The sequence below is a fragment of the Microvirga sp. 2YAF29 genome (assembly GCF_052114605.1).
Classification (GTDB): Bacteria; Pseudomonadota; Alphaproteobacteria; order Rhizobiales; family Beijerinckiaceae; genus Microvirga.
This window is the reverse complement of the sequence record NZ_JBFRFB010000007.1, coordinates 55,894-112,137: the sequence shown is the minus strand read 5'-3', so window position 1 is coordinate 112,137 and position 56,244 is coordinate 55,894. Positions and strand designations below refer to the sequence as shown.

Below are 56,244 nucleotides of genomic sequence, written 5' to 3'. Positions count from 1 at the left end.
GCTGGTCGCCGGCGATCAAGCTCTCGAGGGCATCGATCGCCATGTCGAGATCGCGATGCTCCTGCTTGAGGCGGGCCAGTTGCGTTTCCAGGTCGTCCTGTTCGTTCATGAAAATTATCCAGAATGCACGGACTTGTGAAGTCGTGCGGAAGGGGCCGGATTATGCTCTTGGGGCTCTATGAGAGCAAGTGGATGATCCCGCAATGCAGCATCTATTGTTGCGTAATTTTGCCGGCTTTGCCCTCGACTCGCCACACTCCGGCGGTCACAATATCCGGGTCAGCAAACCAAACAGGAGGAACTGACATGCCGCTGCAGAATCATCTGGTGGAACTTGAGCGTAAGCACCGGGCTCTCGAACGTGAGATTCAGGATACCCTCAACAAACCATCCATGGATGACATCAGGCTGGCTCAACTGAAACGGAGAAAATTGCAGCTTAAGGACGAGATTACCCGACTGAGAACCTCCGATATGGAGATTCACTAGCCTCGGCTCACCAAAACATTCCCAAGGAAAGCCGTCGTTTCCTTTAGGAACGGCGGCTTTTCCATTTCAGACGGCCTCAAAGCAGCGCCCGCGCCCCGTCAAAGATCAACTTGGCGCCCACGAAGATCAGCAGCACATAGACGACCGTGTAGAAGCGCCGCCCCGAGACACGCCGCACCAGCAGCACGCCCGCCCAGGTGGACGCGATGGCGACAGGAACCAGGGCTGCGGCGGTGGTCATGTTCTCGGTGGTGAACTGGCCGAGCGCGAGATAGGGCGGCACCTTGATCCAGTTGAGGATCGCGAAGAGCACGGAGCCCGTGCCGACGAAAACATCGCGTGGCAGCTTCTGCGGCATCACATAGATCTGGAAAGGCGGCCCGCCCGCATGAGCGATCATGCTGGTAAAGCCCGTCACCCAGCCCCAGAACAGCCCGCGCGGGGTCGAGCCGGGCACCGGATCGGGCGGCACCGGGCCGCGCTCCAGCACGAGCCTACGGATGGCGAAAGCCACGGAAATGATGCCTACCGCCAATGCAATGGCCGCGTCCGACACTTTGGCCGCCAGAAGGTAGCCGGTGACCACGCCCGACAGGCCGCCCAGCACCAGCAGCACTACGTTGCGCATGTCCCAGGTGTAGCGATAGGCCCACACCGAGACCACGTCCTGCACGATCAGGATAGGCAGGGTGATGGCGGCGGCCTGCACCGGCGAGACGACCAGCGCCATGAGCGGAAGCGAGAGAAGCCCGAGCCCTGCAAGGCCGCCTTTCCCTAGGCCCAGCAGCGTAACGGCTGGAATGGCGGCGGCATAGAAAAGCGGATCGGTGATCATCGAAAATTCCGAGGGTGGCCAAAAGTCGAGTGGCCGAAAGTCGCCGCTGACCGCAGCCCAGCCGCCTGCTACCACAAGTTCCCGATGAAGTCCCATGCGGTGACAACAATGGGGGAACGCCATGCCATCAACCCAAAGCCGCTATCGCGAGGTCTATGCCCGCTGGAAAGCCGATCCGGAGACCTTCTGGAAAGAAGCGGCGCAGGCCATCGATTGGTACAAGCCCGCCGACAAGATCTTCGAGCCGGCGGAAGGCGCCTATGGCAGCTGGTTCACAGGCGCGCTGTGCAACACCTGCTATAACGCGGTCGACCGCCATGTGGCGACGCGCGGCGATCAGGCCGCGATCATCTATGACAGCCCTGTCACGAATTCGAAGCGCGCGATTACCTACGCCGAAATGCAGGACGAAGTGGCGACGCTCGCTGCCGTGTTGCAGGACAAGGGCGTCACGAAAGGCGACCGCGTCATCATCTACATGCCGATGATTCCGGAAGCGGTCTTCGCGATGCTCGCCTGCGCGCGCATCGGCGCAATCCATTCCGTGGTGTTCGGCGGTTTCGCCGCGAAGGAACTCGCGACCCGCATCGACGATGCGAAGCCGAAGGCGATCCTCTCCGCATCCTGCGGCATCGAGGGCGCGAAGGTCGTGCCCTACAAGCCGCTGCTCGACGGCGCTATCGAACTTGCTTCGTATAAGCCGGAATTCTGCCTTGTCCATCAGCGCCCGCAATTGTCATGCGCGCTGATCGAGGGCCGCGATCATGACTGGTCGCAGGAAATCTCACAAGCGAAGGCAGGAGGCCGCAAGGCGGATTGCGTGCCGGTCGCCGCGACCGATCCGCTCTACGTGCTCTACACGTCGGGCACCACGGGCAAGCCGAAAGGCGTGGTGCGCGACAACGGCGGCTACATGGTCGCGCTCAAATGGTCGATGGATCATTTCTTCGGCGTGGAGCCGGGCGAAGTGTTCTGGGCCGCGTCCGATGTGGGTTGGGTCGTCGGCCATTCCTACATCGTCTATGCCCCGCTGCTGCATGGCTGCACCGCGATCCTCTACGAAGGCAAGCCCGTGGGCACGCCGGATGCGGGCGCCTATTGGCGCGTCATCGCCGAGCACGGCGTCGTGACGATGTTCACCGCGCCCACCGCGTTCCGCGCGATCAAGAAGGAAGATCCGCAGGCGAAGCTGCTGAACGGCTACGACATCTCCACATTCCGTGCGCTGTTTCTCGCGGGCGAGCGTGCCGATCCCGACACGATCCAATGGGCGGAGAACATCCTGCACGTGCCTGTCATCGATCATTGGTGGCAGACGGAAACCGGCTGGCCCGTCGCTGGCAATCCGCTGGGCCTCGGCGCGCTCCCGGTGAAGCATGGTTCGCCCACGGTTGCGATGCCGGGTTACGAGCTCGATGTGCTGGACGAGGGCGGAAAGCCTGTGCCCGCGGGCACGATGGGCACCATCGTGATCAAGCTGCCGCTGCCGCCCGGCGCGTTGCCGACGCTCTGGCACGCGGATGAGCGCTTCAAGGAATCGTACCTCACCACCTATCCCGGCTACTACAACACGTCGGATGCCGGCTTCATCGACGAGGACGGCTATGTGTGGGTGATGGGCCGTACCGACGACATCATCAACGTCGCCGGCCATCGTCTTTCCACCGGCGGCATGGAGGAAGTTCTCGCCTCCCATCCGGCGGTCGCCGAATGCGCGGTGATCGGCGTGAAGGATGCGCTCAAAGGCGAGGTGCCCTGCGGCTTCGTGGTGCTGAAATCCGGCGTCGAGCAGACACCCGACGAGATCGAGAAGGAATTGATCGGCCTCGTGCGCGAGAAGATCGGTCCCGTCGCCGCCTTCAAGCTCGCCATCACCGTGCCGCGCCTGCCGAAAACACGCTCAGGCAAAATCCTGCGCGGCACCATGAAGAAGATCGCCGACGGCGATCAATGGAGCATGCCCGCCACCATCGACGATCCCGCGGTTCTGGAGGAGATCGGCGATGCGTTGAAGGGCAGGGGATTGGCGAATTAAGGGCCGCCTAAAGCGCGGTCATCCCGGACGAAGCGCAGCGCAGATCCGGGATCGTGAGCAGGATAGAGCGCCCACCTTTGTCATTCCGGGTCGGGCTCCGCTACGCGGCCCCGGAATGACAGATGACGCATTTCAGAAGCCCCCAAAAGAAAAGGCCCGGAGAGATCCGGGCCTTTCGTCATTCTTACTCTTCGTCCTCGTCGTCCGAGCGCTTCAGCTGCTTGAGCTTGGCGAAGACGGAGTTGACGTCGATGCTCTCTTCTTCCTTCGGCTTCGGGCGGCTCATGTCGGCGAAGGGCTCGTCGCGCTGCGGCTCGGGAGCGGTGGTGATCTCGGCCGGGATCAGGGTGCCGCCCTGCTCGTGCGGCTCCAACTGCGGGCGGTCCTTGGCGGCGCGCTGCACTTCGAAGTCCAGGTCGATCTGGGAGCACAGGCCCAGCGTTACCGGGTCCATCGGCGAGAGGCTCGCGGAATTCCAGTGGGTGCGGTCGCGGACCTGCTGGATCGTGGTCTTGGTGGTGCCGACCAGACGCATGATCTGCGCGTCCTTCAGCTCCGGATGGTTGCGCACGAGCCAGAGGATCGCGTTCGGGCGGTCGTGACGGCGCGACACGGGGGTGTAGCGCGGGCCCTTCTTGACGCGCTTCTGCTCCGGCAGCTTTACGCGGGACTCGGCGATGCGCAGGCGGTGCTTCGTGTCGGCTTGCGCCTTCTCGATCTCTTCGCGGGTCAGCTGGCCGCTGGTGATCGGGTCCATGCCCTTGATGCCGGCGGCGACTTCACCGTCCGCGATGCCCTTCACCTCGAGGGGGTGAAGCTTGCAGAAATCGGCGATCTGGTCGAACGACAGCGATGTATTCTCGACGAGCCAAACGGCCGTCGCCTTCGGCATCAGCGGTCCCTGGGACATGGGGCGAACCTCCTTCGAGCCGGGCACCGGACATCGGCGCCGCACGGCAAAACTCTCTCGCGCTCCGAACCGGTGGGCCCGGAGCATCTCGTCTCACATTGTGAGGGAAACGAGATGATTATAGGGAGCGCGGGGCGATGTTGCAAACTTTTACGCATGGGGGCCACAAGCCGTTCCTGACTTTAGAATCTGGCTCTTAAAGGTATGGCGCGTGTTTCCCTCCCCCTTGTGGGGAGGGCCAGGGCGGGGGTGTTGGCGGCGGACCTTGATGGGTTATCGCCGCCACCCCCCCACCTCCAACTCCTCCCCACAAGGGGGAGGAGAGCGCGTCACACCACTATGGGCCAAATTCTTGGGGCCTCCGGCACGCTAAAACCGCAAGACGATCTTCCCGATATGCTCGCCCCCGTCCATGCGGGCATGGGCCTTGGCCACGTCCTCGAAGGCGAAAGTCGAATCCATCACGGGCTTGCAGAGGCCCTTGGCCAGCAACGGCAACACCTTGGCTTCGAGGTCCTGGGCGATGGCGGATTTTTCCAGCACCGTGCGGGAGCGCAGGGTCGAGCCCGTATGGGTCAGGCGCTTGAGCATGAGGCGGCGGAAATCGAGCTCGACCTTGCTTCCCTGAAGGAAGGCGATCTGGACGATCCGCCCATCCTGAGCGGCAGCCTCGTAATTGCGGGGAATGTAGTCGCCGCCCACCATGTCGAGGATCACGTCGGCGCCCCGGCCGCCCGTGGCCTCCTTCACGGCGGCCACGAAATCCTGGTTCCGGTAGTTCACAGCCACATCCGCGCCGAGGCGGGTGCAGGCGTCGCACTTGTCGGCAGAGCCTGCGGTCGCGATCACCTTGGCGCTGAGAGCCTTGGCGAGCTGGATCGCCGTGGTGCCGATGCCGGAGGTGCCGCCATGGAGGAGCAGCGTCTCCCCGGCCTTCAGGCGGCCGCGCTCGAACACGTTGGTCCAGACCGTGAAAGTGGTCTCCGGCACCGCGCCGGCTTCCTCCCAGGAGAGCCCTTCGGGGATGGGGAGGGCGTTCGTCTCGTGGACGACGGCATATTCCGCATAGGCGCCGCCCGCCACGAGAGCCATCACCCTGTCGCCCGGCTTGAAGCGCGTTGCGCTCTTGCCCAGCGCCACGATCTCGCCCGCGAATTCGAGGCCCAGAATGTCCGAGGCGCCGGGCGGCGGCGGATAGCCGCCCTGCCTCTGGATCACGTCGGGGCGGTTGATGCCCGCGGCCTTGATCCTGACCAGGATTTCCCCCTCGCCGGGCTGGGGCACGGGCCGCTCGACCAGCTTCAGGACCTCCGGGCCGCCGCTTCCGTCAGTAATCACCGCGCGCATCGTGCTTGGAATCGGCGTCATTCTTCCCTCCTTTGGTCAAGCTCCGCCCATATAGGGCAAAGTTGGCAAGGCGTGCATGCCGGATTAAGTTCGACGACAAATCAACCCAAGGAGGAGAATGCCATGGCCTTCGACCCCTTCGCCGACGAGCCCCGCCCGGCGGTCACCGGGCACCAGATCGGCCAGGACCTGTCGATGCTGTCCGTCGACGAGCTCGACGAGCGCGTTGCGATGCTGGAGCGGGAAATCGCCCGCCTGAAGGAGGCGAAAGCCTCGAAGGAAAATTCCCGCGAGGCCGCCAGCGCCTTCTTCAAGCTCGGTCAGGGTTAACGGCTCTTTAAGAGATTCGGGCGCCTCATGAAGGCGTCCGGTTTCTCCCACCGGATATGAGAGTGGTCTTCCTCCCACTCTTGTTCGATGCATCCCTGTAAGAGCATCGTCAGAAAAAGTGGACCCGGTTTTTGGGCGTACGATGCTCTCACTTATAGGGAAGCATCGGATCGATCCCAAAAGTGCAAGTCCACTTTTGGGTCCGATGCTTTAGACTCGAGCCGCATCGCGCGGCTCGCTTTTTGAGGCAAGGTTCATCGCTTAAGCCGGCTTAACCTTAAGAAGAGGTTACCGAGGCATCCTCCGCCGGCGCGTTCTATACTCCCTCCCATATCGAACTTCTCCGGCGCATGAGGCCGGACCAATTCCCTGGGAGACGGTCTCTTGCACGAGCCCGACGTGGTCAAACTTGATATCGATCCGGTGCGCTTCGGCCAGAACTTCGTGGGTTCGGAGGCCTTCAAGGCCCTGTTCCAGGAAGGCATGGAGCTGATCGAGGAGACGGCTGCCTATCTCGACGGCGCGGGCCGCGAGGAATCCCGCCGTCTGCCCCGTGAGGAGAGCGTCGCCTATGCCAGCGAGAGCATGCGCCTGACCACCCGCCTCATGCAGATCGCCTCCTGGCTCCTGCTCCAGCGGGCGCTGGCGGAAGGGGAAATCACCCCCGATCAGGCCCAGACCGAGAAGGCCCGAGTTCGCCTCAACTCCCACGACACCACGACCACGCTCCGCGAATACGAGGCCCTTCCCGCCCGCCTGCGCGAGCTGATCGGCCTCGCCACCCGCCTCCACGCCCGCATCCTGCATCTCGAGCGGCTTCTGTCGGAGACGGAAGCCCCGCCACGCCCGCAGGGCGTAAACCCGGTCGCGGCTCAGCTCGGCATGCTCCAGCGGGCATTTGCTCCAGCGGAGTAGGGGCCGCACTCCAGTCCTTATCCTTAGTGTCCAGCTGTGAAGGATAAAGCACTTGTTTCCCTCCCCTCAAGGGGGAGGAGGGCTGCCGGCGCTTTATCGGCTAGATATTGAGGAGCCTGCGGAGCAGGCGTCTCGAAAGACGAGGGGCAATCATAATTGCTCAAAAAGAAAAAGCCCCGCCAAAGCGGGGCTTTTTGCATTCCTGATGAAGTGTCCGGCGTAGCCGGATTACTTCTTGGCGCCCAGGTTGCCGAAGCGCGAGGTGAAGCGCGACACGCGGCCACCGCGGTCGAGCAGCTGCTGCGAACCGCCGGTCCAGGCCGGGTGGGTGCTGGGATCGATGTCGAGGTTGAGGGTGTCGCCCTCTTTGCCGTAGGTCGAGCGGGTGGTGTACTCGGTGCCGTTGGTCAGGACCACCTTGATGAAGTGGTAGTCGGGGTGATCGGTTTCTTTGCGCGCCATTGCCATAGTCCTTCTTGCGGCCAGCCACATCTGGTCAGCCCGCAGCGTAAGATCGAGCCTGAATTGATGAATGCGCGCCTATACCTCACTTAGAACCTTGAAACAAGCCGGGGCAAAGGTGTTAAACGGCCTTGGAGCATTTTTCGGCGAAGTGATCGGGTTCATCGTCAAAAATTGCGGCACCTCAAAGAAAACGGCTGTTTCCCGTGCCATAGGAAACGGCTCTCATCAGTGAATTCCTGAAACGAAGGATGCCATGGCCGATTTGCCTTCCGCCCAGAACCGTCCCAAAGCCGCGCTCAGCGCCCTGAAACCGCTCGTTCCCTACGGCCTCGCTTACAAGGGCCGGATCATGGGCGCGCTGGCGGCGCTGACCATGGCTTCCGCCGCCACGCTCGTGGTGCCGGTGGCCGTGCGGCGGGTGGTGGATTTCGGCTTCACGGATGCGGGGCGCACCTACATCGACGCCTATTTCATCCTCCTTCTTGGGGTGGTGGCCGTGCTCGCGGTGTCGAGCGCGCTGCGCTACTACCTCGTCATCACCCTGGGCGAGCGGGTGGTGGCGGATCTGCGTTCCGCCGTATTTAGGCACCTGACCTCCCTCGACCCGGCCTTTTTCGACCAGACCCGCAGCGGAGAAATCGTGTCGCGGCTCACCGCCGACACGACCCAGGTCAAAGCGGCCTTCGGGGTCAGCATCTCCATCGCGCTGCGCAACCTCTTCCTGTTCCTGGGCGCGGTGACGCTCATGATCATCACGAGCCCCAAGCTCTCGGCCCTCGTCCTCCTGGCCATTCCGCTGATCGTGCTGCCCCTCGTCCTGTCGGGGCGCGCCGTACGGCGGCGTTCCCGGGCGGCCCAGGACAGGCTCGCAGATGCCTCGGCCTATGCGGCGGAGGCCATCGGCGCGGTCCGGACCATGCAGGCCTTCGGCATGGAACGGCTTACCGCGTCCCAGTTCTCGCTTGCCGCTGAAGAGGCCTTCGACGCGGCTCGGCTCTCCACCACCATGCGGGCTTTCCTGACGGGTGCGGGCATCTTCATGGTCTCGGCCAGCGTCGTCGGCGTTCTCTGGTACGGCGCGCAGGATGTGCTCGCGGGCGCCATGACCGGCGGGCGGCTTTCGCAATTCGTGCTCTATGCGGTCTTTGCCGCAAGCTCGCTGGGCCAGCTCTCGGAGGTCTACGGCGAATTGGCGCAGGCAGCGGGCGCCGCCGAGCGTCTGGGCGAGATCCTGGAGGCGAAGCCCGCCATCGAGGCGCCGAAAAACCCCAAGCCCTTGCCGCAACCCTCGCCCGGCACTGTGGCATTCGAGGGCGTGCATTTCGCCTATCCCACCCGCTCCGAGCAGCGCGCCGTCCATGGCCTGAGCTTTTCCGTGGCCTCGGGCGAGCGGGTCGCCATCGTCGGGCCGTCGGGGGCGGGCAAGAGCACGATCCTCCAACTGCTGCTGCGCTTCTACGATCCTCAGAGCGGTATGATCCGGGTCGATGGGGTGCCGGTCACCGAAGCTGATCCTGCAGCCTTTCGCGCCCGCATGGCCCTGGTGCCGCAGGAGCCGACGATCTTCGCCGCGAGCGTCCTCGACAATATCCGCTACGGTCGTCCCGAAGCCAGCGAGGAGGAGGTACGCCACGCGGCGGAACTCGCTTCCGCCGACGGGTTCATCCAGGCCTTGCCGCAGGGCTATGGAACCCAGATCGGCGAGCGCGGGGTGACACTCTCGGGCGGACAGCGGCAGCGCCTCGCCATCGCCCGTGCGATCCTGAAGAACGCACCGATCCTGCTGCTCGACGAGGCTACTTCGGCGCTCGACGCGGAGAGCGAGCGCAAGGTCCAGGAAGCCCTCGACCGCCTCATGGAAGGGCGCACGACGCTGGTCATCGCCCACCGCCTCGCCACGGTCCGCTCCGCCGACCGTATCCTGGTGATGGACAAGGGGCTCATCGTGGAGGAGGGGACTCACGAGACCCTGCTCGCGGAGGGCGGCCTCTATGCAAGGCTCGCGCGTCTCCAGTTCACTGCTTCGGAAGATCACATCATCGCTGCGGAATAGGGACTTTTCGGCGAACCAATTCTCCCTACTCTCTGTTGACATGAAACCGGCGCAAGACCGGCTCGTCCAAAAGGGAGGTTGGGCATGACGGCTTGCTCACGGCGGCATCCTCAGGATTCGCCCCACATCAACGCCTATGAGGATTGGGATCTGCGCTATTGGTCCGACCGCTGGAACGTGCCCCGCAAGGAGTTGCTCGCCACCGTCAGGCGCGTCGGCGTCCAGGTGAAGGACGTCGCCCGGGCGCTGGGGAAGGACATCTGAAACCTACCGCTCCGTCAGCTTCAGCTCGATGCGCCGGTTGCGGGCATAGGCCTCTTCCGTCGTGCCGTTGTCGAGCGGCTGGAACTCGCCGAAGCCTGCGGCCGCGAGATGCTGGGGCTGCACGCCTCTTGCGATGAGCGCCTGCACTACCGCGATGGCGCGTGCCGAAGAGAGAGCCCAGTTCGAGGGGAATTGCGGGGTGTTGATGGGGCGCTGGTCGGTATGGCCGTCCACGCGGATCACCCATGAGATATCCGGCGGAACCTGCTTCTCGAGTTCCACGAGGGCGCTGGCGATACGGTCGATCTCTCCCGAGGCTTCGGGTCGCAGGAAGGCTTGGCCGGCAGGGAACAGCACCTCGGACTGGAACACGAAGCGGTCGCCGACGATGCGCACGTCGGGACGGGTGCCGAGGATCTGCCTCAAGCGTCCGAAAAAGTCGGAGCGATAGCGCGCCAGCTCCTGCACCCGCTGAGCCAAAGCCACATTGAGGCGGCTGCCGAGGTCGGCGATGCGGGCCTGACTTTCCTTGTCCCGATTCTCGGAGGCCGAAAGGGCCTCTTCGAGCGCCGCGAGCTGGCGGCGCATGGCGGCGATCTGCTGGTTGAGAATCTCGACCTGGCTCAGCGCCCGGCCCGTTGCCTGCTTTTCGGATTCGAGCGCGGTGGTGAGTTCGCTCGCCTGAGTCTGGGCCGCGCCGCCCGATTCCAGCAATCCCTGAAGCCGCGCCCGCTCGGCCTCGTTGGCGCGAAGCGTGGTGGTCAGGGATGCAAGGTTCTCTTCCAGCGTGCGGCGGCCCGAGCGCTCCAGGGACAGAAGATCGGTCAGCTCGGAGATCTGGCGGTTGAGCCGGTCCAATACCGTGTCGCGGCCCGAGAGCTCACGGGACAGGAAGAACTGGCCGACGGTAAAGACCGAGATCAGGAAGATGATGGCGAGCAGCAGCGTGGACAGGGCATCCACGAAGCCCGGCCAGTAATTGATCTGGCTGCTGCGCCCGCGCCCGCGCCCGCCTGAGCTGGAGATCGGCATCAGGGCAGCCTTTCACGGGAGATGCGGTCGAGCACCTGCTTCAGCTCCTTCTCGCGGGTGGCCTGAGCCTCCACCCAGTCGCGGATCATCTGCTGCTCGGCCCGCATATGCTGCACGAGGCCCTGCACGCCCTCGGCGAGATTGGCCATGGCCTGCGTCGCCGCGCGCCCGCCCGCGCCGTCGTTCACGGCGGCGGTGAGCCGGTTGAGGGCCACCGTCAGGTCGTGCGGGGTGCTGGAGCGCAGGGACGTATCGGCGGGCGTATCCATGGTGGAGGTAGCCAGCCAATCCTCGAGCTCCGTGTAGAAGCGGTTCTGCGCCTGGCCGGCCTGGAGATCGAGGAAGCCGAGAACCAGGGAGCCGGCAAGGCCGAAGAGCGAGGCGGAGAAGGACAGGCCCATGCCCTGCAGGGGGCCTGCGAGCGAATTCTTCAGCTCGTCGAAGAGAACGGCGGAATCCTGCCCGGTCCTCAAAGAGGAGATGATGCGACCGACCGAGCCGACGGTGTCGATGAGGCCCCAGAAGGTGCCGAGCAGGCCGAGGAAGACCAGCAGGCCCGCCATGTAGCGCAGGATCTCGCGGCCCTCATCGAGACGCGCGCCGATCGAATCGAGCAGCGAGCGGGTCGCGGCGATGGAAAGAGATTGGCCCGACCGGTTGCCGATGAAGGTGGCCATGGGGGCGAGCAGCACGGGCGGCGAGGGGGCGACGAGCCCTTCCTCGGTCTGGCGCAGCGTGTTGACCCAGCGAATCTCTGGGAAAAGCCGCCAGACCTGCCGGATGGCGAGCGCGATGCCGATGAACATCACGCCCAGGATCAAGGCGTTCAGGCCGGGATTGGCCTGGAAGGCCTCCCAGATCTGACGATAGAGGATAAAGGCGATAAACCCCGCCAGAACCAGAAAGACCGCCATGCGGATCAGGTAGATCCGCGGAGGGGTAAGGGGTTGGTCCGCCATTGTTATCCTGCGTCTTCGTGCTTCGGGACGGTCGCATTAGAGCCGTCCCGGCTTGACGGATCAAGCACGACCATCGGCCTTCATGCGGGCACGAACAGGAATATGGTGGTTCGAGCTTAGCCCTTGGCCTTTTTCAGCATCTTGAGCAGCTCGCGCTGCATGAACTCGTTGCCGCAGGCGATGGAGCCCGTCGCCATGGGGTTGGGGATGCCGTCCGCATCGGACACGTAGCCGCCGGCCTCGCGCACCATGAGGATGCCAGCCGCGATGTCCCAGGTGTTCAGGCCGCGCTCCCAATAGGCGTCGAAACGGCCGCAGGCCACGTAGGCGAGGTCGAGGGCCGCCGCGCCGAAGCGGCGCATGCCGCCCACATTGGCCATCACGGCCACGCATTCGCGCATGAAGAGGCCATGATCGCCTTTGCCGATATGGGGCAGGCCGCAGGCCACCACCGCATCGGCCACGTCCTCGCGGCCCGACACGCGGATGCGGCGGTTGTTGAGATAGGCTCCCTTGCCCTTCTCGGCGATGAACAGCTCGTCCTTGGCGGGATCGTAGATCACGCCGGCCACGATCTGGCCGTCGCGCTCGAGGCCGACGGAAATGGCGAATTGCGGCAGGCCGTGCAGGAAGTTCGTGGTGCCGTCGAGCGGGTCGATATGCCAGCGATGGCTCGTGTCCGTCCCTTGGACGACGCCCTGCTCCTCCATGACGAAGCCGTAGCCGGGGCGAGCTTTCTCCAGCGCCTCGCGCAGGATCTTCTCCGCCTTGCGGTCGGCAGCGGACACGAAATCGCCGGGGCCCTTGCGGGAGACCTGCAGATTCTCCACCTCGCCGAAGTCGCGCTTCAGGGAGCGCGACGCCTTCATCACGGCATCGGTCATGACGGTCATGAGGGGCGAGCGGATCATTGGGATAAGTCCTGGCAAAGAGCGAATTCAAGCATTTTCAGGAAAAGTGGCTACCGGTTTTCCGTCCGAAAATGCGGTGGGTTTAATCTGATGTGGTCGATGGACCACGGGAGGGTTTGCGTCAAGCGTGGGATCAACAGAACGGGTGCTCAATTGATCCCGCGTTTTCGCGAGTTCGTGGGGTCAGCGCATCCCGAGCCGCTCGGCGGCGAGCTTCTCGGCGCGTTTGCGGTCATCAGCGGAGAGGTCCTTCAGCGCGTTGTCGAGCCACGGATCGACGAGGCCTTGAGCCGCAGCCAGGATGTGCCAGGCGGCGGCATCAACCTTGTTAGCGGGCACGCCGCGACCGGCCACGAGCAGGCGGGCGAGGCGGTTCTGGGCGATGGCGCTGCCTTTCGCGGCGGCGCGGCGGAAATAGCGGGCGGCCTGTGATTCCGAAGCCGTCACCCCCTCGCCGTTGAAGAGCAGGATGGCGTATTCCACTTCGCCGACCGAACTGCCGTTCCTGGCGGCGCGCTCGAAGAGGCGGGCGGCCTCCGAGGCGTCCTTGGCGACGCCGCGGCCCTGGAGGTAGAGCACGCCGAGCGCATGCTGCGCGTCCGGGATTTCTGCGTCAGACGCCTGACGCAGCAGGGCGATGGCCTGTTCCAGGTCCATGTCGGAACCGCTGGTGAGCAGCAGCAAGGCGAGGTTATGGGCCGCGACGGCGTTGCCCTTGGCGGCGGCCTGTTCCAGCCAGGCCTTGCCCTGAACCGGGTTTTTGGGCGTCCCGCGTCCGTCCAGAGCCATGAGGCCAAGCGCGCCGAGGGCATGAGGATTACCGCGCCGCGCCGCCAGCTGGTACCATTCGGCGGCCTTCTTCGCATCCGCCGCGACCCCGAGGCCCTGGTTGTAGAGCTCGCCCAGGAGGGTCATTGCGGCGGCGTCGTTCTTGTTCTTCTCCAGGCGCAGGTTCGCCTCGCGGAAGGCGGTCTGATAGAGGCCTCGCTGATAGGCGCCATAGGCGAGATCGGGCTCCGCCGCCTGCGCGCAGGTGATGGAGGCGGCCAGCAGCAGGCCGCCGAGAGCCGGGAGCAGCCGCATCAGCGCGAGGCCTCCTGCCGTTCGAGAATTTCGGACGCGGCCTTCACGGCAGCCGCAGGGCCTTGCGGATGCGACCATACTGCGTCCCCGAGGGCCACGAACTCGGCACCCGTCGCAGCCAGAGGCTCCACGGCCTCCAGGGTCGGGGCATAGACGACGCAGGGCGTCTCGAAAATTTCGGCCCACCAGGCGGCGCGCTCGGTCACGCTCTCCAGGGAGGGAATGGATCCGTCCGCGCGGGGTTCACCGAAAAGCAGGTAATCGACCCCGGCCTCGCCGAAGCTCATGGCATCGTCCTTGGTGCGGATGGCGCCGACGCCGATGGCGCGCTCGCCCTTCAGGCGCTCGCGCAGCTCGCGAATCTCGCGCGGGTCGATGGCGCCCACATGAATGCCGTCGGCGCCGCCACGAGCGGCGACATTGGCAAGGTCGGCCATGCCCTCGGCGGTCACGATCAGGGCCGTGCCGTGCTCCTGCACCGAAGGGGCCAGCGCCTTTACCAGATTGGTCAGGCCACGCCCGTCCCCGGCGCCCAGCCGCACCAATACGGCCGCGACAGCGCCGCCTTTGCAGGCTTCCGCCAGCTTGGGAGCAAGCGAGGCATCCTCGAGAAGAGGGGTGATGAGATAGAGGCGGGCGGAGGAATCGGCCATGGTTCACGGATCACGAAAAAGAAAACACTGTCATCCCCATAACGAAAACGGGGCCATCTTGCGAGGCCCCGCTTGTCGATGATGATTGAGGCGAAAGCCCGACTGATTACTCAGCGGCCTGACGCTTGGTGCTGAAGGTCGGGTCGAGCTCGCCCGAAGCGTAGCGCTTGGCCATCTCAGCCAGGGTGAACACGCGCTTGATCTTCGAGGCCTGACCGGCGGTGTTGAACTCTTGCAGGCGCTGCTTGCAGAGCTTCGTCATCGCTTCCATGGCGGGCTTCAGATACTTGCGCGGGTCGAACTCGCCGGGGTTCTCGGTCAGGACCTTACGGATCTGGCCGGTCATCGCCATGCGGTTGTCGGTGTCGATGTTGATCTTGCGCACGCCGTGCTTGATGCCGCGCTGAATCTCTTCCACCGGCACGCCCCAGGTCGGCTTCATCTGGCCGCCGTACTGGTTGATGATGTCCTGCAAGTCCTGCGGCACGGAAGACGAGCCGTGCATCACGAGGTGGGTGTTTGGCAGCTTCTGGTGGATCTCCTCGATGATGTTCATCGCGAGGATCTCGCCGTCGGGCTTGCGGGTGAATTTGTAGGCGCCGTGCGAGGTGCCCATGGCGATGGCGAGCGCGTCGACCTTCGTCTCGGCCACGAACTTCACGGCCTCGTCGGGGTTCGTCAGCAGCTGGTCGTGCGAGAGCTTGCCCTCGGCGCCGTGGCCGTCCTCGGCTTCGCCTTCACCGGTTTCGAGAGAGCCCAGCACGCCGAGCTCGCCTTCAACCGAGATGCCGCCGAGATGCGCCATCTCGACCACCTTCTTGGTGACGCCGACATTGTAGTCCCAATCGCCCGGGGTCTTGCCGTCGGCTTTGAGCGAACCGTCCATCATCACCGAGGTGAAGCCGGCCTGGATGGCGGTCATGCAGGTCGAGGGCTCGTTGCCGTGATCGAGATGCACGCAGACGGGGATGTGCGGGTAGATCTCGGTGACCGCGTCCATCATGTGCTTGAGCATGACGTCGTTGGCATAGGAGCGCGCGCCGCGGCTCGCCTGGATGATCACCGGCGCATCAACCTCACTGGCTGCCGCCATGATCGCGAGCGCCTGTTCCATGTTGTTGATGTTGAAGGCAGGCACGCCATAGCCTTGCTCGGCTGCGTGATCCAGAAGCTGCCTCATGGTGATGCGGGCCATCTCGTCCTCCGTGTTGGTTTAAGCTCTTAAATCGTCGTGAAGCTGAACCGGCGATTAAGCCTTCGAGCCTGTCGCGAAGTCTCCGGCGAAGCGGGTGCCGCTTTCGCCGGATAATGCTTTCAAGCCCTCAGAGCTTCCACGCCGGGAAGCGCCTTGCCCTCGAGCCATTCGAGGAAAGCGCCGCCTGCCGTCGATACATAGGAGAAGCTTTCCGCAACGCCAGCGTGGTTGAGGGCCGCAACCGTATCGCCGCCTCCGGCGACGGAGACGAGCTTGCCTTCCTTGGTGCGCTGCGCCGCATGGCGCGCGGCTGCGACCGTTCCCTGATCGAACGGGGCGATTTCGAAAGCGCCAAGCGGGCCGTTCCAGACCACCGTCGCCGCGTCGTTGATCGCCGCGTTGATGCGCTCGACCGATTGCGAACCCACATCGAGGATCATCTGGTCCTCGGGGATCGCGTCGATGCCGTAGGTGCGGTTATGCGCGCCGGCCTTGAACTCGTAGGCGCAGACGCCGTCCACCGGCAGGATGATGGCGCAGTTGGATTCACGCGCCTTCTCGATGATGCGCATGGCGGTCGCCGCGAGATCCTTCTCGGCGAGCGACTTACCGACACCCAGGCCAGTGGCATGAACGAAAGTGTTCGCCATGCCGCCGCCGATGACGAGAGCATCGACCTTGGTCACGAGGTTTTCGAGCAGATCGATTTTTGATGAAACCTTCGCGCCACCGACGATGGCGACGACGGGACGCTTCGGCGCTTCCAGGCCCTTGGTGAGCGCATCGAGTTCCGCCTGCATGGTGCGGCCGGCATAACCGGGAAGCACGCGGGCAAGACCTTCGGTCGAAGCATGCGCGCGGTGCGCGGCGGAGAAGGCGTCGTTCACATAGAGATCGCCGAGCTTCGCGAGTTCCTTCACGAAGGCCGGATCGTTCTTTTCCTCACCCGCATGGAAGCGGGTGTTTTCGAGGAGGAGCACGTCGCCGCCGTTCATGGCGGCGACGGCCTTTTCGGCGGCTTCGCCGATGCAGTCATCGGCGAAGGCCACGGGTTTTCCGAGATGCTTCGAGACCGCTTCCGCGACCGGCTTCAGGGATTCTTTCGGATCGCGTCCTTTCGGGCGTCCGAAATGGGCGAGAAGGATGACCTTTCCGCCCTTGTCCGCGATCTCGCGGATGGTGGGAAGGACGCGCTCGATGCGCGTCGCGTCCGTCACCCTGCCGTTATCCATGGGGACATTGAGGTCCACCCGGACGAGAACGCGTTTACCCTTGACGTCGGCTTGGTCGAGCGTGCGGAAGGCGGTCATTACTATCAGCCTTGCTTCAGAGGTTCTGTTCGGAAGGCGATCACCCAAAGAAAGATAACCGCGATAGGAGGGAAGAAGGCCAGGATAGAAAGATACTTCGAGATCCCGGCCTGTGGGAGAAGCCGCCAGAACGCAATGACGTTCACAAGAAACACCAGCAAAATCAGCCAGTGCCAGATACTAGCTCCTCCCATACCGGTTCCCCTTAGATGAGCTTCGCCATGGCGACGGCGGTATCCGCCATGCGGTTCGAGAAGCCCCACTCGTTGTCGTACCAGGACAGCACGCGCACGAAGTTGCCTTCCATCACCTTGGTCTGATCCAGGTGGAAGACGGAGGAATGAGGATCGTGGTTGAAGTCCGTGGAGACGTTGGGCTGGTCGGTGTAGCCGAGCACGCCCTTGAGCGGGCCGTTGGCCGCAGCCTTGATGGCGTCGTTGATCTCCTGCACCGAGGTGTTCTTCTTCGCCACGAACTTGAAGTCGACAACGGAGACGTTCGGGGTCGGAACGCGGATCGACGAGCCGTCGAGCTTGCCGTTCAGCTCCGGCAGCACGAGGCCGACGGCCTTGGCGGCGCCGGTCGAGGTCGGGATCATGTTCAGGGCCGCAGCGCGGGCGCGGTACAGATCCTTGTGCATCTGATCGAGCGTCGGCTGGTCGTTGGTGTACGAGTGGATCGTGGTCATGAAGCCCTTCTCGATGCCCACTGCGTCCTGAAGCACCTTCGCCACGGGGGCGAGGCAGTTCGTGGTGCAGGATGCGTTCGAGATGACCAGGTGGTCCTTGGTGAGCTTGTTATGGTTCACGCCGTAGACGACCGTGAGGTCGGCGCCGTCGGCGGGAGCCGAGACGATGACGCGCTTGGCGCCGGCGGTCAGATGCGCGGAGGCCTTCTCTTTTGATGTGAAGATGCCGGTGCATTCGAGCGCGATATCGACGCCGAGCTCGCGGTGCGGCAGGGTCGCCGGGTCCTTGATCGCCGTGACGCGGATCTTCTTGCCGTTGATGACAAGGAACTCCCCCTCGACCTGTACGTCAGCCGGGAAGCGGCCATGCACGGAGTCGAAGCGGAGCAGGTGAGCGTTCGTCTCGACCGGACCGAGATCGTTGATGGCAACCACCTCGATATCCGTGCGGCCGCTTTCCACGATGCCACGGAGGATATTGCGTCCGATGCGACCGAATCCGTTGATCGCGACCTTCACCGTCATAGTCTTAGCTCCCTTGTGATGAGGCTTGTGTACGTAACTGTCTTACAGATTATGCGTCCGCAGAACTTTTTCCGCCACTGCCTCGGGCGTGATGCCGAAATGCTTGTAGAGGTCCTTGTAGGGCGCGCTTGCGCCAAACCCATGCATGCCGACGAAAATTCCATCCGGGCCGATGACCGAATCCCAGCCGAAGCGAACGGCGGCTTCCACCGCGACCTTGATCGGCGCATCGCCGATGATCTCGTGACGCACCTTCTCGGGCTGGCCTAAGAACAGGTCGAGGGACGGGACTGAGACCACGCGGGCGTCGAAGTTCTGCTCGGCGAGCAGCTTCTGGGCGGCGAGCGCGATCTCGACCTCGGAACCGGACGCGAAGATCGTGGCGCGGGCCTTGCCCTTTGCCGGTGACAGCTCGTAGGCGCCGGTGGCCGACAGATTCTTCGCGCCGCCCTCTTTGCGGACCTGCGGCAGGTTCTGGCGGGTCAGGGCGAGCGTCGTCGGGCCGTCGGTGCGCTCGAGCGCCATCTGCCAGGCTTCCGCCGTCTCGATGGCGTCCGCAGGGCGGAACACGCGCATCTGGGGCATGGAGCGAAGGGCGGCGAGGTGCTCCACCGGCTGGTGGGTCGGGCCGTCCTCACCCAGGCCGATGGAATCGTGGGTCATGACATAGACCGCCGGAATGCCGGCGAGCGAGGCGATGCGCATGGCGGGGCGCGCATAATCGGTGAAGACCAGGAAGGTCGCGCCGGCCGGCACATAGCCGCCATGGAGCGCGATGCCGTTCATGGCAGCCGCCATGCCGTGCTCGCGGATGCCGTAATGGATGTAACGGCCCGCGTAATTGCCCGGCGAGATGGCGGTGAGGTTCTTGGTCTTGGTGTTGTTGGACGGCGTCAGGTCCGCCGAGCCCAGCACCAGCTCCGGCACGGCCTCGGTGAGGACTTCGAGCGCGATTTCGCTGGCCTTGCGGGTGGCGACGTTCTGCGGCTCGGCGAAGAGCTTGTCCTTCAGCTTGGCGACGGCGTCGGCCAACCCTTGCGGGCGGACGCCCTTCACCCGGCGCTCGAACTCGCCGCGCTTGTCGGCAGGCAGAGCCTTCAGGCGGTCTTCCCAGGCCTTGCGCAGGCGGCGGCCCTTCTTGCCGGCCTTCGCCCAGGCATCGCGGATGTTGTCCGGGATCACGAAGGGCTCGTGGCTCCAGCCGTAGGAGGCCTTGGCGCCGGCCAGTTCCTCGGCACCCAGCGGCTCGCCGTGAGCCTTGGAGGTGCCGGCCTTCTTCGGAGCGCCGTAGCCGATGGTGGTCTTGCACGCGATCAGGGTCGGCTTGTCCGCCTTCTGGGCGCGGGAAATGGCGCGCTGGATCGCCTTCTCGTCATGGCCGTCCACGCGAACCGCATTCCAGCCGCAGGCCTGGAAGCGCTTCACCTGATCGACCGAGTCGGAGATCGAGAGTGGGCCGTCGATGGAGATCTCGTTGTCGTCCCACAGGACGATCATGCGGTTGAGCTTCAGGTGGCCCGCAAGCGCGATGGCCTCCTGGCTGATGCCTTCCATCAGGTCGCCGTCGGAGGCGAGCACGTAAGTGAAGTGATCGACGAGATCGCTGCCGTATTCGGCGTTCAGCATGCGCTCGGCGAGCGCGAAGCCCACGGCGGTGGCGATGCCCTGGCCCAGCGGACCGGTGGTGGTCTCGACGCCGGGGGTCATGAAGTTTTCAGGATGGCCCGGGGTCTTCGAGTCGAGCTTACGGAAGTTCTTCAGCTCGTCGATGGTCATGCCCTCGACACCCGTGAGGTGGAGGAGCGCGTAGAGCAGCATCGAGCCGTGGCCGGCCGAGAGGATGAAGCGGTCGCGGTCCGGCCATTTCGGGTCGGCGGCGTCGTATTTCAGAAACTTGGTGAAGAGCACCGTGGCGATGTCGGCGGCGCCCATGGGCAGGCCCGGATGTCCCGATTTGGCTGTTTCCACAGCGTCCATGGCGAGGACGCGCACGGCGTTCGCCAGATCGGAATGGGTGACACGATCGGCGGAGACGGTCTTGAGCACAGCGTGATCCACAAGTCTTGGGGCCCTGGCGGGCCGTCTGTCTGGAAAAGGCGTGGGCTCCTTAACACGCGGGGGGGACGAGTCAAAGACTGAACGGGCGTAATCCCCTTATGCTCCAGGCGCAGCCTTTTTCAAATCAGGCGCAAAACCGGGTCCACTTTTCCGCACGATGCGCTAGTCTCAAGCCGATTCCTGGAGGGGTGATGACGTCCATTCTCGACGACGCGTTCAAACGGCTCGATGGGGCTCTGGGCCTGCTCGAAGCCTCGGTCTCCCGTCGTCTCGAAGCCGACCGGCGCAAAGGCGGCCTGGAAACCGAGCTCCAGCTCATGCAGGACGACCGCTCCCGCCTTGCCGAGGAACTCGACGGCGCGCTCACCCGTCTCCAGCGTTTCGAGGTAGCCACCGACGATGTGAGCCGGCGCGTGCAGCTCGCCATCATCGCCGTCCAGAATGTCCTGGCCCAGGCGGGCCGACTCGAACATGAGGACGCCTGACGGATGTCCCACGTCTCGGTCACCATCGCCGGCCAAACCTATCGCATCGCCTGCGCCGAGGGCGAGGAGCGGCACCTGGAGGGCCTCGCCGCCTCTTATGACGCGAAGATCGAGGAGATGCGCGGGGCCTTCGGCGAGATCGGCGACCTACGCCTCCACGTCATGGCAGCCATCACTCAAGCCGATGAGCTGCACGAGTCGAAGCGGCGTGTGGCTGCACTGGAGGCGGAACTCGCGAACCTGAAATCCTCCACCGGCGACGAACGCGGCCATGCCATCGAGGCACAGCTGGCCGAGGGTCTGCACAAGGCCGCGGAGCGGATCGAGCGGCTGGCCCGCAACCTCAACGCCCCGACGGCGGCGCTGGAGGAATAGGCCGCGTCGGCAACCCTTCATGACGGCTTGGAGATAAACGGCCGACATGACCATACGATTCTCCGTCATGGCCGGGCTTGTCCCGGCCATCCTGATCCGAAGAGCGAAACGCTTGAAACAATCGGGATCACCGGCACAAGGCCGGTGATGACGTGCGGAGATTATCGACGCCTTCTGAATCAATGACCCTTTGACAGCCGCTGCTGGCGCTGGCGGAGGGTGACGAGGAGTTCGAGATAGGGCTCTCGCCGCTCCCTGTGGGCGGCCCTGATCTTCTTGACGATATGGTTTTTCAGTTCCTGGTCGGTGGTGCTGTTTTCAAGCTTTGCCAATTGCACTTCATGCTCGAAATCGATGTTGCCCAGGAGATGCAGCACCTCGCGCATCATGGAAGCGATGCTCGGTGTATGGGCTGCACTGTGCACCTCGCGGGCGTTGAAAGGCTCAAATTTATTCAGTGCCATAATCCCTCCCTCATAGCGGCTGGCGTTTTCCTCCGAGGAACCCTCACATAAGCCATGGGATTTTGGCATCCGTAGGAAAACTGAGGCTGATACGTAACTCTTTGGGGGTAGCCGTGCGCTCGCCGCCCGCACGATAAAGATGATCGCCGGCCTAAACTTTTCCTCTTCCCCTCGGAGCTCCCAATCCCTACATAGGGAATGCGGGGCTGCGGGGCGCGTTAGGAGTTCATATTCCCCGGGGCCTTATCGATCCCAACGGGAGCTGTCCCTGCCCGGTCCCTGGACCGGAACATATGGCGCCCACCTACTTTGTAGGTTCCCGGGATCGCTTCTCCGACGGTTTTTGTGGCTCCGCACTCCATGCATTCTCTGCCCCCTCCCGCCTTGAAAGATCAGCTTCGCAACGAGGCGCTCGCCCGCCGCGACGGGCTCGACAAGGCGTTCCGCGAGGAGGCGGCCCGGGCGATCACCGCCCAGGCGCTCGACCTGCCCGACCTGTCCGAGATCACCCCCGTCGGCGGCTATTGGCCGATCCGCAGCGAGGTCGATCCGCGCCCCCTCATGGAGGCAATGCTGGCACGCGGGCAGGACGTGGCCTTGTCCCAGATCCTCCATCCCCACTTAAGTTGGCGCCTCTGGCAGCCGGGCGACGTGCTCATCAAGGGCGGCTTCGGCGTACGCGAGCCCGGCCCCGACGCACCGGAGGTTTTCCCGAAATGCCTCATCGTGCCCCTCGTCGCCTTTGACCGCAGGGGAGGGCGCATCGGCTACGGCAAAGGGCATTTCGACCGTGCCATCGCAGCCCTCGAAGCGCAGCATCCGGTCTTGACCATCGGCCTCGCATATGCGGTTCAGGAGATCGAGCAGGTTCCGATCGAGGATCATGACCGCCTGCTCGATGTTGTGATCACGGAAACCGAACTCATTCGGACCAAGTCTGCGTAAAGGCAAATCCATGCGTCTCCTCTTCCTCGGCGATATTGTCGGGCGGCCCGGCCGCAACGCCGTCATCGAACGGCTGCCGGGGCTTCGCGAGCGCTGGAGCCTCGATTGCGTGGTGATCAACGGCGAGAACGCGGCCGGCGGCTTCGGTATCAACGAGGCGATCTGCGACGAGGTCCTGAACGCGGGCGCCGACGCCATTACGCTTGGCAACCATTCCTGGGACCAGCGGGAGACGCTGGTCTTCATCGAGCGCCAGCCCCGACTGCTGCGCCCGGTCAATTACCCACCCGGCACGCCGGGTCGCGGCGCCAACCTCATCGATACCCGCTCCGGTCACCGGGTGCTCGTCGTGAACGTCATGGGGCGTCTCTACATGGACCCCCTCGACGACCCCTTCGCCGCCGTCGATCAGGCCCTGGAGGATTGCCCTCTGGGGCAGGTGGCCGATGCCATCATCGTGGATGTCCATGCGGAGGCGACGAGCGAGAAGGAGGCCATGGGCCATTATCTCGACGGTCGTGCCAGCCTCGTGGTCGGCACCCACACGCATGTGCCCACCGCCGACCACCGGGTGCTCCCCGGCGGCACCGCCTATATGTCGGATGCGGGCATGTGCGGCGATTACGATACGGTGCTCGGCATGCAGAAGGAGGAATCGATCCGCCGTTTCCTCCAGAAGACTCCCGGCCCCCGCATGGAGCCCGGACTCGGCGAGGGCACGCTCTCGGGCATCGCGGTCGAAACCGACGACCGGACAGGCCTCGCGGTGCGGGTCGCGGCGGTACGCCTCGGGCCGAACCTAGAAGAGACCTGGCCTCGGTTCTGGGATTAGGCACTGTCCTTCTCCGTCATGGCCGGGCCTGTCCCGGCCATCCACGTCTTCCTGCCATCCCCCCAGCCCTCATCCTGAGGGATCGCGGAGCGATCGTCTCGAAGGACGAGGGCGTCTCCAGAGATTGCTGGACGATCCTTCGAGACGCAGCCTAGCGGCTGCTCCTCAGGATGAGGTCGGTGGGGTGGCAACGAAGGCGGGGATCACCGGCACAAGGCCGGTGATGGCGTGAGGGTAATCTGGTTCGATCTCTCACCCGGTCGCACCACCCCCACCCCTGCCGCTCCCCGCAAGGGGAGGGCGCCGCCGCTGGCCCCTCCCTTTACCTTGAGCAGCCTCGTCCCCATCTTTGCGCCACGGAGGACGAAGGTGGACGCCAAGACAGAGCCTGTGCGCGCTAGAAAGCGCAGCTATCGCGAGGACAGCGAATTTCATCAGGCGCATGAGCACCAGAGTGTTTCCGCCGTCCTGCGTGCCGTCGTCGATGAGGCCAAGGGGAACACCATCTCCGTTCGAGAGATCATCGAGGCCCTCGGCGACCGCGCCTTTGGCTTCGTGCTGATCCTTTTCAGCCTGCCCAACAGCGTTCCGGCTGTGCCCCCTGGCGTCGCCGGGGTCTTCGGTACCCCGGTTCTGATCTTCGGCATCCAGATGCTGCTCGGCCACAAGCGCCCCTGGCTGCCGCAATTCTTCATGCGCCGGGAGCTGTCGCTCGAAAAATTCCGCAAGTTCATCGATGTTGCCGAGCCCAAGCTGCAATGGCTTGAGCGCTTCTGCAAACCGAGGCTCACCCAGCTTTTCGGAGTGGTGGGCGACCGGGCGGTAGGTCTCTTCGCGATTCTAGTGGCCCTATGCGTGCTCATTCCCTTCCCAGGTACCAACATTCCACCCTCGGCAGCCTTGGTCATCATCTCCATCGCGGTGATCGAGGAGGATGGTTATCTCCTGATCTTGGGTTCCCTCATTGGCCTTGCCGGCATGGCCTACACGGTGACGGTGTTGGGGGCCTCCTATCACCTCATTCTGGCCGCCATTCACAACATGCCGGGCTGGTTCGGGTTTTAAGGAAGAGTGTAGCAAGGGGCTTGGCCTGAAGCCCTTCGCCGCCTTATAAGCCTGCCATCGTCAACTTCCTCGGCCTGACGGGCGCTTGGCATTCAAGCCGCTCTCGGCCGCACATTCGGAGGCCCCGATGGCCGGACATTCACAGTTCAAGAATATCATGCACCGCAAGGGCAAGGTGGACGCGGTGCGGTCCAAGGTATTCTCCAAGCTCGCTCGCGAAATCACCGTGGCGGCCAAGATGGGCATGCCCGATCCCAACATGAACCCGCGCCTGCGCGCCGCCATCCTGGCTGCCCGCGCCGAGAACATGCCCAAGGACAACATCCAGCGCGCCATCAACAAGGCGTCGGGCGGCGAGGGCGAGAACTACGACGAAATCCGCTACGAGGGCTACGGCCCCGGCGGCGCCGCCATCATCGTCGAGGCGATGACAGACAACCGCAACCGCACGGCCTCCGACATCCGCTCCTACTTCACCAAGAGCGGCGGCAACCTCGCCGAGACCGGCGCGGTGTCCTTCATGTTCGACCGGGTGGGTTATATCGAGTTCGGCGCGGACCTCACCGACGCCGACACCATGTTAGAGGCCGCCATCGAGGCCGGCGCCGAGGATGTGGTGTCCTCCGAGAACGGCCACGAGGTCTATTGCGAGCAGACCACGCTCAACGAGGTGACCAAGGCGCTGGAAGACAAGTTCGGCGAGCCGAAAGCCTCGAAGCTGGTCTGGAAGCCGCAAACCCCCGTCGCCGTCGACGACGAGACCGGCGAGAAGCTCATGAAGCTCATGGAGTCGCTGGAAGAGCACGACGACGTGCAGAACGTCTACGGCAACTTCGAGCTCTCCGACGCTCTTATGCAGAAAATGGCGGGCTGAATGTGAGCGAGCGCGTCCGCATCCTCGGCCTTGACCCCGGCCTGCGCAATACGGGCTGGGGCGTCATCACCATCGAGGGGACGAAGCTCTCCTATGTGGCCTGCGGGGTCGTGACGTCGGACGGCGATCTCGATCTGGCGCTGCGCCTCAAGCAGCTCCATGATCGCCTGACGGAGGTCATCCGCACCTGGACGCCCGACGAGGTCTCTGTGGAAGAGACCTTCGTCAACAAGGATGCGCAAGCGACCCTCAAGCTTGGCCAGGCCCGTGCCATGTCCCTGCTGGTGCCCGCGCTCCACAACCTGCCCGTGGCGGAATACGGCGCCAATCAGGTGAAGAAGACCGTGGTAGGCGCAGGACACGCCGACAAGGCGCAGGTCCAGGCCATGGTGAAGATCCTGCTGCCCAAGGCCGAGTTCAAGAAAGCCGACGCGGCTGACGCCCTCGCCATTGCCATCGCCCATGCCCACCACCGCAAGGCCCGCGCTTTGGCGGCGAGCCTTTAATTTGTTACACGGATACAAACGTCATCCCGGACGGCGTGAGCCGATCCGGGATCGTGTGCAGAATGAAGCGCTGTTTCCCTCCCCCTTGTGGGGAGGGATTAAGGGTGGGGGTGGCGGCGCCGGACCTTAATAGGCTATCGCCGCCACCCCCACCTCCAACTCCTCCCCACAAGGGGGAGGAGGGCTTACCAGGAGCAGAGACGAACGTGATCGGCAAACTCAAAGGCGTGGTGGATTCCTATGGCGAGGATTTCGTGATCCTCGACGTGCACGGCGTCGGCTATGTGGTTCATTGCTCCTCCCGCACGCTCCAGAACCTGCCGCCCACGGGCGAGGCTGCCGTGCTTTCCATCGAGACCCATGTGCGCGAGGACATGATCCGCCTGTTCGGCTTCAAGTCCGACCAGGAGCGCGAGTGGTTCCGCCTGCTCCAGAGCGTGCAGGGCGTGGGCTCCAAGGTGGCGCTCGGCATCCTGTCCGTGCTAGATCCCGGCAGCGTCGCAACCGCCATCGCCACGGGCGACAAGGCTTCCGTTGGCCGCGCCCCCGGCGTCGGCCCCAAGCTCGCGCAGCGCATCGTCTCCGAGCTCAAGGACAAGGCCCCGGCCTTCGCCTCCATCGATCCCGCCCTCATCCGCCTCACGGGTGCAATCGATGACAGGACCGCGCCCGCGCCCGTTGCGGATGCGATCTCGGCGCTGGTCAATCTCGGCTACCCGCAGGTCCAGGCATCAGCCGCCGTCGCCGCCGCCATGAAGCAGGCAGGCGACGAGGCCGAGGCGAAGACGCTGATCAGGCTGGGATTGCGGGAACTGGCGCGGTGACCGTTTGCCCTTTGTGTCATCCCCGGCGAGCCGAAGGCGAGGGAAGGGGATCCACGATCAAGTGCGGCGCTGTGGATTCCCTTCCCCTCCGCTACGCTCCGGCCGGGAATGACACCGTATGTGAACGTTCCTGTTTTGATCCTGTTGAGAATGGCGTATGAGTGTCTCGTCGCCTATATGAAGCCTCTGGAAGGTAAGCCTCTTTGACCGATTCCAACCGCCTGCTCAGCCCTGAAAAGCGTGAGGACGACTCTGAAGCGTCGATCCGGCCGCTGTCGCTTGCCGATTTCACGGGGCAGAAGGCCGCGCGGGCGAACCTGCAGGTCTTCATCGATGCCGCCAAGGCGCGCAGCGACGCGCTCGACCACGTACTCTTCGTCGGTCCTCCCGGCCTCGGCAAGACCACGCTGGCGCAGATCGTGGCGCGTGAGCTCGGCGTGAATTTCCGCTCCACCTCCGGTCCCGTCATCGCCAAGGCCGGCGATCTGGCGGCGCAGCTGACGAACCTCGAAGAGCGCGACGTGCTCTTCATCGACGAGATCCATCGCCTCAACCCGGCGGTGGAGGAAATTCTCTATCCGGCCATGGAGGATTACCAGCTCGACCTCATCATCGGCGAAGGCCCCGCCGCCCGCTCGGTGAAGATCGAGCTGCCGAAATTCACGCTGGTCGGCGCCACCACCCGCGCGGGCCTGCTCACCACGCCTTTGCGCGACCGCTTCGGCATTCCGATCCGCCTCGAATTCTACACCATCGACGAGCTGGAGCTGATCGTGCGCCGTGGTGCGCGCGTGCTCGGCCTCAACATGAGCGACGAGGGCGCGAACGAGATCGCCCGCCGCGCGCGTGGTACGCCGCGCATCGCGGGCCGTCTGCTGCGCCGCGTGCGCGACTTCGCCATCGTCGAGGGCGTGCAGATCGTGTCGCGCGATCTCGCCGACCGCTCGCTGCGCCTGCTCGACGTGGACCCCATCGGCCTCGACCTGATGGACCGCAAATACCTGACCATGATCGCCACTTCCTTCGGCGGCGGCCCGGTCGGCATCGAGACGATCGCGGCGGCCCTCTCCGAGCCGCGCGATGCCATCGAGGACATCATCGAGCCCTATCTCATTCAGAAGGGCTTCGTGCAGCGCACTCCGCGCGGCCGCATCCTCACGCCCCACGCTTTCAAGCATCTCGGCATTGCCGAGCCGACGCGCGAGAACACCACGCAGTTCGGGCTGTTCAACGGGGATGGAGATGAGTGACAAGCGCGCCGCCAACACCTCCCCCTCGAGGGGGGAGGTCGCGCCGCAGGCGCGGGAGGGGGTGGGAGGCGAGAGCTTTCAGAACGCAGCGCCGCCACCCCACCCCGGATCGCTGACGCGCTCCGACCCTCCCCCTCAAGGGGAGGGTAAAGAAGGGGCTTACCCTCATCTCGCCGGTACGATGCAGGGCGGCGCGCATATCCTGCCGATCCGCGTCTATTACGAGGACACGGATTTTTCCGCGCGGGTGTATCACGCAAGCTATCTGCGCTTCATGGAGCGTGGGCGCACGGAGATCCTGCGGGCGGTTGAGGTGGCGCAGTCCGATCTTCATGCGGAGATGGGCGGGCTCGCCTTCGTGGTCCGCAAGATGACAATCGATTTCCTCGGCGGTGCGGTCATGGACGATGTGCTGACCATCGTGACGAGGCCGAAGGAGATACGCGGCGCCTCCATGACGCTGGCGCAGGAGGTGCGTCGCGGAAACGACGTGCTGGTGCGCGCCGACGTAATAGTCGCCGCCGTGCGCGACGGGCGCGCGGTGCGCATTCCGGATAATCTTCGCGCGGCGCTTTCAGGCGGTGAGGAATAAGCATTTCCTCCACGTCATGGCCGGGCTTGTCCCGGCCATCCCGATCCGAACAGCGCTGTGCTCTACCAATCGGGATCACCGGCACAAGGCCGTTGATGACGTGAGAGGATGTCAGGCCGTCTTGTTCAGCACCGGAGCTCCCAGTTTGAACCAGGCCTTCCGGATCAACCCGTCCTCAACCTCGTAGATCGCGATCACCTCGACGGTGCCTGTGCCTTCCGGGAAGGTGCGGGTCACGATCTCCTGGTCCACGACCATGTTGCCCACAGCCATGCGGCTGATGAGCTTGCCGTGGAGGTTCGGCTCCTGGAAGCGGGACACATGGCGCTCGCGGATCTGCTGTGCGCCTTGGGCGAGCAGGGTGTCCGGAAAGGCGAGGAACTGCGCGTCCTCGGCCCAGCAGGCCATGAAGGCATCGATGTCGCGGGCATTGTAGGCGTCGAGCTGGCGTCCCACGATCTCGGCGGGTTTTGTAGCAGTCGTCATGGTTATTCCGGTTCAGGATTGTCAAAACACGCCGGGCAGGGTTGCAAGCTTGGCAAGGCTAGACGTCCCAATCGCACGTGTTTTGCGAGGAAATCGGGGCGACATAAGGCCCTGATCCGGGGCCTATGACAACCGTGCCCCTAGGGAATGGCCTCTTATTCGAGAGGCGAAAGGCTCTTTTAAACCAAGCCTTAACCTTACTCTGTGCTTAAAAGACAACGGTTTAGGACGATCCGAGGCGTCGGGACCCGCGCCCTTATTTTCGACAGATTCGCGGGCGAACGAGCAGGATACGAAACAGAATTTTCCTAAAGCCGAATACGGTGGGCCTTGAGACCTCTCAAGGCGGCTCGAAGAGCGAGGGTGTGACTTATGAATCCGGCTGACGTGGCCCAGGCTGCCCCTGTGGCGCATGACCTGTCCTTCTTTAGCCTGTTCTGGCAGGCGCATTTCATCGTCAAGCTCGTGATGATCGGGCTGCTGGCCGCTTCCGTCTGGTGCTGGGCCATCATCATCGACAAGACGCTGCTCTACGCACGCACCAAGCGCGCCATGAACCGGTTCGAGGATGTGTTCTGGTCCGGCCAGTCGCTGGAGGAGCTCTACCGTTCGCTTCAGAACCGCCCGGCCACCGGCCTCGCCGCCGTTTTCGTGTCCGCCATGCGCGAATGGAAGCGCTCATTCGAGGGCTCGGGCCGCTCGTTCCAGAGCCTGCCGCAGCGCATCGACAAGGTGCTCGACGTCACCATCCAGCGCGAGGTGGAACGCCTCGATTCGCGTCTCATGATCCTCGCCTCCATCGGCTCGGCCGGTCCCTATATCGGCCTGTTCGGCACGGTCATCGGCATCATGAACTCGTTCACGTCGATTGCGGCCTCCAAGAACACCAGCCTCGCGGTCGTCGCGCCCGGCATCGCGGAGGCCCTGTTCGCCACCGCCATCGGTCTCTTCGCAGCCATCCCGGCGGTGCTCGCCTACAACAAGCTCCAGAGCGAGGTGGGCAAGATGCAATCGCGCCTCGAAGGCTTCGCCGACGAATTCTCCGCCATCCTCTCCCGCCAGATCGACGAGCGCATCGCGCATACGTCGAAGGCGGCCTGAGAAGGAGAGGATTAGGCCATGGCAATGATGGCAGGCGCGGCAGGAGGCGGACGTCGCCGCAGGCGCGGTAAGCGCGGCGGCGCGATCAATGAAATCAACATGACGCCGTTCATCGACGTCATGCTGGTGCTGCTCATCATCTTCATGGTGGCCGCGCCCATGATGACGGCGGGCGTGCCGCTCGATCTGCCGCAGACAAAGGCAGCGCCGCTGAATTCCGATGCGACGCCCGTGACCCTGTCCATCAAGCAGACGGGCCAGGTCTTTTTAGGCGAGTCCGAACTGACGGATGAAGCCATCGTCGGCAAGCTTGCCGAAGTGGCGAAGTCCGGCTTCGATGAACGCGTGTTCGTGCGCGGCGACAAACGAGTCGATTACGGCCGCGTCGCCCAGATCATGTCCATCGTCACCACCGCCGGTTACAAGCGCGTCGCGCTGGTGACCGAGGTGGACCAGAACTGAGCGGATAAGAACAAGGGGTAAGTGACAAGTGGCGTTGAAGGATTATTTCAACCCTTCCGAACCGGGATACTGGATCTCGGGCGTCGCGCATGCGGCGATGCTTGTTGCTGCCATGGTGGGCTTTTCCGCTGCTGCCGAATTCCCCGACGCGCAGGAAGGCATTCCCGTCGAGATCATCACCGACAACCAGTTCTCGCAAATCACCAAGGGCGAGAAGACCGCCAAGGCCGTGACGCCGGATCAGAAGCCTCGCGCCGACCGCGTCGCCGACAAGGCCGAGCTGCGTGAGGCCGGGGAAGAGAAGCGCGATACGCCCGCCCCGCCCAAGCGCCCCGAAGACATGAAGGTCGCCGAAGAGGCCGCTGCGGCTCAGGCTGCGGCTGCCGCAAAGGCTGAAGAACAGGCCAAGGCGGAGGCGGCAGCAAAGGCCGCCGCCGCGGCGAAGGCTCAGGCCGAGGCCAAGGCTGAAGCCGAGAAAAAAGCTGTCGAGAAGGCGGAAGCCGAAGCCATCGAGAAAGCCAAGGCTGCCGAACAGGCCAAGGCTGAGGCGGAAGCCAAGGCCCGCGCCGAAGCGAAAGCGAAAGCAGACGCTGAAGCTGAGGCCAAGCGCGTTGCCGAGGCAAAGGCCAAAGCCAAGGAAGAGGCAGAAGCGAAAGCCAAAGCGGAGGCCGAGGCCAAGAAGGTCGCCGAAGCAAAGGCCAAGGCCGAAGCAGAAGCCAAGGCGCGCAAGGAAGCCCAGGTCGCCAAGAATCTCGACATGGGCGATCTCAAGCAGTTCCTCGACAACAAGCAGAAGAGCCAATCCAGCGGCGCGACCGGATCCGAGGTGCAGAAGACTGCATCGCTTGGTACGCAGACCGGCAATTCCGCGAAGCTGAACCCGAGCATGCGCGATGGCCTCATCGGTCTCCTGCAGGATCAGATGCGCCAGTGCTACACAGTGCCGATCAGCGCATCGGGCGGTGAAGTCACGCCTCCTGTCCTCGACATCAGGCTCAGCGCGGACGGCTCCCTGGCCGCGCAGCCGACCATCGCAGCTTCCGGCAATTCATCGACGGATCGCGCGGTTGCCGATGCGGCTCTTCGTGCCGTGCGGCGTTGCGCTCCCTACAAGATCCCCGCGTCGTACGCTCCGTACTTCAATGACTGGAAACATCTGAACGTCGGCTTCGATGTCTCCTGATCTTAAAGCCCATCATGCTTGAGATATGACCCTTATGATCACTCGCCTTGTCTCTCGTCTTCTTGTCGCCCTTGCCGTCATCGTTCCGATGGCGGCGCTGGCTCCGGCTGCGCATGCGCAGTTGTCGTTCCGCGTCGGCCCCGGCGGTCAGTTCCAGCCGATGCCGATCGCCATCGCCGATTTCTCCGGTGAGGGCGATCTCGGCCAGCGCGTGTCCGGCATCATCGGCAACAATCTGCAGCGCTCGGGCTATTTCATGCCGCTCGACAAGGCGCGCTTCCCGGAGCGTCCTTCGTTCGATGCGGCTCCGCGTTTCGACGCCTGGAAGATGGCGGGCGCGCAGGCTCTCGTCACCGGCCGCGTCTCGCGCGATCCTTCGGGCCGCCTGCGCGCCGAGTTCCGCCTGTGGGACATCGAGACCGGCCAGCAGCTGACGGGTCAGCAATATGTGACGGACGCCAATTTCTGGCGCCGCGTCGGGCACATCATTTCGGACGCAGTCTACACCAAGATCACGGGCTTTGGCGGCTTCTTCGACACGCGCGTCGTGTTCGTGGATGAATCCGGCCCCAAGGAGAACCGCCGCAAGCGCCTCGCCATCATGGATCAGGACGGCGCGAATGTGCGCTATCTGACTCAAGGCGAGAACACCGTCGTCGCGCCGCGTTATTCGCCGGTGACGCAGGAAATCGCCTTCATGTCGCAGACGGAGGGCCAGCAGCCGCGCGTGCAGGTCATCAATCTCGAAACCGGATCGCGCCAGGTCGTCGGCAACTTCCCCGACATGACGTCGTCTCCGCGCTTCGGGCCTGACGGCCAGCGCATCGTCATGAGCCTTCAGCAGGGCGGCAACGCCAACATCTTCATGATGAACTTAGGCTCGCAGGCCACCACGCGCCTGACCTCGACTGGCGCCATCGACACCTCGCCGTCGTTCTCGCCGGATGGTTCGAAGATCGTGTTCGAGAGCGACCGCGGCGGCAAGCAGCAGCTTTACGTGATGGGCGTCGACGGCTCGAACCAGACGCGGATCTCGTTCGGCGACGGCTCCTATTCGCAGCCGGCCTGGTCGCCGCGCGGCGATTACATCGCCTTCACCAAGCAGCATTCCGGCGGCTTTGCCATCGGCATCATGAAGCCGGATGGTTCGGGCGAGCGCATCCTGACGGAGGGCTTCCACAACGAGAGCCCGGTCTGGGCGCCCAACGGCCAGTACATCATCTTCTTCCGCGATCCCGGCGGCCAGTCGGGCGGCAAGCTCTACATGGTCGACATCACCGGCCGCGTGGAGCAGCCCGTACCGACCCCGTCCTTCGCATCGGACCCGACCTGGTCTCCGCTGCTCAGCGAGGCAAAGCAGTAAGGTTGAAAAGGGCGCTTCGAGCGCCCTTTTTCGGTGTGGCGGCGGTTCCACCACACGTCATCACCGGCCTTGTGCCGGTGATCCCGATTGTTTGAGGCGTAGCGCTCTTCGGATCGGGATGGCCGGGACAAGCCCGGCCATGACACGAGGATAATATCAAGCCCGCAGCGAAGCGCCTCTCACGAAGTCGTCCTTGTGGCTGCGCAGCTTGAAGGCGAGGACGACGAGCGCGATGCCGAAGAACATCGCATAGGCGCCGAGCCACCAGGTGAGCACCACGGCGCCGAGGAGCGGCGCGACCAGAAGCGCCACGCCGAACAGCACGGATACGATGCCGCTGAAGACGAGCCAGCCGCGCCCGTATTCCGGGTTCAGCCTGAAGGCCGCGACGATCATCAGGACACCGGTGACGAGCGACCAGACCGCGAGCAGCATGATGAAGAATACGATGGTCAGGCCCGGCATGAGGAAGGCGATGACGCCGACCAGGATGTTGAGGATGCCCTCGAGGATCAAAAGACCCCAGCGCTGGTTGTTGGAGGCGGCGCGGATGCCGGAGACGATGCCGAACACGCCGTCCACCAGCATGTAGGCCGAGAAGAAGATCGCGAAGGACAGGAGCGTCGCGCCGGGCCAGAAGAACGCGATCAGCGCGAAGATGATGGCGAAGACGCCGCGCAAAGCCACGGCCCACCAGTTCTGCGCGAGAAGCGCGCTCATCGCCTCGACGCGGTCGTGAGTGCCCAAAGGAGGGCTGGAAGTTCCGGTGGCCATCGTCGTCTCCTTGGGTTCGGGCTTCGATGATGAAGGTACCGACGCAAGTAGAAACCCGGCGGAAAATGTCCATTACCCGCCGGGGGTAGCCTCCGTTTCCTTCTTTTTGTGCAGCCGCCGGCGCAGCTGGAGCTTGCGCCGCCGCAGGCGCACGCGCCGCTTCAGGCGGAAGGCGCGGATCAGCAGGGCGAGGCCGAACCAGACGAGGCCGATGACGATGGGCGAGATGATGAGCACGGGAAACACCGTGATCAGAGCCGCCAGTGCCAGCAGCACGAAGCCGATGATGGCGATGCTGCCAGCCTCGGTCGCCGTGAGCGAGCGTGAGCCCATGGCCTTGCCGATGCTGCTCGACAAAGCCAGCGCGCCGGCGGCAATGCGGCGCACGCCGCCGCGCTTGAAGCGGCGGTCCCGCCGCGAGCGCATGCGCTTGGCCTGACGGCGTCTCGATTGCCAGCCGGGAACGATCTCGGTGGCGTTGGCGAGATCCTCCAGATACATCGCCTCCATGGCTTCGGCGAAGCCGGAATCCTCCACCACCACGTCGAGTTCCCAATTGGTGGCCCAGCTTGCGATGTTGAGATTGGTGGATCCCACTCGCGCCCAGCGCCCGTCCACCACGGCGGTTTTCGCGTGGAGCATGGAGCCGTTCCATTCATAGACGCGGATGCCTGCCTCGATGAGGGAGCGATAGCCCGCGCGCACCACGGGCTGGAGCGCGGGCACGTCGCTCGATCCCGGCACGAGAAGGCGCACGTCCACCCCATCGCGCGCGGCTTCGCCCAGGGCCTGCACATAGGATGTGGTGGCGACGAAATAAGCGTCGGTGAGCCAGAGATTGCGTTGGGCGGTGGCCGCGATGAACTGGTCCACACGGTAGGTACGGAGCATGCCCGGCTCGCCGCTGATCAGCCGCGCCGCCATGGTGCCGACAGGCGCGATCCCGTCCGCGTCCGGCAGCTCGGATTTCGGAATGGGCTTCATGCCCGCCAGCACCCAGCTCTCGGCGAAAGCCGCATCGAGATCGGCGACGACCGGGCCTTCGAGGGAAATTCCCGTGTCGCGCCACGGCTCAGATTCCTTGCCGCCGGTCCAGCTGTCGGAAACGCAGAGCCCTGAGACGAATCCGATGCGGCCGTCCACGGTGATCAGCTTGCGATGGTTGCGCCGGATCCAGAACGGGTCGGTGATGCGCGGCGGGTTGAACACGCGCGCCTCGACGCCCGCCTCCCGCAGGCGCCGCCAGAAGGGGGGGAGGGCGCGAAAGGAGGAGCCGAGCCAGTCATAGAGCACGCGCACCTTCACGCCCGCTTGCGCGCGCTCCATGAGCACCTCGGCGAAGCGCCGCCCGGTCTCGTCATCGGCGATGATGAAGTTCTCGAAATGAACGACTCTCTCTGCTGCCCGGATCGCCTCGATCCAGGCCGGGTAGTTCTCCTTGGAGTCGCGAAGCAGGGTGATGGCATTGCCCAGGCGCAGGTCGCTGTCGGCGATGCGCGAGAAGGCGCGCTCCATGCGCAGGTCGTCCAACGCGGCGCGATAAGGGAGAACCGAGGGACCCGGCTGATTCGTGAGGAGATTCATGTCCGTTCAACGCATGAGCTGGGCATAAGGCGTCAGTTTGCTGCCAAGATTCGTGGGACTCCGATGGAGAGGTAGGACTGCAACGCTGAATCGCCAGGGGGATTCGCTGATCATCCAGGCAAGAAAGGGCATGGCGCTTATTCCCTCCCGCAAGAGGGAGGGAAAACGTGCTGTGCCTGTGGCTAAGCAGCATCGCTAAGCAAAAAATCTTATGGATGCCGCGCGGCGGGTTTTTGCTCTGAAGACCATCAAAACCCTGGGATTTCTGGTTAATAAACGGAGTTTCGCCTTCGCAATACCCGTTCACCTTTGATTTACCTTAACGCGAACTTCCACAACTTGGCCATAATTGAACCTGATCCGGCATCGTCTCTTAAGGTTGACGGAACCCTCCCTTAACCATCCGCCCGATATAAAAACCACAACGTTCGGCAAACGTATGTGTAAGGAGTAATGCCATGATGACGCTGCGCGCCGTCAAATTCGCCGCCGCTATGGTTCTCGCCCTGGGAGCGGCCGCCTGTTCTTCCAATAAAGACGGCATGGCCGATGGGTCCGGCGGCTTCGGCGCCGGCGGCGCCGCCACGCCTGGCAGTGCCCAGGACTTCGTCGTCAATGTCGGCGACCGGGTGTTCTTCGAGACGGACCAGACCGATCTCAACCCGACCGCCGTTGCCACCCTCGACAAGCAGTCCCAGTGGCTGCAGCGCTATCCGAACTACACCTTCATCATCGAAGGCCATGCGGACGAGCGCGGCACCCGCGAGTACAACTTCTCGCTCTCGGCGCGCCGCGCCCAGAACGTGCGCGACTACCTCGTCTCGCGCGGCATCAATGCCTCGCGCTTCCGGGTTGTTTCGTACGGCAAGGAGCGCCCGGTCGCGGTCTGCAACGACATCTCGTGCTGGTCGCAGAACCGCCGCGCGGTCACCGTTCTCGGTGGTGGTGCAGGCGCGTAAACGTCTAGCCACAGTTTCGTGAAACCCAGAAGCGCCGCCACATTATCGCCGTGGCGGCGCTTTTGTGTTATCGGCACGGTCGTTTGAGGCCTCATACGGTACCCAGCATGTTTCGACGCTTATTTGTCTTTTTCGCCTTGGCTTTCGCTTTGGCCGCTCCCGCCGCTGCGCAGGATGCCGCCGACGCCATCGTCCGCATCAACCGGCTCGAGAGCCAGATGCGGCAGTTGTCGGGCCAGATCGAGCAGCTCCAGTTCGAGAACCGCCAGCTCAAGGATCAGGTCCGGAAGTTCCAGGAAGACGTGGAATTCCGCTTCCAGGAGAATTCCGGCCGCGGCGGCTCCCGTCCCCCGGCGGCGACCCCGTCCCGCCCGGCCCAGCCGCAGGCGCAGCCCCAACCCCAACCTCAACCCCAGGCTCCGCAGCGGCGCAGCGATCTGTTCGATCCGTCGCAGGCCCCCAATGCCCCGGGCGCTCCGCGCCCGCTGGGCGCAACGCCGCCCTCCGCCCCGCTCGCCATGGAGGAGGGGGAGCCCATGGATGCTCCCGACCATCAGGCAGGCGGCATTGGTGAACTGATCGAGCAGGACGAGTTCGCTGAGGCGCCCGTTCAGGGCGGCCCTTCGGCCATGCCGATCCCGCAGGGCGCACTGCCTCTGCAAGGCACGCCTCCCGCCCGCACTGCGCCGAGCGTGGCCGCCACCAGCGTCACCAGCCCCCGCGCGGATTTCGATGCGGCCTATGCATCCTTCAGCCAGAAGCAGTACGATCAGGCCGAGATGGGCTTCCGCCGCTTCCTGCAGTCGAACCCCCGCGACCGGCTGGTGCCCGAAGCCACGTTCTGGCTCGGCGAGACCTATCTCCAGCGCGGCCGTCACCGCGAAGCCGCGGAGCAGTTCCTGAACGTATCCTCCGACCATCCCGATGCCGCGAAGGCCCCCGATGCGTTGCTGCGTCTCGGCATGGCCCTCAACGGCATGGGCGCCCGCGACCGGGCCTGCGCCGTCTTCGCCGAGCTCGACCGCAAATACCCCCAGGCTTCCGCCAGTGTGCGCCAGGGCTCCGAGCGCGAGCAGAAGCGCATCAAGTGCAGCTGACGGCTTGAAGTCGAGCACCCGCCCGTGGCCGCTCCTTCATCCCCTGCCGATTCAGCCCTGGACGCCGATCCGGGGCATCTTTTTTCTGGATTGAGTGATGCCAAGGGCATTGTCGCCGCCGTTTCCGGCGGGCCGGATTCCATCGCCCTCATGCATCTGCTCGCCCGTTGGGATATCCCCACCCGCCCGCCGATCCTGATCACCACCGTGGATCATGGCCTGCGTCCCGAAGCCGCCGAGGAGGCGGCTTTCGTGGGCCGGGAGGCGGCGGCACTCGGCTTTTCCCATCGCATTTTCACCTGGACCGGCGAGAAGCCGCAGACCGGATTGCAGGAAGCCGCCCGTGAGGCGCGCTATCGCCTGCTCGTCCAATGCGCGAAGGAGGCAGGAGCCTCCCATCTTCTCACCGCCCATACCCAGGACGACCAGGCCGAGACGATCATGATGCGCCTCGCCCGAGGCTCCGGCCTGAAGGGCCTGGCCGGGATGCGCCGTGAGCGCGACCGGGATGGGATAATCCACGCAAGGCCCCTTCTCGACCTGCCGAAGGCGGCGCTGCTGGACCTGTGCCGCGAGAACGGCTGGCCCTTCATCACCGACCCGTCCAACGCCAATGAGCGCTTCGCCCGTGTGCGCTGGCGCAGGCTGCTGCCGCTTCTCGCCGAGGAAGGTCTCACCGCCGCCCGTCTTGCCCGCCTCGCGGAGCGTGCGGCCCAGGCCGACGAGGCGCTGGAGGCCAAGGCGCGGCAGGCATTGGCGGAAGCGAGGCCGATAGAGGATGAGAAGAGCCTCTCCTTCAACGCCGCCTGCCTCGCCGATGAGCCTTTCGAGATCGCCCTTCGCGTGCTGGCCCAGGCGCTGGAGCGGATCGGCCTGCCCCTCGATAATGCCCGCCTTGCCCGCCTGGAAACAGGCGTCGAGCGATTGGGCCATGCGCTCCGCACAGGGGAGGGGCTTCGGATGACCCTGGCAGGGGCGCTGATCGATCTCGACCGCACCGGGCGCCTCGTCTTGAGCCCTGAGCCGCCCAGATCACGAGGTCGTTAGCCAATTCTCTTAGCCAATCCCTCTGGATCATGCCCCATGTGCGCCGCATTCCCTTGGCAAGGACAATGGGTGTGCCTACATTGAGTTTAACCGCACGGGGACGCCGATCCCTATTCCCTGTGCTTCATCTCCCTCTGGGGCAGAACCTGATCAAATGAATTCAAATTTCCGCAACTTCGCCTTGTGGGTTGTCATTTTCCTCCTGGTCCTGGCGCTCGTGACCCTTTTCCAGAGCCCGGGCCAGCGGGGCGGCGGCAGCGATATCGCCTATAGCCAGCTTCTCAGCGAGGCCGATGCCGGACGCATTACCAGCGTCATCATCTCCGGTCCGGAGATCAGCGGCACCTATGCCAGCGGCGGCAACTTTACGTCCTATGCGCCTTACGATCCCAACCTGGTGACGAAGCTGCAGCAGAAGGGGGTGCAGATCACCGCCCGTCCGCAGTCGGATTCCACCCCCTGGTTCATCGCGGTCCTCATGAACATCCTTCCCATCGCGCTGTTCATCGGCGCCTGGGTGTTCCTGTCGCGCCAGATGCAGAACGGGGCTGGCCGCGCCATGGGGTTCGGCAAGTCCAAGGCGAAGCTCCTCACGGAGGCCCATGGCCGCGTGACCTTCGACGACGTGGCCGGTATCGACGAGGCCAAGGAAGACCTGCAGGAGGTCGTGGAGTTCCTGCGCGATCCGCAGAAATTCCAGCGCCTCGGCGGCCGCATCCCGCGCGGCGTGCTGCTCGTCGGTCCTCCCGGCACCGGTAAGACCCTGACCGCCCGCGCGGTAGCGGGTGAGGCCAACGTGCCGTTCTTCACCATCTCCGGTTCGGACTTCGTCGAGATGTTCGTCGGCGTCGGCGCCAGCCGCGTCCGCGACATGTTCGAGCAGGCGAAGAAAAACTCGCCCTGCATCATCTTCATCGACGAAATCGACGCGGTCGGCCGTCATCGCGGCGCCGGTCTCGGCGGCGGCAACGACGAGCGTGAACAGACCCTCAACCAGCTCCTCGTGGAGATGGACGGCTTCGAGGCCAACGAGGGTGTCATCATCATCGCGGCCACCAACCGCCCCGACGTGCTCGATCCGGCGCTGCTGCGTCCGGGCCGCTTCGACCGTCAGATCGTGGTGCCGAACCCGGATGTCATGGGCCGTGAGAAGATCCTGCGCGTTCACGTGCGCAAGGTTCCGCTTGCTCCCGATGTGGACCTGAGGGTGATCGCCCGCGGCACGCCCGGTTTCTCTGGTGCCGATCTCATGAACCTCGTCAACGAGGCGGCCTTGCTCGCGGCCCGTCGCGGCAAGCGCATCGTGACGATGAAGGAGTTCGAGGACGCCAAGGACAAGGTGATGATGGGTGCGGAGCGCCGTACGCTCGTCATGACCGACGACGAGAAGCGCCTGACCGCCTATCACGAGGCCGGCCACGCCGTGGTCGCCCTCAACGTTCCGGCCACCGACCCGGTGCACAAGGCCACCATCATCCCGCGCGGTCGTGCGCTGGGCATGGTGATGCAGCTGCCGGAGCGCGACAAGCTGTCCATGAGCTACGAGCAGATGACCTCGCGTCTCGCCATCATGATGGGCGGCCGCATTGCCGAGGAGATGATCTTCGGCAAGGAGAAGGTCACTTCCGGTGCGCAGTCGGATATCGAGCAGGCCACGCGTCTTGCCCGCATGATGGTCACCAAGTGGGGCTTCTCGCCCGAACTCGGCACCGTCGCTTACGGCGAGAACCAGGACGAGGTGTTCCTGGGCATGTCCATGGGACGCACGCAGAACATCTCCGAGGCGACCTCCCAGAAGATCGACTCCGAGGTTCGCCGTCTCGTGGAGGGCGGCCTCATCGATGCTCGCCGCATTCTCACCGAGAAGGAGCATGAACTCGAGGCTCTGGCGCGTGGACTTCTGGAATACGAGACCTTGTCGGGCGACGAGATCCGCAACCTGCTCGACGGCCAGCCGCCGGTGCGCGATGCGGGTGGCGATCCGGTGACCCCGGCGCGCGGCTCCGCCGTTCCCAACACGCGTCCCGGCCGTCCCCGGGAGAGCGATGGGGGCATGGAGCCCCAGCCGCAGGCTTAAAAGCCGGTCATAGGAATGAGTTTGGAACGCTCGCTTCGGCGAGCGTTCTTTTTTGTTTACCTGAAGCTTCTACCTTCCCTTTTCAGAATTCGACTCGGCGCCTTGTAATATTCGCTTATTTCTTGTGATGAGCCGAACCGGCCCGAAGTCTTGACCCTGATGGAAGAGGTTGCTTTGACAAAAGCAAAGCGCAAAGTCGCGCAAGGGAATGGGGAGACTAAACCCATGCGGAAATACTTCGGGACCGACGGCATCCGGGGACGGGCCAACGGCGTCATCACGCCGGACCTCGCCTTGAAGGTCGGGCAGGCCGCAGGCCTCATGTTCCAGCAGAACGGCGATTATCGCCACCGGGTGGTCATCGGCAAGGATACGCGCCTGTCCGGCTACATGATCGAATACGCGCTCGTCGCGGGCTTCACCTCGGTGGGCATGGATGTGCTGCTGCTCGGCCCCATGCCGACGCCGGCGGTGGCCATGCTCACGCGCTCCTTGCGCTGCGACCTCGGCGTCATGATCTCCGCTTCGCACAACCCCTACGAAGATAACGGCATCAAGCTGTTCGGGCCCGACGGGTTCAAGCTCAACGATGAGACGGAGCTGGCAATCGAGGCGCTCATCGACGGCGATCTCACGCCGCGTCTTTCAGGCTCCGCTGCATTGGGCCGCGCCAAGCGCATCGAGAGCGTCCATGCCCGCTACATCGAATTCGCCAAGCGCACCCTGCCGCGTCAGATCGATCTGGAGGGCATGCGCGTCGTGCTCGATTGCGCCAACGGCGCCGGCTACAAGGTCGCGCCCGAGACCTTGTGGGAACTCGGCGCCGAGGTGGTGAGCATCGGCGTGGAGCCCAACGGTTTCAACATCAATCACGAGGTCGGCTCTACCGCGCCCGAGGCGCTGATCCACAAGGTGCGGGAGCTGCGCGCCGATGTGGGCATCGCGCTCGACGGCGATGCGGACCGCGTGCTGATCGTGGACGAGAAGGGCCAGAAGGTCGACGGCGACCAGCTCATGGGCGTCATCGCCCGTTCCTGGAAGGAAGACGGACGCCTCGCGCAGCCCGGCGTCGTTGCGACGATCATGTCCAATCTCGGCCTCGAGCGCTATCTCGGTGACATGGGCCTCAATCTCGTGCGCACGGCGGTTGGTGACCGCTACGTGCTCGAGCATATGCGCGCCCACGGCTACAATCTCGGCGGCGAGCAATCGGGTCATATCATCATGTCCGATTACACGACGACGGGCGACGGCCTCGTCGCGGCGCTTCAGCTGCTCGCCGTGGTGAAGAGCATGGGCAAGACCGTGTCAGAGGTTTGCCACTGCTTCGAGCCTCTGCCGCAGATTCTCAAGAACGTGCGTTACAAATCCGGCAAGCCCTTGCAGGAAGCGACCGTCGTCAAGGCCATCGAAGCCGGGCGCGAAAAACTCGGCGCCTCCGGCCGCCTCGTTATCCGCCCCTCCGGCACCGAGCCGGTGATCCGCGTGATGGGCGAGGGCGACAACGCCGATCTCGTCACGCAGGTGGTGGACGACGTGGTGGATGCGGTGACGCAGGCTGCATCGAAGGCTGCTGCGTAAGTTCAGCGCTTCTGATCGAGCAAACAAAAACCCCGGCATCACTGCCGGGGTTTTTGTTTATGTCGATTACTCCGCCGGATAAGCCGGTGGTTCTGGGCGAGGATGGATGTCCTCGCCATGAGGGACTTGGCCGGTCTCAGCGCGCAGCTTAGCAAGCATGTCGCCCACGTAAGTGGCGGGCTTGGTGTAGCCGCCGAGGAGCAGGTAGATCGACGGCACCACCAGCATGGTGAGCATGGTCGAGACGGTGACGCCGCCGACGATCACCGAGCCGATGGCGTTGCGCGCTTCCGCGCCTGCACCCGTGGACCAGGCGAGCGGGACCGCGCCGCCGATCATGGCGATCGAGGTCATCAGGATCGGCCGCAGGCGCATCACGGATGCTTCGAGCACCGCATCGTAGACCGAGTATCCGCGCTCGCGCAGCTGGTTGGAGAACTCGACGATCAGGATGCCGTTTTTCGTCATCAGACCGATGAGCAGGATCATGCCGATCTGGCTGTAGATGTTGAGCGTCTGCCCGGTCACGAACAAGGCCAGCAATCCGCCCGTCACCGCGAGCGGCACGGTGAGCATGATGATGAACGGGTTGATCCAGCTTTCGAACTGCGCCGCCAGCACCAGAAACACCACGAGCAGCGCCATGGCGAAGGTCACGTAGATCGCGCCGGTGGAGTCGAGGAAGTCCTTGGACTGGCCGTTATAGCCGATGCGCACTTCAGCCGGCAGGTTATCGCGCACGATCTGCTGCAGGATATCCAGGCCCTCGCCGATGGAGACGCCCGGCGCGAGGCCGGATTGAATCGTGATCGAGCGCAGGCGGTCGAACCGGTTCAAGGCCTGGGGTGCCGCGGATTCCGTCAGGCTCACGAAAGAGGAGAGGGGAACGAGCTCGCCATTGGCGGCGCGCACGAAGGTGTTGGTGAGGTCGTTGGGCGTCGCGCGGTCCTGCGCACGGGCGCGCATGATCACCGGATATTCGTCGCCACGGCTGACGAAGGTCGAGACTTCCGTCTCGCCGAACATCAATTGCAGCGTGCTGCCGATATCCTGCACCGAGACGCCGAGATCGGCGGCGCGCTGGCGGTCGATCTGCACGCGGATGTCGGGCTGCGACTCGCGGTAATTGGAGTCCATGTTGACGAACTTGCCCGTCTCCTGGGCTTTCTGCATGACCGTGTCGCGCCAGCCGCGGATCGTATCGTAATCGGGGCCGCCGAGCACGAACTGGATCGGCTGGCCGAAGCCGCCCGCGCCGCCGAAGGCCGGCGGGTTGACCACCGATGCGCGCGCGCCGGGGAAGTTCGACACCTTCGGCGTCATCTGACGCACGATGTCCTGCTGGCTCTGCGTCCGCTCCTCCCAGGGAACGAGGCGCACGATCACGATACCCTCGTTGACGGGGGAGGGGCGCGAGAAGCCGGGAGCGACCTGGCTCAGCATGGAGGCGACGAGGCCCTGCTCCTGAAGGGGCAGAAGAGCCTTCTCCACTTCCTTCACCCGGTCGCGGGTATAATCGAGGCTGGCCCCCTCCGGGGCCTGGAGGCGCACGATGATCGCGCCGCGATCTTCCGTCGGAGCGAATTCCTTCGGCAGAGACTGGAACAGGCCGTAGGCCGAAAGCGACACCAGGAAGCCGACGGAGAGAATGACCAGCGGGATGCGTAAGGCCCGCGAGAGAAGCCAGCGATAGCCGTTGTTCATCTTCTGGAATACCGGCTCGGTCATGCGCTGGATGCGGCCATGCGCCGGCACCATCAGTTTTGAGCACATCATCGGCGTCAGCGTGCGCGCCACGACACCGGAGAAGAAGATGGCGGCGGCGAGCGTGATGCCGAATTCGCGGAAGAGCTTGCCGGTGTTGCCGGTCATGAAGGCGAGCGGCACGAACACGGCCATGAGCGTGGCGGTTGTCGCGATCACCGCGAAGCCGATTTCGCGCGCGCCGTCGAAGGAGGCGAGCAGCGGCGGCTGCCCTTCCTCGATGCGGCGGTGCACGTTCTCGATCTCCACGATGGCATCGTCCACGACGATGCCGATGGCGAGCACGATGGCGAGCAGCGTCAGCACGTTGATGGATGCGCCGAAGAACGCCATGACCATGAAGGCCGCGGTGATCGAGACCGGGATCGCCACCATGGCGACGATGGTGGAGCGCCAGTCGCGCAGGAAGACCAGGATGACCAGAATGACGAGCGCAACGCCTTCCAGAAGCGTCTTGAGAACGCCGTTGATGGAGGCGCGGATGAACTGGCTCTCGTCATAGGCGACTTCCGCCACGGTGCCGGGCGGCAGTGAGCTTTTCAGCTCCTCCAGTTCCTTGCGCACGCCATCGACGACGGCGAGCGTGTTGGCGGTGGACTGGCGCACGACGCCCATGCCGATGGCGGTCTCGCCCGATTGATAGAACTCGAAGCGCGTATCTTCGGGGCCGACCTCGACCTGCGCCACTTCGCCGAGACGAACCAGATAGCCGTTCTTGTTGGTGACGATCACCTGCTGGAACTGCTCGGGCGTGGCGAGGCGGGAATCCGTCTTGACGGTGAATTCACGCTGGCTGGACTCGATGCGTCCGCCGGGAAGCTCCACATTCTGGCGCTTGATGGCGGTCTCGAGGTCCTGCACCGTAAGGCCGCGCGCGGCCAGTGCCGGACGGTCGACCCAGATGCGCATGGCGAAGCGCCGCTCGCCGCTCAAGTTGACGTTGGCGACGCCCGGCACGGTGGACAGGCGGTCCACATAGACGCGCTTGAGAAAGTCGCTGAGTTCGAGCGCGTCGAGGGTGGTGGAGGTCACGCCCACCCACAGGATGGCCGAGGCATTTGCATCGACTTTGCGCACCACCGGCGTTTCGGCGCCGTCCGGCAAGCGTCCGGTAACGCGGGACACGGCATCGCGCACGTCGGATGTCGCGGCTTCCGGCTCGCGGGAGACCTCGAACTCGATGGAAACCGACGAGCGGTCGTTCTGGCTCTGCGACGTGATCTGGCGGATGCCTTCGATACCCGCGATAGCGCCCTCGATGATCTCCGTCACGCGGCTCTCGATCACCTCGTTCGAGGCGCCGCGATAAATGGTGGAGACCGAGACGACAGGGCGGTCGACCTGCGGATATTCGCGAACCGGCAGGTTCATGAGCGATGCAAGGCCGCCCACGATCAGCAGCAGGCTGACCACGACAGCGAAGACGGGACGGCGAATGAAGAGGTCGGAAACCTGCATGGCGATTAAAGCTCTTGAAGCCTATCGTTTGACAAAAATTCTCCCGCCGGAGCGGGAGAACAAATTACTTCGCCTCGGCAGCCTGCGCGCTGCCGATGGCCTGCGGCACGTTCAGGGATGAGCGCGACGGTTGTTGCCTGTTATTGGCAGCGGGAGCGTTGTTCTGCGCCGGGCCTGAGCCCAGCGGGCGGGCGATGACCTCGGCGCCGGGGCGCACGCGCTGCACGCCGAGAATGACGATGGTCTCGCCGGCCTTCAAACCCTCAATCACCTCGACCTTGCCGCCCTGGCGCTGGCCGATGGTGATGACGCGGCGCTCCACCTTGCCGTCCTTCACCGGATAGACGAGGTGGCGCAGGCCCTCGCTGACGATGGCCTCTTCCGGCACCACGACCGCGTCGTCCTTGTTCGAAACTTCGAGCGCGACGGACAGGAACATGCCGGGCTTCAGGGCCTCGTCGGCGTTGTCGAACTCGGCCGTCAGACGCGCGGTGCGCGTCGTCTGGTCGACGCGGGGATCGATGGTCGCGACGGTGCCCTTGAAGGTGCGGTCGCGATAAGCCGCCGAGGTGGCGTTGACAGTCTGGCCCGGCTTGAGACGGCCCAGGAGATTCTCCGGCACCGCGAAGTCGAGGCGGACCTTGGAGAGATCGTCGAGGGAGGTGATGCGAGTGCCGGGGGCGACATAGGCGCCGAGCGAGACGGAGCGGGTGCCGACGCGGCCGGGGAAGGGGGCGCGGATCATCAGGTCTTCGAGCCGGGCTTCGGCTGCCTTGCGCTGTGCCTGGGCGGAGGCGATGGACCCTTCGAGCGACTTTATCTGGGCCGTCAGGTCATCGACCTGGGCGCCGGTGCCGGCGCCGGTGCGGTTCAGGGCCTGGGCGCGCTCCAGCTTGATGGCGACTTCGTTGCGAAGCGCCTGGGCGCGTCCGGCTTCCGCAATGGCCTGCTCGATCTCGGCGCGCCGTTCGGCGGCGTCGAACTCGACCAGCATGTCGCCGGCCTTGACCTGCTGGCCTTCATTGAAGCCGATCTGGCCCACGATGCCCGCGACCTTCGCGGTCACGGTAATCGATTCATAGGCACGCACCGTGCCGACCGATTCCCGAACCTCGACGATGCGTCCGGTCTTGACCGTATCGACCTCGACCGTTGCAGGGCCGGCAGGCCCGCGTCCGCGCTGCGCGCCGGGAGCGCCTGCCTGGCCGGAGGACGGACTGAAGGAGGCGCCGATCACAGGCAGATTGGCCAGGTAACCGCCCTGATAGGCGTACCAGCCGCCAAAGCCTGCCGCCCCCAGCAACGCTATGACCGCGAGTTGACCGGACACACGCATGCTCGCTCCTTGAACTTTCGAAGTCTTCTTCAGTCACATTGATGTGGTGAGAACCTAACACACCATAGGTCAGGCCTTGTGACTATAACGCACGAAGCACGATGTTTTGTATTACGATTTTGTAATCTCGGTGCTTTTCTTGCTGCCTAACCTTGCGGCAATTGCCTTGACCGTAGGCGGCTCTTCCGCCATACCGGTCGGCGGGACACCTCTCCCCACCGAGAGGCGCCCATCTGTAAGGATGGACTAACATGACAGACCTGCCCAATGCGCGTCCTCGCGCGCCTTTCTTCTCGTCCGGCCCCTGCGCGAAGCGCCCCGGATGGTCCCTAGCAAATCTGAAAACCGAATCTCTCGGCCGCTCGCATCGCGCCAAGCTCGGCAAGGCGCGCCTGAAGCTCGCCATCGACCTCACCCGTGAGGTTCTGGATGTGCCGGCCGATTACCGCATCGGCATCGTGCCCGCCTCCGATACCGGCGCCGTCGAGATGGTGCTGTGGTCGATGCTGGGCGCTCGCCCCGTCGACATGCTGGCCTGGGAAAGCTTCGGCGAGGGCTGGGTCACGGACGTGGTCAAGCAGCTCAAGCTTGACGATGCCCGCGTGATCACTGCGCCCTACGGCGAGCTGCCCGATCTCTCGCAGGTCGATACGAAAAATCGCGACGTGGTCTTCACCTGGAACGGTACCACCTCCGGCGTGCGCGTGCCGAATGCGGATTGGATCGCTGCCGACCGTGAAGGCCTGACCATCTGCGATGCGACATCCGCCGCCTTCGCGCAGAAGCTCGACTTTGCGAAGCTCGATGTGGTCACCTTCTCCTGGCAAAAAGTGCTCGGTGGTGAAGCTGCCCACGGCATGCTCATCCTCTCGCCGCGCGCGGTGGAGCGGCTTGAGAGCTACAAGCCCGCTTGGCCGCTGCCGAAGATCTTCCGCATGACGAAAGGCGGCAAGCTCATCGAGGGCATCTTCGAGGGCGAGACCATCAACACTCCGTCCATGCTGGCGGTCGAGGATTACATCGACGCGCTCGAATGGGCGAAGTCCATCGGCGGACTGAACGCGCTCGTCGCGAAAGCCGATGCCAACGCCAAGGTCATCCTCGACTGGGTCGAGAAGACCCCGTGGGTCGCCAACCTTGCGAAGGTACCGGAAACCGCTTCCAACACCAGCGTGTGCCTCGTCATCGCCGACGCGGACGTTGTGGGACTAGGCCCCGAGGCTGTTGCGCAGGTCGCCAAGGGCATCACCGCCGCGCTTGACAAGGAGGGCGTGGCCCTCGACATCGGCGCCTATCGCGATGCGCCTCCCGGCCTTCGCATCTGGTGCGGCGCGACGGTGGAGCAATCCGATCTCGAAGCCCTGACGCCCTGGCTCGACTGGGCCTTCGTGCAAGAAAAGGCGAAGCTCGCGAAAGCGGCATAGCGCTCTTTACCCTCCCCTTGAGGGGGAGGGTCGACGCCCGTAGGGCGGCGGGGTGGGGTGGGAAGCACCGCCCGTCATCGTCGCCCTCGGACAAAACGCACAGCCAATCAACCCGACTGCGCCGTTCACTCCACCCCGGCTCTTCGAGCCGACCCTCCCTCTCAAGGGGAGGGTGTGACAGCGGCAAACAACAGGTGCACCATGCCCGCTCCCCGCGTACTCATTTCCGACGCTCTCTCCCCCGCTGCCGTGCAGATCTTCAAGGATCGCGGCATCGAGGTCGATTTCCAGCCCGATCTCGGCAAGGACAAAGAGAAGCTCGCTGCCATCATCGGCAATTATGACGGCCTCGCGATCCGCTCCGCCACCAAGGTGACGGCGAAAATTCTCGAACAGGCGACAAACCTGAAGGTCATCGGCCGCGCCGGCATCGGCGTGGACAATGTCGAGATTCCCGCCGCCACGGCGAAGGGCATCATCGTCATGAACACGCCCTTCGGCAATTCCATCACGACGGCAGAACACGCCATCGCGATGATGTTCGCGCTCGCGCGCCAGATCCCGCAAGCGGATGCTTCGACGCAGGCCGGCAAGTGGGAGAAGAACCGCTTCATGGGCGTCGAGCTGACCGCCAAGGTGCTCGGAATCATCGGCTGCGGCAATATCGGCTCCATCGTGGCCGATCGCGGCATCGGGCTTCGCATGAAGGTCATCGCCTATGATCCCTTCCTGTCGCCCGAGCGCGCTGTTGAGCTCGGCGTCGAGAAGGTGGAACTCGATGACCTTCTGCGCCGCGCCGACATCATCACGCTGCATGTGCCGATGACGGAGAAGACGAAGAACGTGCTCTCCGCCGAGAACATCGCCAAGACAAAGAAGGGCGTGCGTATCATCAACTGTGCCCGTGGCGGTCTCGTTGATGAGTTGGCTTTGCGCGCGGCGCTCGATTCCGGCCATGTGGCGGGCGCTGCCTTCGACGTGTTCGTCGAGGAGCCCGCGACGAGCAATCCGCTCTTCGGCCATCCCAACGTGGTCTGCACGCCGCATCTGGGTGCGGCCACCACGGAAGCGCAGGAGAACGTGGCTTTGCAGGTGGCGGAGCAGATGTCCGATTACCTGCTCCAGGGCGCGATCCAGAACGCGGTGAACTTCCCGTCGATCACGGCGGAAGAGGCGCCGCGCCTCAAGCCCTTCGTGGCGCTCGCCGAAAAGCTCGGCTCGTTCCTCGGCCAACTCACGGATGCCTCCATCAAGGGCATCCGCATCGAATACGAGGGCGCTGTCGCCGAGATGAACACCCGCGCGCTCACTTCGGCTGCTGTCACGGGCGTTCTGCGTCCCTTCCTGCAGGACATCAACATGGTGTCGGCGCCGCTCGTGGCGCGCGAGCGCGGCATCGTTGTGGAAGAGGTGAAGCGTGAGAGCGCGGCGCGCGACTACGAGAGCTTCATCCGCATCATCGTCGATGCCGACGACATGCCGCGCCACGCGGGCGGCACCGTGTTCCAGGACGGCAAGCCGCGCGTCACGGAAATCCGCGACATCATGGTAGATGCCGAGTTCGCGCCGCACATGATCTATGTGCGCAACGACGACAAGCCCGGCTTCATCGGCCGCTTCGGCACGCTCCTCGGCGAGTCCGGCGTGAACGTCGCGACTTTCGCGCTCGGCCGCGACAAGCCCGGCGGCGATGCGATCTGCTTCGTCTCGGTCGATCAGCCGGTGAGCGATGAGCTCCTGCGCAGGATCGAGGAGATCCCGCAGGTCAAGCGCGCCCGCGCCGTCAGATTTTAGTCAGAGGATTTGAGGACTGCATCATGGCCATGAATGTCTCGCAACGCTTCATCCTGACGCTCGCCTGCGCGAACCGTCCTGGTATCGTGGCGGCGGTCGCGAGCCATCTGTCCGATGCGGGCCTCAACATCCTCGATGCGCAGCAATACGACGATACGCAGACGGATCGCTTCTTCATGCGTGTCGTGTTCAATCCTGTCGAAGGCGAGAGCGATATCGAGGCGCTCAAGGGCGGCTTTGCGCCGCTCGCTTCGCGTCTCGGCATGACATGGACGATGAGCGACCAGGGCCGCAGGCAACGTGTCATGCTGCTCGTGTCGAAATTCGACCATTGCCTCGCGGACCTGCTCTATCGCTGGCGCATCAATGAGCTCGATTTCGAGCCCGTCGGCGTCATCGCCAATCATCCGGTCGAGGCCTATAGCCATGTGGATCTGGGCGACGTGCCGTTCCACTACCTGCCCGTCACGCAGGACACGAAGCTGGAGCAGGAGGGACGTGTCTGGGAAATCATCCGCGATGCAAGGGCCGATTTCGTGGTGCTCGCGCGCTACATGCAGGTGCTGTCGGATGGGCTGGCCGCGAAGCTCGCCGGACGCTGCATCAACATTCACCATTCATTCCTGCCGAGCTTCAAGGGCGCGAAGCCCTATCACCAGGCCCATACGCGCGGCGTGAAGCTGATCGGCGCGACGGCGCATTACGTGACGTCGGATCTCGACGAGGGGCCGATCATCGCGCAGGACGTGGAATCGATCACGCATCGCGACTCGGCGGACGATCTCGTGCGCAAGGGCCGCGACATCGAGCGCCGCGTGCTGGCCCGCGCCGTGCGCTATCACCTGGAAGACCGCATCCTGCTCAACGGCCGCAAGACGGTGGTGTTCGCGGATTAGTTTCCAGTGTCATCCCGGGGCCGCGCAGCGGAGCCCGGGATCCATAACCACGACAGTGGTTCATTCTGCGCAGCCGGTTTTTCTGGGTCCCCACCTTCGCGGGGATGACAGTGGAGGGTTTGATGTCCGTCAGAGGACATTTCTAGCGCCGCCGCTGCTCCGCGAGCCAGATGCCGCCGAGCACGAGAGCAAGCCCCAGGCCGTGATAGAACGCGAAGGGCTCGCCCAGCAGAACCACCGCGAGCAATGCGCCGAAGACCGGCACGAGGTTGACGAAGATGCCTGCGCGCGCCGGGCCGATCAGCTCGACGCCGCGCATGAAGAAGAGCTGCGAGACGAGCGAGGGCATGAGGCCCGCATAGAGCAGAACCAGCCAGCCCTGCATGTCCGGCCAGCGCGCCGTGCCGTTGATCACCTCCATGACGAGCAGGGGCACCGAACTCACGAACGCGACGAAGGCTAACCCGGCGAAGAACACGAGGGCCGGAAGGGCGGGGCGGCGGCGCAGGCCCAGGGTGTAGGCCGCGTAGAGCACGCAGGCGATGAGAGTGAGCACATCGCCGAAATTGAGCGCCAGCGTCTTGAGGATGTCGAGATCGGCCTTCACGGAGATTAGGACCACGCCCGCGATCGTCACGATCATTCCAAGGATCTGCAGCGGAACCACGCGGGTCTGGAAGAACAGCACCGAGCCGAGCAGCACGAGCACCGGGATCGAGCCCTGGAAGATGGTGAGGTTCACGGCGGTGGTATGGTGTGCGGCCGCGTAGAACAGGGCATTGAACGCGGTGAAGCCGAAGGCTCCCATGAGGACGATGAAGCGCCAATGCTGTTTCATCTTCGGCCATTCAGCAACGGTCTGTCGTCCGACGAGCGGTATGGTCACCATGACCACGATCACCCAGCGCATGCAGGTCAGGATCATGGGGGAGACATGGCCCACGGCCAGTCGTCCCGCGATCGCGTTGCCGCCCCACATCAAGGCCGTGAGCACAAGCAGCAAATAGGCCTGGCTCCAGAAGGCTTGCCCGAGCGGTTGCAGGAATTTCATGAAAAAGGCCCGATCCCCTGACGCGTCGCCCAGGCATGCGTGATCCGCTTGGCTGAACGGTGCAATTGCGCTTGCCGCCGGGCGCGGTTTCGGTAAACCAGCGCAAAAAGGAGGCGTGTGACGTCTATGGCCTTACGGTTTCTAGTGGTTGAGGGCAATACGCGTGGCGCAAGGGAGGCCCACAAGGCCGCCTATGGTCGAATGCTGTCCGAGTCCTATGCGGATGTGATTCAGGGCTCCGCGAAGGGCGCGATCTGCGACATCGCCTTTCCGGCGGACGAGGGCGCGAACCTGCCGGATGCCGCAGGCCTCGAATCCTATGACGGCATCGTGCTCACCGGCTCGCATCTCAGCATCTATGACCGCACGCCGGAAATCACGCGCCAGATCGACCTGATGCGCGCGATCTATGCCTCGCGCACCCCGGCCTTCGGTTCCTGCTGGGGCCTCCAGGTCGCGGCGGTGGCCGCCGACGGCGATGTGCAACGCAACCCGCTCGGCCGTGAGGTGGGCTTCGCCCGCCGCCTGCGCCGCACGGAAGAGGGCAGGGGCCACCCCATGCTGGAAGGCCGCCCGGAGGTCTATGACGCGCCGGCCATCCATCTCGACATGGTGACGGTGCTGCCGAAAGACGCCACAATCGTCGCCACCAATCCGGTCTCCGCCGTCCAGGCGGCGGAGTTCCGCCAGGACGGCGGCACCTTCTGGGGCGTTCAGTACCACCCTGAATTCAGCCTCACTGAGCTCGCCGTCATCCTGCGGCTGCGCACCGAACTCATGATCCGCGAAGGCTTCTGCCGCGCGCCTGAGGAAGTGCATGCCTACGCGGACGACCTCACGATGCTCGACAGGGAACCGTCCCGCTTCGATCTCGCCTGGCGCCACGGCGTGGATTCCGAAGTGCTCGACACCGCCCGCCGCACCCGCGAAATCCGCAACTTCATCGAGCATCGGGTGAAGGTGGAAAAGAGCGTGCGGGGACGGGAGTGAGGTCTCACTCCTGGTGAGAGCCGTGCATCCAATACGTCATCCCGGGGCTGCGCAGCAGAACCCGGGATCGTTCGCAGGATGAGGCGCGTGCTTCCCTCCCCCTTGCGGGGAGGGATTCAGGGTGGGGGTCGCAAAGTCGGAGAGGTTCGCTGCCTTAAGTCATCACGACAGCCCTACAGTGTCATTCCCGGCCGGAGCGCAGCGGAGGGGAAGGGAATCCATAGCGCTGCGCTTGATCGTGGATCCCCTTCCCTCGCTGACGCTCGCCGGGGATGACAACGGCTGGTCCCAGCTTTCACCCAGCCGTACCACCCCGACCCTGGCCCTCCCCGCAAGGGGAGGGAACGCGCGCTCCATCCTGCCAACGATCCCGGATCTGCGCTGCGCTTCGTCCGGGATGACACTGTGACGGCAATGCCATGTTCTGCATTTGTTCTTGACAAAAGCCCTGCCTTATGGCTAAGGTTTTCTCGTCCAGCTTCGCGAGGGACGCGCCCGAGGCGTCGGTTGTGGAGGCTGGATACGGTTCTGACGGGACGGGGCTTCGCATCCCCGGACGGTCAGGGTTCCGAGCGGGGAGGAAGAGGCGCTGAGCTTGTTCGGGCAGGCTGCGTCGACGCTCCCCCAGCCTCGCCGGTGCTGGAGCTGGATCTCCAGGGCCGCGCTTGAACAAGCGCCGTGCAGCGTCTCTGAGGGTTTGTCCCTGATGGCGCCGGAGCGTCGAGGCCGGGATCGAAAAGCCGTGCGCGGGAGGCGATTGCAGCTTCCCCTCCGGGCGGATCTCCCGTCCCGACCCCATCTTCGCGCTCCCGCCCACGGATCGCGAGGCTTCAAACCGCGTCCCGCGCGTCCCTCTCCACGATGGACCAGGCCAGGACAAAGCCTGCCGCACTTCCGCGCAGATGCGGATGTCGAGCAAACTCGCCTTCTCGCCTTGTTCTCTCCAAGAAGACGTATCATGCATGGGACAAGGTGCATTGCGGCTTGACCTGAAGCGCATGATCCACGAAGAGGGTTTGCAAGGTTTTTACCCAACCCAAACCCTGGCCTTGCGCCGGGGTTTTTTTATGTGAGGCTTTAAACGATGGCGAATGTGGTTGTCGTGGGCGCCCAATGGGGCGACGAGGGCAAGGGCAAGATCGTCGACTGGCTGTCCGAACAGGCGGACGTGGTCGTGCGGTTCCAGGGCGGGCACAATGCCGGCCATACCCTCGTGATCGGCGACAAGGTCTACAAGCTGTCGCTGCTGCCCTCCGGCGTGGTTCGCCCCAACAAGCTCTCCGTTATCGGCAACGGCGTCGTGCTCGATCCGCATGCACTCGCGGCTGAAGTGTCGCGCCTGTCCGAGCAGGGCGTCTCGATCTCCCGCGACAATCTGCGCGTGGCCGAGAACGCCACGCTGATCCTCTCCATCCATCGCGAGCTCGATGCATTGCGCGAGAGCGGCAGCGCCGGCACGAAGATCGGCACCACCAAGCGCGGCATCGGCCCCGCTTACGAGGACAAGGCGGGCCGCCGCGCGATCCGCCTGATGGATCTCGCAGACCTGCCGTCGCTGCGCGACAAGATCGACCGGCTGCTTACGCACCACAACGCGCTGCGCCGCGGCTTCGGCCTTGCCGAGTTCAAGCCCGAGGAAATCTACGAGGAGCTGGCCTCCGTCGCGCCAAAAGTGTTGCCCTACATGGATGCCGTGTGGCGCCTCCTCGACGAGGAGCGCCGGGCCGGAAAGCGCATCCTGTTCGAAGGCGCGCAAGGCGCGCTGCTCGATGTCGATCACGGCACCTATCCCTTCGTCACCTCGTCCAACACGGTGGCGGGGCAGGCGGCGACCGGTTCGGGCCTCGGCCCCGGCGCCGTCGGCTACGTGCTCGGCATCGCCAAGGCCTACACCACCCGCGTGGGCGAAGGCCCGTTCCCGACCGAGCTGTTCGATGAGATCGGCGAATTGATCGGCCAGAAGGGCAAGGAATTCGGCGTGGTGACGGGGCGCAAGCGCCGCTGCGGCTGGTTCGATGCCACACTCGTACGCCAGACCGTGCGTACCTCCGGCATCGATGGCATCGCGCTCACCAAGCTCGATATCCTCGACGGCTTCGAGACGATCAAGATCGGCGTCGGCTACAAGCTCGATGGCGAGACGATCGATTACTTCCCGGCGAGCCAGGGTGCTCAGGCACGGGTCGAGCCGATCTACGAGGAATTCGAGGGCTGGAGCGGTTCGACCGCGGGCGCGCGCTCCTGGGCCGACCTTCCGGCACAGGCCGTCAAGTATGTCCGCCGCATCGAGGAACTCATCGGCGCGCCGGTGGCCGTGCTGTCCACATCGCCGGAGCGTGACGACACAATCCTCATGAAGAACCCCTTTGAGGGTTGACGGCAGGGCGTCTCAGGGTCCATTTCGAGTGGAAATGGCAGATTATTACCCTCTTATTGCACGAGCCGTCGAAGGCTTGACCGACCAGACGCCAGCCACGCGGCGCGCTGTTTATGAGCGCGCCCGTACGGCGCTGGTCGCCCAATTGCGTTCGCTCAACCCGCCCCTGTCCGAAAGCGACATCCAGCAGGAATGCACGTCCCTCGACGAGGCCATCACCCGGGTCGAGGCCGATCGTACCGCGCCGCCGGCAGGCTTCGATCCCGATGCCTTCGCCAACATGCTGGCCCAGGAGCCGGATCCGCAGAAGCCTCAGGCTCCCGTGAGCCACGGCCTTCGAGCGCCTTCGCAGGATGGCGCGTCCGAGCCGGAGCCCGAGGAGCCCGCCTATGTCGACCAGGGCCAGGCCCGGCCGAAGGTCGATACGCGTCCACACCCGGCCCTGAACCAGGGAGGGCAGGGCCGGATGCGCTCCATCCTTCTCGGCTCCGCCATCGGCTTTGTAATCCTCTGCATTGCCGGGCTCGCCTGGTGGCAGAGCCAGTCGGACCCGCCGGTTCCGAGCGAGCCCGTCGCCGAGACGGCCCAGCCCCAGCCCAATTCCGAGACGGCGAAGATCGACGAGCGCGTCGGTGGCCCCGCGGCCCCGCAGGCTCCCGCAGCCAGTCAGAACGCGGGTCAGGCGACCGGTGCGGTACAGCGCGCCGTCTTCTATGAAGAGGATGCGACCAACCCGCAGACGCCGAAGGCCCAGGTAGGGCGCGTGACCTGGCGGCTCGAGGATGTGAATCCCGGCCAGGGTCAGGCTCTCGAGAAGGCCGTGACCGCCAATATCGAGATCCCCGATGCGGGCGTGACCATGAAGATGGTGATGCGCCGCAACCTGGATACGACGCTGCCTGCCTCGCACACGGTGGAGCTGACCTTCACGACTCGCAACGGCGACACGGGCCGCGTGATTCGCGATGTGGGTCTGCTTCAGCTCAAGAACGAGGAAGCCGCGCGCGGCACCCCGGTCGCCGGCCTGCCGGTTCCGGTGCGCGAGAACCTGTTCCTGATCGGCCTGTCGAACCTTCAGGGCGACATGGAGCGCAACACCGAGCTGTTCGTGCGCCGCAACTGGCTCGACCTGCCGGTGCGCATGGCCTCAGGCCAACGCGCGATTCTGAGC

53 protein-coding genes and 1 other RNA gene (2 of these 54 cut by a window edge) are annotated in these 56,244 nt (G+C 64.4%); 33 read left to right on the top strand and 21 right to left on the bottom strand.

Translation table 11 applies throughout. The annotated features are described in order from the left end of the window. Nucleotides 1–109, bottom strand: partial view of a YdcH family protein gene (locus AB4Y85_RS11485; RefSeq protein WP_441985028.1) — the 5' portion only. Its footprint begins 92 nt before the window's first position; 109 of the gene's 201 nt are visible here — the first part of the coding sequence; the start codon lies at nt 107–109; its stop codon lies off the left edge, out of view. Nucleotides 110–306: 197 nt separating this feature from the next. Here AB4Y85_RS11485 and AB4Y85_RS11480 point away from each other — a divergent pair, with 197 nt between their 5' ends. Continuing rightward, the gene (locus tag AB4Y85_RS11480) at nt 307–489 is read left to right on the top strand and encodes a YdcH family protein (RefSeq protein WP_441985027.1); all 183 of its coding nucleotides are present in this window, start codon (nt 307–309) and stop codon (nt 487–489) included. Nucleotides 490–565: 76 nt separating this feature from the next. On the opposite strand, the gene AB4Y85_RS11475 is transcribed toward AB4Y85_RS11480, so the two are convergent. Next, nucleotides 566–1,324 (bottom strand): sulfite exporter TauE/SafE family protein, encoded by a 759-nt coding sequence (locus AB4Y85_RS11475; RefSeq protein ID WP_441985026.1) that lies wholly within the window; start codon nt 1,322–1,324, stop codon nt 566–568. Between the two features lie 121 nt (nt 1,325–1,445). Between AB4Y85_RS11475 and AB4Y85_RS11470 the strand changes: the two genes are divergently transcribed. Next, on the top strand, nt 1,446–3,359 hold the full coding sequence (locus AB4Y85_RS11470) for a propionyl-CoA synthetase (RefSeq protein ID WP_441985025.1): 1,914 nt from the start codon (nt 1,446–1,448) through the stop codon (nt 3,357–3,359). Between the two features lie 184 nt (nt 3,360–3,543). On the opposite strand, the gene AB4Y85_RS11465 is transcribed toward AB4Y85_RS11470, so the two are convergent. After that, on the bottom strand, nt 3,544–4,269 hold the full coding sequence (locus AB4Y85_RS11465; RefSeq protein ID WP_441985024.1) for a DUF1013 domain-containing protein: 726 nt from the start codon (nt 4,267–4,269) through the stop codon (nt 3,544–3,546). A gap of 369 nt (nt 4,270–4,638) precedes the next feature. Continuing rightward, on the bottom strand, nt 4,639–5,637 hold the full coding sequence (locus AB4Y85_RS11460) for an NAD(P)H-quinone oxidoreductase (RefSeq protein ID WP_441985023.1): 999 nt from the start codon (nt 5,635–5,637) through the stop codon (nt 4,639–4,641). A 102-nt stretch (nt 5,638–5,739) separates the two neighbouring features. Here AB4Y85_RS11460 and AB4Y85_RS11455 point away from each other — a divergent pair, with 102 nt between their 5' ends. Both AB4Y85_RS11455 and rcdA read left to right on the top strand, forming a co-directional pair. After that, nucleotides 5,740–5,946, top strand: coding sequence for a DUF1192 domain-containing protein (locus AB4Y85_RS11455; protein WP_441985022.1), 207 nt, complete (start codon nt 5,740–5,742; stop codon nt 5,944–5,946). A 384-nt stretch (nt 5,947–6,330) separates the two neighbouring features. Beyond that, the gene (rcdA, locus tag AB4Y85_RS11450) at nt 6,331–6,861 is read left to right on the top strand and encodes a protease adaptor protein RcdA (RefSeq protein ID WP_441985021.1); all 531 of its coding nucleotides are present in this window, start codon (nt 6,331–6,333) and stop codon (nt 6,859–6,861) included. Nucleotides 6,862–7,089: 228 nt separating this feature from the next. On the opposite strand, the gene rpmE is transcribed toward rcdA, so the two are convergent. Beyond that, nucleotides 7,090–7,323, bottom strand: coding sequence for a 50S ribosomal protein L31 (gene rpmE, locus AB4Y85_RS11445; protein ID WP_441985020.1), 234 nt, complete (start codon nt 7,321–7,323; stop codon nt 7,090–7,092). A 70-nt stretch (nt 7,324–7,393) separates the two neighbouring features. Here rpmE and AB4Y85_RS11440 point away from each other — a divergent pair, with 70 nt between their 5' ends. The 3 genes from AB4Y85_RS11440 (at nt 7,394) to AB4Y85_RS11430 (ending at nt 9,643) form a co-directional block, all read left to right on the top strand. Then, nucleotides 7,394–7,558, top strand: a complete 165-nt coding sequence (locus AB4Y85_RS11440) for a hypothetical protein (protein ID WP_441985019.1) — start codon at nt 7,394–7,396, stop codon at nt 7,556–7,558. Between the two features lie 21 nt (nt 7,559–7,579). Beyond that, nucleotides 7,580–9,379, top strand: a complete 1,800-nt coding sequence (locus AB4Y85_RS11435; RefSeq protein ID WP_441985018.1) for an ABC transporter transmembrane domain-containing protein — start codon at nt 7,580–7,582, stop codon at nt 9,377–9,379. 84 nt (nt 9,380–9,463) lie between these two features. Then, complete coding sequence (locus AB4Y85_RS11430; RefSeq protein ID WP_441985017.1) at nt 9,464–9,643, top strand: DUF3606 domain-containing protein; 180 nt, start codon at nt 9,464–9,466, stop codon at nt 9,641–9,643. A 3-nt stretch (nt 9,644–9,646) separates the two neighbouring features. Here the strand turns inward: AB4Y85_RS11430 and AB4Y85_RS11425 are convergent, their stop codons facing one another. The 9 genes from AB4Y85_RS11425 to tkt all read right to left on the bottom strand — a co-directional run bounded on the left by AB4Y85_RS11425 (nt 9,647) and on the right by tkt (nt 19,976). Continuing rightward, complete coding sequence (locus AB4Y85_RS11425; RefSeq protein WP_441985016.1) at nt 9,647–10,675, bottom strand: peptidoglycan -binding protein; 1,029 nt, start codon at nt 10,673–10,675, stop codon at nt 9,647–9,649. Further along, the gene (locus AB4Y85_RS11420; protein ID WP_441985015.1) at nt 10,675–11,634 is read right to left on the bottom strand and encodes a flagellar motor protein MotA; all 960 of its coding nucleotides are present in this window, start codon (nt 11,632–11,634) and stop codon (nt 10,675–10,677) included. Before AB4Y85_RS11420 ends, AB4Y85_RS11425 begins: the two co-directional genes overlap by 1 nt. Nucleotides 11,635–11,750: 116 nt before the next feature. Further along, nucleotides 11,751–12,545 (bottom strand): inositol monophosphatase family protein, encoded by a 795-nt coding sequence (locus AB4Y85_RS11415; RefSeq protein ID WP_441985014.1) that lies wholly within the window; start codon nt 12,543–12,545, stop codon nt 11,751–11,753. A gap of 183 nt (nt 12,546–12,728) precedes the next feature. After that, nucleotides 12,729–13,628, bottom strand: a complete 900-nt coding sequence (locus AB4Y85_RS11410) for a tetratricopeptide repeat protein (protein ID WP_441985013.1) — start codon at nt 13,626–13,628, stop codon at nt 12,729–12,731. Then, entirely contained in the window at nt 13,628–14,281 is a 654-nt protein-coding gene (locus AB4Y85_RS11405; RefSeq protein WP_441985012.1) for a thiamine phosphate synthase, read from the bottom strand. The genes AB4Y85_RS11410 and AB4Y85_RS11405 overlap by 1 nt, the downstream gene beginning before the upstream one ends. A 106-nt stretch (nt 14,282–14,387) precedes the next feature. Next, nucleotides 14,388–15,476, bottom strand: a complete 1,089-nt coding sequence (gene fba, locus AB4Y85_RS11400) for a class II fructose-bisphosphate aldolase (protein ID WP_441985011.1) — start codon at nt 15,474–15,476, stop codon at nt 14,388–14,390. Between the two features lie 119 nt (nt 15,477–15,595). Next, the gene (locus AB4Y85_RS11395) at nt 15,596–16,786 is read right to left on the bottom strand and encodes a phosphoglycerate kinase (protein WP_441985010.1); all 1,191 of its coding nucleotides are present in this window, start codon (nt 16,784–16,786) and stop codon (nt 15,596–15,598) included. 205 nt (nt 16,787–16,991) lie between these two features. Further along, a complete protein-coding gene (gene gap, locus AB4Y85_RS11390) occupies nt 16,992–17,999 on the bottom strand; it encodes a type I glyceraldehyde-3-phosphate dehydrogenase (protein ID WP_441985009.1) in 1,008 nt (335 codons plus the stop codon). A gap of 42 nt (nt 18,000–18,041) precedes the next feature. Then, entirely contained in the window at nt 18,042–19,976 is a 1,935-nt protein-coding gene (gene tkt, locus AB4Y85_RS11385) for a transketolase (RefSeq protein ID WP_441985143.1), read from the bottom strand. A gap of 272 nt (nt 19,977–20,248) precedes the next feature. Here tkt and AB4Y85_RS11380 point away from each other — a divergent pair, with 272 nt between their 5' ends. Both AB4Y85_RS11380 and AB4Y85_RS11375 read left to right on the top strand, forming a co-directional pair. Further along, nucleotides 20,249–20,542, top strand: a complete 294-nt coding sequence (locus AB4Y85_RS11380; protein ID WP_441985008.1) for a DUF4164 domain-containing protein — start codon at nt 20,249–20,251, stop codon at nt 20,540–20,542. A gap of 3 nt (nt 20,543–20,545) precedes the next feature. Further along, complete coding sequence (locus AB4Y85_RS11375; RefSeq protein WP_441985007.1) at nt 20,546–20,917, top strand: cell division protein ZapA; 372 nt, start codon at nt 20,546–20,548, stop codon at nt 20,915–20,917. A gap of 179 nt (nt 20,918–21,096) precedes the next feature. On the opposite strand, the gene AB4Y85_RS11370 is transcribed toward AB4Y85_RS11375, so the two are convergent. Beyond that, on the bottom strand, nt 21,097–21,381 hold the full coding sequence (locus AB4Y85_RS11370; protein ID WP_441985006.1) for a hypothetical protein: 285 nt from the start codon (nt 21,379–21,381) through the stop codon (nt 21,097–21,099). 200 nt (nt 21,382–21,581) lie between these two features. Here AB4Y85_RS11370 and ssrS point away from each other — a divergent pair. The 9 genes from ssrS (at nt 21,582) to ybgC (ending at nt 28,269) form a co-directional block, all read left to right on the top strand. Then, a non-coding RNA gene (gene ssrS, locus AB4Y85_RS11365) (6S RNA) lies at nt 21,582–21,737 on the top strand. A gap of 4 nt (nt 21,738–21,741) precedes the next feature. Then, the gene (locus tag AB4Y85_RS11360) at nt 21,742–22,326 is read left to right on the top strand and encodes a 5-formyltetrahydrofolate cyclo-ligase (RefSeq protein WP_441985005.1); all 585 of its coding nucleotides are present in this window, start codon (nt 21,742–21,744) and stop codon (nt 22,324–22,326) included. A gap of 10 nt (nt 22,327–22,336) precedes the next feature. Beyond that, nucleotides 22,337–23,158, top strand: a complete 822-nt coding sequence (locus AB4Y85_RS11355; RefSeq protein ID WP_441985004.1) for a TIGR00282 family metallophosphoesterase — start codon at nt 22,337–22,339, stop codon at nt 23,156–23,158. A gap of 369 nt (nt 23,159–23,527) precedes the next feature. Next, nucleotides 23,528–24,223, top strand: coding sequence for an exopolysaccharide biosynthesis protein (locus AB4Y85_RS11350; RefSeq protein ID WP_441985003.1), 696 nt, complete (start codon nt 23,528–23,530; stop codon nt 24,221–24,223). A 127-nt stretch (nt 24,224–24,350) separates the two neighbouring features. Further along, nucleotides 24,351–25,097, top strand: coding sequence for a YebC/PmpR family DNA-binding transcriptional regulator (locus tag AB4Y85_RS11345; RefSeq protein ID WP_441985002.1), 747 nt, complete (start codon nt 24,351–24,353; stop codon nt 25,095–25,097). 2 nt (nt 25,098–25,099) lie between these two features. Continuing rightward, entirely contained in the window at nt 25,100–25,603 is a 504-nt protein-coding gene (ruvC, locus tag AB4Y85_RS11340) for a crossover junction endodeoxyribonuclease RuvC (RefSeq protein ID WP_441985001.1), read from the top strand. Nucleotides 25,604–25,809: 206 nt separating this feature from the next. Beyond that, on the top strand, nt 25,810–26,427 hold the full coding sequence (ruvA, locus tag AB4Y85_RS11335) for a Holliday junction branch migration protein RuvA (protein ID WP_441985000.1): 618 nt from the start codon (nt 25,810–25,812) through the stop codon (nt 26,425–26,427). 203 nt (nt 26,428–26,630) lie between these two features. Beyond that, entirely contained in the window at nt 26,631–27,677 is a 1,047-nt protein-coding gene (ruvB, locus tag AB4Y85_RS11330; protein WP_441984999.1) for a Holliday junction branch migration DNA helicase RuvB, read from the top strand. Nucleotides 27,678–27,858: 181 nt separating this feature from the next. Next, nucleotides 27,859–28,269 (top strand): tol-pal system-associated acyl-CoA thioesterase, encoded by a 411-nt coding sequence (gene ybgC, locus AB4Y85_RS11325; protein WP_441985142.1) that lies wholly within the window; start codon nt 27,859–27,861, stop codon nt 28,267–28,269. Between the two features lie 111 nt (nt 28,270–28,380). Here the strand turns inward: ybgC and AB4Y85_RS11320 are convergent, their stop codons facing one another. Further along, nucleotides 28,381–28,755, bottom strand: coding sequence for a nuclear transport factor 2 family protein (locus AB4Y85_RS11320; RefSeq protein ID WP_441984998.1), 375 nt, complete (start codon nt 28,753–28,755; stop codon nt 28,381–28,383). Nucleotides 28,756–29,127: 372 nt separating this feature from the next. Here AB4Y85_RS11320 and tolQ point away from each other — a divergent pair, with 372 nt between their 5' ends. From tolQ to tolB, 4 genes are read left to right on the top strand one after another with little or no spacing between them, the layout of a single operon-like run. Further along, a complete protein-coding gene (gene tolQ / locus AB4Y85_RS11315) occupies nt 29,128–29,856 on the top strand; it encodes a protein TolQ (RefSeq protein WP_441984997.1) in 729 nt (242 codons plus the stop codon). 18 nt (nt 29,857–29,874) lie between these two features. After that, entirely contained in the window at nt 29,875–30,318 is a 444-nt protein-coding gene (locus AB4Y85_RS11310; protein ID WP_441984996.1) for an ExbD/TolR family protein, read from the top strand. A gap of 34 nt (nt 30,319–30,352) precedes the next feature. Next, nucleotides 30,353–31,501, top strand: a complete 1,149-nt coding sequence (gene tolA, locus AB4Y85_RS11305; RefSeq protein ID WP_441985141.1) for a cell envelope integrity protein TolA — start codon at nt 30,353–30,355, stop codon at nt 31,499–31,501. 34 nt (nt 31,502–31,535) lie between these two features. Then, complete coding sequence (tolB, locus tag AB4Y85_RS11300) at nt 31,536–32,864, top strand: Tol-Pal system beta propeller repeat protein TolB (protein ID WP_441984995.1); 1,329 nt, start codon at nt 31,536–31,538, stop codon at nt 32,862–32,864. A 156-nt stretch (nt 32,865–33,020) separates the two neighbouring features. Here tolB and AB4Y85_RS11295 read toward each other — a convergent pair whose 3' ends face one another. Then, nucleotides 33,021–33,638 carry an HdeD family acid-resistance protein gene (locus AB4Y85_RS11295; RefSeq protein ID WP_441984994.1) on the bottom strand — a complete coding sequence of 206 codons (618 nt, stop codon included), beginning with the start codon at nt 33,636–33,638 and terminating at the stop codon, nt 33,021–33,023. A gap of 72 nt (nt 33,639–33,710) precedes the next feature. Beyond that, the gene (locus tag AB4Y85_RS11290; protein WP_441984993.1) at nt 33,711–35,222 is read right to left on the bottom strand and encodes a phospholipase D-like domain-containing protein; all 1,512 of its coding nucleotides are present in this window, start codon (nt 35,220–35,222) and stop codon (nt 33,711–33,713) included. A 458-nt stretch (nt 35,223–35,680) separates the two neighbouring features. On the opposite strand from AB4Y85_RS11290, the gene pal reads away from it, so the two are divergent. From pal to glmM, 5 genes are all read left to right on the top strand, one after another. Continuing rightward, the gene (pal, locus tag AB4Y85_RS11285; RefSeq protein WP_441984992.1) at nt 35,681–36,181 is read left to right on the top strand and encodes a peptidoglycan-associated lipoprotein Pal; all 501 of its coding nucleotides are present in this window, start codon (nt 35,681–35,683) and stop codon (nt 36,179–36,181) included. A 107-nt stretch (nt 36,182–36,288) separates the two neighbouring features. Then, a complete protein-coding gene (gene ybgF, locus AB4Y85_RS11280; protein WP_441984991.1) occupies nt 36,289–37,278 on the top strand; it encodes a tol-pal system protein YbgF in 990 nt (329 codons plus the stop codon). Nucleotides 37,279–37,302: 24 nt separating this feature from the next. Continuing rightward, the gene (gene tilS, locus AB4Y85_RS11275) at nt 37,303–38,325 is read left to right on the top strand and encodes a tRNA lysidine(34) synthetase TilS (protein WP_441984990.1); all 1,023 of its coding nucleotides are present in this window, start codon (nt 37,303–37,305) and stop codon (nt 38,323–38,325) included. Between the two features lie 154 nt (nt 38,326–38,479). Continuing rightward, nucleotides 38,480–40,402 carry an ATP-dependent zinc metalloprotease FtsH gene (gene ftsH, locus AB4Y85_RS11270; RefSeq protein ID WP_441984989.1) on the top strand — a complete coding sequence of 641 codons (1,923 nt, stop codon included), beginning with the start codon at nt 38,480–38,482 and terminating at the stop codon, nt 40,400–40,402. A 225-nt stretch (nt 40,403–40,627) separates the two neighbouring features. Then, entirely contained in the window at nt 40,628–41,983 is a 1,356-nt protein-coding gene (gene glmM, locus AB4Y85_RS11265) for a phosphoglucosamine mutase (RefSeq protein ID WP_441984988.1), read from the top strand. Between the two features lie 66 nt (nt 41,984–42,049). Here the strand turns inward: glmM and AB4Y85_RS11260 are convergent, their stop codons facing one another. Together AB4Y85_RS11260 and AB4Y85_RS11255 are read right to left on the bottom strand one after the other, a co-directional pair. Then, nucleotides 42,050–45,205 (bottom strand): efflux RND transporter permease subunit, encoded by a 3,156-nt coding sequence (locus AB4Y85_RS11260; protein ID WP_441984987.1) that lies wholly within the window; start codon nt 45,203–45,205, stop codon nt 42,050–42,052. Nucleotides 45,206–45,269: 64 nt separating this feature from the next. Then, nucleotides 45,270–46,541 carry an efflux RND transporter periplasmic adaptor subunit gene (locus tag AB4Y85_RS11255; RefSeq protein WP_441984986.1) on the bottom strand — a complete coding sequence of 424 codons (1,272 nt, stop codon included), beginning with the start codon at nt 46,539–46,541 and terminating at the stop codon, nt 45,270–45,272. Nucleotides 46,542–46,792: 251 nt separating this feature from the next. Between AB4Y85_RS11255 and AB4Y85_RS11250 the strand changes: the two genes are divergently transcribed. The 3 genes from AB4Y85_RS11250 (at nt 46,793) to purU (ending at nt 50,655) form a co-directional block, all read left to right on the top strand. Continuing rightward, nucleotides 46,793–47,965: a phosphoserine transaminase gene (locus AB4Y85_RS11250; RefSeq protein ID WP_441984985.1), complete on the top strand. Its 1,173-nt coding sequence runs from the start codon at nt 46,793–46,795 to the stop codon at nt 47,963–47,965. Nucleotides 47,966–48,166: 201 nt separating this feature from the next. Then, nucleotides 48,167–49,759: a phosphoglycerate dehydrogenase gene (gene serA / locus AB4Y85_RS11245; RefSeq protein WP_441984984.1), complete on the top strand. Its 1,593-nt coding sequence runs from the start codon at nt 48,167–48,169 to the stop codon at nt 49,757–49,759. Between the two features lie 23 nt (nt 49,760–49,782). Then, on the top strand, nt 49,783–50,655 hold the full coding sequence (purU, locus tag AB4Y85_RS11240) for a formyltetrahydrofolate deformylase (protein ID WP_441984983.1): 873 nt from the start codon (nt 49,783–49,785) through the stop codon (nt 50,653–50,655). A gap of 142 nt (nt 50,656–50,797) precedes the next feature. Here the strand turns inward: purU and AB4Y85_RS11235 are convergent, their stop codons facing one another. Beyond that, nucleotides 50,798–51,706 (bottom strand): DMT family transporter, encoded by a 909-nt coding sequence (locus tag AB4Y85_RS11235; protein WP_441984982.1) that lies wholly within the window; start codon nt 51,704–51,706, stop codon nt 50,798–50,800. 126 nt (nt 51,707–51,832) lie between these two features. Here AB4Y85_RS11235 and AB4Y85_RS11230 point away from each other — a divergent pair, with 126 nt between their 5' ends. The 3 genes from AB4Y85_RS11230 to AB4Y85_RS11220 form a co-directional block, all read left to right on the top strand. Then, nucleotides 51,833–52,696 (top strand): type 1 glutamine amidotransferase, encoded by an 864-nt coding sequence (locus AB4Y85_RS11230; protein WP_441984981.1) that lies wholly within the window; start codon nt 51,833–51,835, stop codon nt 52,694–52,696. 1,084 nt (nt 52,697–53,780) lie between these two features. Continuing rightward, nucleotides 53,781–55,073: an adenylosuccinate synthase gene (locus tag AB4Y85_RS11225; RefSeq protein ID WP_441984980.1), complete on the top strand. Its 1,293-nt coding sequence runs from the start codon at nt 53,781–53,783 to the stop codon at nt 55,071–55,073. Nucleotides 55,074–55,107: 34 nt separating this feature from the next. After that, nucleotides 55,108–56,244, top strand: the 5' portion of a protein-coding gene (locus AB4Y85_RS11220; protein WP_441984979.1) for a histidine kinase. 60 nt of this gene lie beyond the right edge of the window; the window shows 1,137 of its 1,197 coding nt (coding positions 1–1,137); its start codon is at nt 55,108–55,110; its stop codon lies beyond the right edge, outside the window.

Bases quoted from the DNA above. Each gene is read 5' to 3' on its own strand.
- AB4Y85_RS11310 (WP_441984996.1), top strand. From the start codon at position 29,875: ATGGCAATGATGGCAGGCGCGGCAGGAGGCGGACGTCGCCGCAGGCGC.
- glmM (WP_441984988.1), top strand. From the start codon at position 40,628: ATGCGGAAATACTTCGGGACCGACGGCATCCGGGGACGGGCCAACGGC.
- AB4Y85_RS11460 (WP_441985023.1), bottom strand. From the start codon at position 5,637: ATGACGCCGATTCCAAGCACGATGCGCGCGGTGATTACTGACGGAAGC.
- AB4Y85_RS11465 (WP_441985024.1), bottom strand. From the start codon at position 4,269: ATGTCCCAGGGACCGCTGATGCCGAAGGCGACGGCCGTTTGGCTCGTC.
- AB4Y85_RS11375 (WP_441985007.1), top strand. From the start codon at position 20,546: ATGTCCCACGTCTCGGTCACCATCGCCGGCCAAACCTATCGCATCGCC.
- AB4Y85_RS11420 (WP_441985015.1), bottom strand. From the start codon at position 11,634: ATGGCGGACCAACCCCTTACCCCTCCGCGGATCTACCTGATCCGCATG.
- AB4Y85_RS11290 (WP_441984993.1), bottom strand. From the start codon at position 35,222: ATGAATCTCCTCACGAATCAGCCGGGTCCCTCGGTTCTCCCTTATCGC.
- AB4Y85_RS11255 (WP_441984986.1), bottom strand. From the start codon at position 46,541: ATGCGTGTGTCCGGTCAACTCGCGGTCATAGCGTTGCTGGGGGCGGCA.
- serA (WP_441984984.1), top strand. From the start codon at position 48,167: ATGCCCGCTCCCCGCGTACTCATTTCCGACGCTCTCTCCCCCGCTGCC.
- pal (WP_441984992.1), top strand. From the start codon at position 35,681: ATGATGACGCTGCGCGCCGTCAAATTCGCCGCCGCTATGGTTCTCGCC.
- AB4Y85_RS11470 (WP_441985025.1), top strand. From the start codon at position 1,446: ATGCCATCAACCCAAAGCCGCTATCGCGAGGTCTATGCCCGCTGGAAA.
- AB4Y85_RS11370 (WP_441985006.1), bottom strand. From the start codon at position 21,381: ATGGCACTGAATAAATTTGAGCCTTTCAACGCCCGCGAGGTGCACAGT.
- AB4Y85_RS11455 (WP_441985022.1), top strand. From the start codon at position 5,740: ATGGCCTTCGACCCCTTCGCCGACGAGCCCCGCCCGGCGGTCACCGGG.
- rpmE (WP_441985020.1), bottom strand. From the start codon at position 7,323: ATGGCGCGCAAAGAAACCGATCACCCCGACTACCACTTCATCAAGGTG.
- ftsH (WP_441984989.1), top strand. From the start codon at position 38,480: ATGAATTCAAATTTCCGCAACTTCGCCTTGTGGGTTGTCATTTTCCTC.
- AB4Y85_RS11295 (WP_441984994.1), bottom strand. From the start codon at position 33,638: ATGGCCACCGGAACTTCCAGCCCTCCTTTGGGCACTCACGACCGCGTC.
- AB4Y85_RS11410 (WP_441985013.1), bottom strand. From the start codon at position 13,628: ATGCGGCTGCTCCCGGCTCTCGGCGGCCTGCTGCTGGCCGCCTCCATC.
- AB4Y85_RS11320 (WP_441984998.1), bottom strand. From the start codon at position 28,755: ATGACGACTGCTACAAAACCCGCCGAGATCGTGGGACGCCAGCTCGAC.
- purU (WP_441984983.1), top strand. From the start codon at position 49,783: ATGGCCATGAATGTCTCGCAACGCTTCATCCTGACGCTCGCCTGCGCG.
- AB4Y85_RS11360 (WP_441985005.1), top strand. From the start codon at position 21,742: ATGCATTCTCTGCCCCCTCCCGCCTTGAAAGATCAGCTTCGCAACGAG.
- AB4Y85_RS11425 (WP_441985016.1), bottom strand. From the start codon at position 10,675: ATGCCGATCTCCAGCTCAGGCGGGCGCGGGCGCGGGCGCAGCAGCCAG.
- AB4Y85_RS11395 (WP_441985010.1), bottom strand. From the start codon at position 16,786: ATGACCGCCTTCCGCACGCTCGACCAAGCCGACGTCAAGGGTAAACGC.
- AB4Y85_RS11480 (WP_441985027.1), top strand. From the start codon at position 307: ATGCCGCTGCAGAATCATCTGGTGGAACTTGAGCGTAAGCACCGGGCT.
- tkt (WP_441985143.1), bottom strand. From the start codon at position 19,976: ATGGACGCTGTGGAAACAGCCAAATCGGGACATCCGGGCCTGCCCATG.
- AB4Y85_RS11475 (WP_441985026.1), bottom strand. From the start codon at position 1,324: ATGATCACCGATCCGCTTTTCTATGCCGCCGCCATTCCAGCCGTTACG.
- AB4Y85_RS11440 (WP_441985019.1), top strand. From the start codon at position 7,394: ATGCGCGCCTATACCTCACTTAGAACCTTGAAACAAGCCGGGGCAAAG.
- AB4Y85_RS11235 (WP_441984982.1), bottom strand. From the start codon at position 51,706: ATGAAATTCCTGCAACCGCTCGGGCAAGCCTTCTGGAGCCAGGCCTAT.
- AB4Y85_RS11355 (WP_441985004.1), top strand. From the start codon at position 22,337: ATGCGTCTCCTCTTCCTCGGCGATATTGTCGGGCGGCCCGGCCGCAAC.
- gap (WP_441985009.1), bottom strand. From the start codon at position 17,999: ATGACGGTGAAGGTCGCGATCAACGGATTCGGTCGCATCGGACGCAAT.
- AB4Y85_RS11380 (WP_441985008.1), top strand. From the start codon at position 20,249: ATGACGTCCATTCTCGACGACGCGTTCAAACGGCTCGATGGGGCTCTG.
- tolQ (WP_441984997.1), top strand. From the start codon at position 29,128: ATGAATCCGGCTGACGTGGCCCAGGCTGCCCCTGTGGCGCATGACCTG.
- fba (WP_441985011.1), bottom strand. From the start codon at position 15,476: ATGGCCCGCATCACCATGAGGCAGCTTCTGGATCACGCAGCCGAGCAA.
- ybgF (WP_441984991.1), top strand. From the start codon at position 36,289: ATGTTTCGACGCTTATTTGTCTTTTTCGCCTTGGCTTTCGCTTTGGCC.
- AB4Y85_RS11435 (WP_441985018.1), top strand. From the start codon at position 7,580: ATGGCCGATTTGCCTTCCGCCCAGAACCGTCCCAAAGCCGCGCTCAGC.
- ybgC (WP_441985142.1), top strand. From the start codon at position 27,859: ATGCAGGGCGGCGCGCATATCCTGCCGATCCGCGTCTATTACGAGGAC.
- AB4Y85_RS11230 (WP_441984981.1), top strand. From the start codon at position 51,833: ATGGCCTTACGGTTTCTAGTGGTTGAGGGCAATACGCGTGGCGCAAGG.
- AB4Y85_RS11225 (WP_441984980.1), top strand. From the start codon at position 53,781: ATGGCGAATGTGGTTGTCGTGGGCGCCCAATGGGGCGACGAGGGCAAG.
- AB4Y85_RS11250 (WP_441984985.1), top strand. From the start codon at position 46,793: ATGACAGACCTGCCCAATGCGCGTCCTCGCGCGCCTTTCTTCTCGTCC.
- AB4Y85_RS11405 (WP_441985012.1), bottom strand. From the start codon at position 14,281: ATGGCCGATTCCTCCGCCCGCCTCTATCTCATCACCCCTCTTCTCGAG.
- AB4Y85_RS11415 (WP_441985014.1), bottom strand. From the start codon at position 12,545: ATGATCCGCTCGCCCCTCATGACCGTCATGACCGATGCCGTGATGAAG.
- AB4Y85_RS11430 (WP_441985017.1), top strand. From the start codon at position 9,464: ATGACGGCTTGCTCACGGCGGCATCCTCAGGATTCGCCCCACATCAAC.
- AB4Y85_RS11345 (WP_441985002.1), top strand. From the start codon at position 24,351: ATGGCCGGACATTCACAGTTCAAGAATATCATGCACCGCAAGGGCAAG.
- AB4Y85_RS11260 (WP_441984987.1), bottom strand. From the start codon at position 45,205: ATGCAGGTTTCCGACCTCTTCATTCGCCGTCCCGTCTTCGCTGTCGTG.
- tolB (WP_441984995.1), top strand. From the start codon at position 31,536: ATGATCACTCGCCTTGTCTCTCGTCTTCTTGTCGCCCTTGCCGTCATC.